Origin of the sequence: Nocardia shimofusensis NBRC 100134, from assembly GCF_001613125.1 — a bacterium.
In the GTDB taxonomy this organism is placed as follows: domain Bacteria; phylum Actinomycetota; class Actinomycetes; order Mycobacteriales; family Mycobacteriaceae; genus Nocardia; species Nocardia shimofusensis.
In genome coordinates, this window is sequence record NZ_BDBT01000009.1 from 112,686 (window position 1) to 168,313 (window position 55,628).

At 69.4% G+C, this 55,628-nt stretch carries 57 protein-coding genes (1 of these 57 only partly in view); 33 read left to right on the forward strand and 24 right to left on the reverse strand.

All coding sequences use genetic code 11. The annotated features are described in order from the left end of the window. From ispD to NS3_RS12435, 5 genes are all read left to right on the forward strand, one after another. Positions 1–347, forward strand: partial view of a 2-C-methyl-D-erythritol 4-phosphate cytidylyltransferase gene (gene ispD / locus NS3_RS12415; protein WP_067858491.1) — the 3' portion only. Its footprint begins 340 nt before the window's first position; 347 of the gene's 687 nt are visible here — the last part of the coding sequence; the start codon falls outside the window, past its left edge; the stop codon is at positions 345–347. Between the two features lie 31 nt (positions 348–378). Then, the gene (gene ispF / locus NS3_RS12420) at positions 379–846 is read left to right on the forward strand and encodes a 2-C-methyl-D-erythritol 2,4-cyclodiphosphate synthase (protein ID WP_067858494.1); all 468 of its coding nucleotides are present in this window, start codon (positions 379–381) and stop codon (positions 844–846) included. Positions 847–947: 101 nt separating this feature from the next. Further along, positions 948–2,348: a cysteine--tRNA ligase gene (cysS, locus tag NS3_RS12425; protein ID WP_067858498.1), complete on the forward strand. Its 1,401-nt coding sequence runs from the start codon at positions 948–950 to the stop codon at positions 2,346–2,348. Next, a complete protein-coding gene (gene rlmB / locus NS3_RS12430; protein ID WP_067858852.1) occupies positions 2,348–3,322 on the forward strand; it encodes a 23S rRNA (guanosine(2251)-2'-O)-methyltransferase RlmB in 975 nt (324 codons plus the stop codon). The genes cysS and rlmB overlap by 1 nt, the downstream gene beginning before the upstream one ends. Positions 3,323–3,458: 136 nt before the next feature. After that, positions 3,459–3,731 (forward strand): DUF4190 domain-containing protein, encoded by a 273-nt coding sequence (locus NS3_RS12435; protein WP_245649584.1) that lies wholly within the window; start codon positions 3,459–3,461, stop codon positions 3,729–3,731. A 66-nt stretch (positions 3,732–3,797) separates the two neighbouring features. On the opposite strand, the gene NS3_RS12440 is transcribed toward NS3_RS12435, so the two are convergent. The 7 genes from NS3_RS12440 to kstR all read right to left on the reverse strand — a co-directional run bounded on the left by NS3_RS12440 (position 3,798) and on the right by kstR (position 12,426). After that, complete coding sequence (locus NS3_RS12440) at positions 3,798–4,601, reverse strand: enoyl-CoA hydratase/isomerase family protein (protein ID WP_067858855.1); 804 nt, start codon at positions 4,599–4,601, stop codon at positions 3,798–3,800. Between the two features lie 50 nt (positions 4,602–4,651). After that, the gene (locus tag NS3_RS12445; RefSeq protein ID WP_067858858.1) at positions 4,652–5,821 is read right to left on the reverse strand and encodes an acyl-CoA dehydrogenase family protein; all 1,170 of its coding nucleotides are present in this window, start codon (positions 5,819–5,821) and stop codon (positions 4,652–4,654) included. A gap of 101 nt (positions 5,822–5,922) precedes the next feature. After that, positions 5,923–6,801, reverse strand: coding sequence for a metal ABC transporter permease (locus NS3_RS12450; RefSeq protein ID WP_157101292.1), 879 nt, complete (start codon positions 6,799–6,801; stop codon positions 5,923–5,925). Continuing rightward, positions 6,801–7,706 (reverse strand): metal ABC transporter ATP-binding protein, encoded by a 906-nt coding sequence (locus NS3_RS12455; RefSeq protein WP_373865302.1) that lies wholly within the window; start codon positions 7,704–7,706, stop codon positions 6,801–6,803. The genes NS3_RS12450 and NS3_RS12455 overlap by 1 nt, the downstream gene beginning before the upstream one ends. A 72-nt stretch (positions 7,707–7,778) precedes the next feature. Beyond that, positions 7,779–8,786: a metal ABC transporter solute-binding protein, Zn/Mn family gene (locus NS3_RS12460; RefSeq protein WP_245649585.1), complete on the reverse strand. Its 1,008-nt coding sequence runs from the start codon at positions 8,784–8,786 to the stop codon at positions 7,779–7,781. A gap of 250 nt (positions 8,787–9,036) precedes the next feature. Further along, a complete protein-coding gene (gene otsB, locus NS3_RS12465; protein WP_067858511.1) occupies positions 9,037–11,607 on the reverse strand; it encodes a trehalose-phosphatase in 2,571 nt (856 codons plus the stop codon). Positions 11,608–11,790: 183 nt separating this feature from the next. Then, a complete protein-coding gene (gene kstR / locus NS3_RS12470) occupies positions 11,791–12,426 on the reverse strand; it encodes a cholesterol catabolism transcriptional regulator KstR (protein WP_040794202.1) in 636 nt (211 codons plus the stop codon). Between the two features lie 125 nt (positions 12,427–12,551). Between kstR and NS3_RS12475 the strand changes: the two genes are divergently transcribed. From NS3_RS12475 to NS3_RS12505, 7 genes are all read left to right on the forward strand, one after another. After that, a complete protein-coding gene (locus NS3_RS12475) occupies positions 12,552–14,726 on the forward strand; it encodes an acyl-CoA dehydrogenase family protein (protein WP_067858513.1) in 2,175 nt (724 codons plus the stop codon). A 27-nt stretch (positions 14,727–14,753) separates the two neighbouring features. Further along, positions 14,754–15,827, forward strand: coding sequence for an acyl-CoA dehydrogenase family protein (locus tag NS3_RS12480; protein ID WP_067858516.1), 1,074 nt, complete (start codon positions 14,754–14,756; stop codon positions 15,825–15,827). Then, entirely contained in the window at positions 15,812–16,981 is a 1,170-nt protein-coding gene (locus NS3_RS12485) for an acyl-CoA dehydrogenase family protein (RefSeq protein ID WP_067858519.1), read from the forward strand. Before NS3_RS12480 ends, NS3_RS12485 begins: the two co-directional genes overlap by 16 nt. Positions 16,982–17,106: 125 nt before the next feature. Continuing rightward, positions 17,107–18,054 (forward strand): bifunctional MaoC family dehydratase N-terminal/OB-fold nucleic acid binding domain-containing protein, encoded by a 948-nt coding sequence (locus tag NS3_RS12490; RefSeq protein ID WP_067858864.1) that lies wholly within the window; start codon positions 17,107–17,109, stop codon positions 18,052–18,054. Beyond that, the gene (locus NS3_RS12495; RefSeq protein ID WP_067858522.1) at positions 18,051–18,497 is read left to right on the forward strand and encodes a MaoC family dehydratase; all 447 of its coding nucleotides are present in this window, start codon (positions 18,051–18,053) and stop codon (positions 18,495–18,497) included. The genes NS3_RS12490 and NS3_RS12495 overlap by 4 nt, the downstream gene beginning before the upstream one ends. Before the next feature lie 13 nt (positions 18,498–18,510). Beyond that, the gene (locus NS3_RS12500; protein ID WP_067858525.1) at positions 18,511–19,692 is read left to right on the forward strand and encodes a lipid-transfer protein; all 1,182 of its coding nucleotides are present in this window, start codon (positions 18,511–18,513) and stop codon (positions 19,690–19,692) included. Positions 19,693–19,918: 226 nt separating this feature from the next. Next, positions 19,919–20,359, forward strand: coding sequence for an NUDIX hydrolase (locus tag NS3_RS12505; RefSeq protein ID WP_067858867.1), 441 nt, complete (start codon positions 19,919–19,921; stop codon positions 20,357–20,359). A gap of 122 nt (positions 20,360–20,481) precedes the next feature. On the opposite strand, the gene NS3_RS12510 is transcribed toward NS3_RS12505, so the two are convergent. Continuing rightward, positions 20,482–21,078: a TetR/AcrR family transcriptional regulator gene (locus NS3_RS12510; protein ID WP_067858870.1), complete on the reverse strand. Its 597-nt coding sequence runs from the start codon at positions 21,076–21,078 to the stop codon at positions 20,482–20,484. An 82-nt stretch (positions 21,079–21,160) separates the two neighbouring features. On the opposite strand from NS3_RS12510, the gene zapE reads away from it, so the two are divergent. The 6 genes from zapE (at position 21,161) to NS3_RS12540 (ending at position 26,699) form a co-directional block, all read left to right on the forward strand. Then, positions 21,161–22,372 (forward strand): cell division protein ZapE, encoded by a 1,212-nt coding sequence (zapE, locus tag NS3_RS12515; RefSeq protein WP_084495444.1) that lies wholly within the window; start codon positions 21,161–21,163, stop codon positions 22,370–22,372. Positions 22,373–22,503: 131 nt separating this feature from the next. Beyond that, positions 22,504–23,475 carry a DUF4129 domain-containing protein gene (locus tag NS3_RS12520; RefSeq protein WP_084495446.1) on the forward strand — a complete coding sequence of 324 codons (972 nt, stop codon included), beginning with the start codon at positions 22,504–22,506 and terminating at the stop codon, positions 23,473–23,475. Next, positions 23,472–23,969, forward strand: coding sequence for a hypothetical protein (locus NS3_RS12525; protein WP_067858528.1), 498 nt, complete (start codon positions 23,472–23,474; stop codon positions 23,967–23,969). The genes NS3_RS12520 and NS3_RS12525 overlap by 4 nt, the downstream gene beginning before the upstream one ends. Positions 23,970–23,981: 12 nt before the next feature. Beyond that, positions 23,982–24,944 (forward strand): AAA family ATPase, encoded by a 963-nt coding sequence (locus NS3_RS12530; protein ID WP_067858531.1) that lies wholly within the window; start codon positions 23,982–23,984, stop codon positions 24,942–24,944. A 25-nt stretch (positions 24,945–24,969) separates the two neighbouring features. Next, positions 24,970–26,244 carry a DUF58 domain-containing protein gene (locus NS3_RS12535; RefSeq protein WP_067858534.1) on the forward strand — a complete coding sequence of 425 codons (1,275 nt, stop codon included), beginning with the start codon at positions 24,970–24,972 and terminating at the stop codon, positions 26,242–26,244. Next, a complete protein-coding gene (locus NS3_RS12540) occupies positions 26,241–26,699 on the forward strand; it encodes a hypothetical protein (protein ID WP_067858537.1) in 459 nt (152 codons plus the stop codon). Before NS3_RS12535 ends, NS3_RS12540 begins: the two co-directional genes overlap by 4 nt. A 50-nt stretch (positions 26,700–26,749) precedes the next feature. On the opposite strand, the gene NS3_RS12545 is transcribed toward NS3_RS12540, so the two are convergent. After that, positions 26,750–27,097 (reverse strand): zinc ribbon domain-containing protein YjdM, encoded by a 348-nt coding sequence (locus NS3_RS12545; RefSeq protein ID WP_067858540.1) that lies wholly within the window; start codon positions 27,095–27,097, stop codon positions 26,750–26,752. 59 nt (positions 27,098–27,156) lie between these two features. Beyond that, complete coding sequence (locus NS3_RS12550; RefSeq protein ID WP_067858544.1) at positions 27,157–27,966, reverse strand: alpha/beta fold hydrolase; 810 nt, start codon at positions 27,964–27,966, stop codon at positions 27,157–27,159. A gap of 276 nt (positions 27,967–28,242) precedes the next feature. Here NS3_RS12550 and NS3_RS12555 point away from each other — a divergent pair, with 276 nt between their 5' ends. Both NS3_RS12555 and NS3_RS12560 read left to right on the forward strand, forming a co-directional pair. Continuing rightward, positions 28,243–28,500 (forward strand): type II toxin-antitoxin system Phd/YefM family antitoxin, encoded by a 258-nt coding sequence (locus NS3_RS12555; protein WP_067858547.1) that lies wholly within the window; start codon positions 28,243–28,245, stop codon positions 28,498–28,500. Continuing rightward, positions 28,493–28,762, forward strand: a complete 270-nt coding sequence (locus tag NS3_RS12560; RefSeq protein ID WP_067858550.1) for a Txe/YoeB family addiction module toxin — start codon at positions 28,493–28,495, stop codon at positions 28,760–28,762. The genes NS3_RS12555 and NS3_RS12560 overlap by 8 nt, the downstream gene beginning before the upstream one ends. A gap of 33 nt (positions 28,763–28,795) precedes the next feature. On the opposite strand, the gene chsH3 is transcribed toward NS3_RS12560, so the two are convergent. Beyond that, complete coding sequence (gene chsH3, locus NS3_RS12565; protein WP_067858553.1) at positions 28,796–29,656, reverse strand: enoyl-CoA hydratase ChsH3; 861 nt, start codon at positions 29,654–29,656, stop codon at positions 28,796–28,798. A 109-nt stretch (positions 29,657–29,765) separates the two neighbouring features. Further along, positions 29,766–31,481, reverse strand: coding sequence for a 3-oxosteroid 1-dehydrogenase (gene kstD, locus NS3_RS12570; RefSeq protein ID WP_067858881.1), 1,716 nt, complete (start codon positions 31,479–31,481; stop codon positions 29,766–29,768). Between the two features lie 108 nt (positions 31,482–31,589). Between kstD and NS3_RS12575 the strand changes: the two genes are divergently transcribed. The 7 genes from NS3_RS12575 (at position 31,590) to NS3_RS12605 (ending at position 38,077) form a co-directional block, all read left to right on the forward strand. Beyond that, on the forward strand, positions 31,590–33,218 hold the full coding sequence (locus NS3_RS12575) for an FAD-binding protein (protein WP_067858556.1): 1,629 nt from the start codon (positions 31,590–31,592) through the stop codon (positions 33,216–33,218). A 1-nt stretch (position 33,219) separates the two neighbouring features. After that, the gene (locus NS3_RS12580) at positions 33,220–34,005 is read left to right on the forward strand and encodes a 2-keto-4-pentenoate hydratase (protein WP_067858559.1); all 786 of its coding nucleotides are present in this window, start codon (positions 33,220–33,222) and stop codon (positions 34,003–34,005) included. Positions 34,006–34,029: 24 nt separating this feature from the next. Then, on the forward strand, positions 34,030–34,941 hold the full coding sequence (locus tag NS3_RS12585; protein WP_067858562.1) for an acetaldehyde dehydrogenase (acetylating): 912 nt from the start codon (positions 34,030–34,032) through the stop codon (positions 34,939–34,941). Positions 34,942–34,957: 16 nt separating this feature from the next. Beyond that, positions 34,958–35,998, forward strand: a complete 1,041-nt coding sequence (gene dmpG, locus NS3_RS12590; protein WP_067858565.1) for a 4-hydroxy-2-oxovalerate aldolase — start codon at positions 34,958–34,960, stop codon at positions 35,996–35,998. Between the two features lie 192 nt (positions 35,999–36,190). Continuing rightward, positions 36,191–37,321 (forward strand): DUF8017 domain-containing protein, encoded by a 1,131-nt coding sequence (locus NS3_RS12595; protein WP_157101294.1) that lies wholly within the window; start codon positions 36,191–36,193, stop codon positions 37,319–37,321. Positions 37,322–37,451: 130 nt separating this feature from the next. Beyond that, a complete protein-coding gene (locus tag NS3_RS12600; protein ID WP_067858571.1) occupies positions 37,452–37,661 on the forward strand; it encodes a type II toxin-antitoxin system VapB family antitoxin in 210 nt (69 codons plus the stop codon). Next, the gene (locus NS3_RS12605; RefSeq protein ID WP_067858574.1) at positions 37,658–38,077 is read left to right on the forward strand and encodes a PIN domain nuclease; all 420 of its coding nucleotides are present in this window, start codon (positions 37,658–37,660) and stop codon (positions 38,075–38,077) included. Before NS3_RS12600 ends, NS3_RS12605 begins: the two co-directional genes overlap by 4 nt. Before the next feature lie 10 nt (positions 38,078–38,087). On the opposite strand, the gene NS3_RS12610 is transcribed toward NS3_RS12605, so the two are convergent. From NS3_RS12610 to hsaA, 6 genes are all read right to left on the reverse strand, one after another. Next, complete coding sequence (locus NS3_RS12610) at positions 38,088–38,486, reverse strand: ArsR/SmtB family transcription factor (protein WP_067858577.1); 399 nt, start codon at positions 38,484–38,486, stop codon at positions 38,088–38,090. Next, the gene (locus NS3_RS12615; protein WP_067858579.1) at positions 38,486–39,142 is read right to left on the reverse strand and encodes an SRPBCC family protein; all 657 of its coding nucleotides are present in this window, start codon (positions 39,140–39,142) and stop codon (positions 38,486–38,488) included. The genes NS3_RS12610 and NS3_RS12615 overlap by 1 nt, the downstream gene beginning before the upstream one ends. 411 nt (positions 39,143–39,553) lie before the next feature. Further along, positions 39,554–40,165: a 3-hydroxy-9,10-secoandrosta-1,3,5(10)-triene-9,17-dione monooxygenase reductase subunit gene (gene hsaB / locus NS3_RS12620; RefSeq protein ID WP_067858582.1), complete on the reverse strand. Its 612-nt coding sequence runs from the start codon at positions 40,163–40,165 to the stop codon at positions 39,554–39,556. Positions 40,166–40,211: 46 nt separating this feature from the next. Beyond that, positions 40,212–41,117: an iron-dependent extradiol dioxygenase HsaC gene (hsaC, locus tag NS3_RS12625; protein ID WP_067858585.1), complete on the reverse strand. Its 906-nt coding sequence runs from the start codon at positions 41,115–41,117 to the stop codon at positions 40,212–40,214. 3 nt (positions 41,118–41,120) lie between these two features. Continuing rightward, entirely contained in the window at positions 41,121–42,014 is an 894-nt protein-coding gene (gene hsaD, locus NS3_RS12630) for a 4,5:9,10-diseco-3-hydroxy-5,9,17-trioxoandrosta-1(10),2-diene-4-oate hydrolase (protein ID WP_067858587.1), read from the reverse strand. After that, on the reverse strand, positions 42,014–43,177 hold the full coding sequence (gene hsaA, locus NS3_RS12635; protein ID WP_067858590.1) for a 3-hydroxy-9,10-secoandrosta-1,3,5(10)-triene-9,17-dione monooxygenase oxygenase subunit: 1,164 nt from the start codon (positions 43,175–43,177) through the stop codon (positions 42,014–42,016). The genes hsaD and hsaA overlap by 1 nt, the downstream gene beginning before the upstream one ends. A gap of 198 nt (positions 43,178–43,375) precedes the next feature. On the opposite strand from hsaA, the gene NS3_RS12640 reads away from it, so the two are divergent. The 3 genes from NS3_RS12640 to NS3_RS29045 all read left to right on the forward strand — a co-directional run bounded on the left by NS3_RS12640 (position 43,376) and on the right by NS3_RS29045 (position 45,186). Next, complete coding sequence (locus NS3_RS12640) at positions 43,376–44,623, forward strand: 3-ketosteroid-9-alpha-monooxygenase, oxygenase component (protein WP_067858593.1); 1,248 nt, start codon at positions 43,376–43,378, stop codon at positions 44,621–44,623. Then, positions 44,623–44,955 (forward strand): hypothetical protein, encoded by a 333-nt coding sequence (locus NS3_RS12645; RefSeq protein ID WP_067858596.1) that lies wholly within the window; start codon positions 44,623–44,625, stop codon positions 44,953–44,955. The genes NS3_RS12640 and NS3_RS12645 overlap by 1 nt, the downstream gene beginning before the upstream one ends. A gap of 72 nt (positions 44,956–45,027) precedes the next feature. Beyond that, positions 45,028–45,186, forward strand: coding sequence for a type II toxin-antitoxin system Phd/YefM family antitoxin (locus tag NS3_RS29045; protein WP_157101295.1), 159 nt, complete (start codon positions 45,028–45,030; stop codon positions 45,184–45,186). Between the two features lie 75 nt (positions 45,187–45,261). On the opposite strand, the gene NS3_RS12650 is transcribed toward NS3_RS29045, so the two are convergent. Then, positions 45,262–45,672 (reverse strand): cupin domain-containing protein, encoded by a 411-nt coding sequence (locus NS3_RS12650; RefSeq protein ID WP_067858599.1) that lies wholly within the window; start codon positions 45,670–45,672, stop codon positions 45,262–45,264. A 162-nt stretch (positions 45,673–45,834) separates the two neighbouring features. Between NS3_RS12650 and NS3_RS12655 the strand changes: the two genes are divergently transcribed. After that, positions 45,835–47,529 (forward strand): RNA/DNA-binding domain-containing protein, encoded by a 1,695-nt coding sequence (locus tag NS3_RS12655; RefSeq protein WP_067858601.1) that lies wholly within the window; start codon positions 45,835–45,837, stop codon positions 47,527–47,529. A 72-nt stretch (positions 47,530–47,601) separates the two neighbouring features. Here NS3_RS12655 and NS3_RS12660 read toward each other — a convergent pair whose 3' ends face one another. The 5 genes from NS3_RS12660 to NS3_RS12680 are packed head-to-tail and all read right to left on the reverse strand — an operon-like array spanning position 47,602 to position 53,300. Next, positions 47,602–48,657, reverse strand: a complete 1,056-nt coding sequence (locus NS3_RS12660; protein ID WP_067858604.1) for an acyl-CoA dehydrogenase family protein — start codon at positions 48,655–48,657, stop codon at positions 47,602–47,604. Further along, positions 48,654–49,664 (reverse strand): acyl-CoA dehydrogenase family protein, encoded by a 1,011-nt coding sequence (locus NS3_RS12665; RefSeq protein WP_067858607.1) that lies wholly within the window; start codon positions 49,662–49,664, stop codon positions 48,654–48,656. Before NS3_RS12665 ends, NS3_RS12660 begins: the two co-directional genes overlap by 4 nt. Further along, positions 49,661–50,803 carry an acyl-CoA dehydrogenase family protein gene (locus NS3_RS12670; RefSeq protein ID WP_067858610.1) on the reverse strand — a complete coding sequence of 381 codons (1,143 nt, stop codon included), beginning with the start codon at positions 50,801–50,803 and terminating at the stop codon, positions 49,661–49,663. The genes NS3_RS12665 and NS3_RS12670 overlap by 4 nt, the downstream gene beginning before the upstream one ends. Continuing rightward, on the reverse strand, positions 50,803–51,729 hold the full coding sequence (locus NS3_RS12675; RefSeq protein ID WP_067858613.1) for an enoyl-CoA hydratase: 927 nt from the start codon (positions 51,727–51,729) through the stop codon (positions 50,803–50,805). The genes NS3_RS12670 and NS3_RS12675 overlap by 1 nt, the downstream gene beginning before the upstream one ends. Beyond that, a complete protein-coding gene (locus NS3_RS12680) occupies positions 51,729–53,300 on the reverse strand; it encodes a FadD3 family acyl-CoA ligase (RefSeq protein ID WP_067858616.1) in 1,572 nt (523 codons plus the stop codon). The genes NS3_RS12675 and NS3_RS12680 overlap by 1 nt, the downstream gene beginning before the upstream one ends. Before the next feature lie 89 nt (positions 53,301–53,389). Between NS3_RS12680 and NS3_RS12685 the strand changes: the two genes are divergently transcribed. Both NS3_RS12685 and NS3_RS12690 read left to right on the forward strand, forming a co-directional pair. Further along, positions 53,390–54,631: an acyl-CoA dehydrogenase family protein gene (locus NS3_RS12685; protein ID WP_174550466.1), complete on the forward strand. Its 1,242-nt coding sequence runs from the start codon at positions 53,390–53,392 to the stop codon at positions 54,629–54,631. Further along, complete coding sequence (locus tag NS3_RS12690; protein WP_067858619.1) at positions 54,628–55,446, forward strand: SDR family oxidoreductase; 819 nt, start codon at positions 54,628–54,630, stop codon at positions 55,444–55,446. Before NS3_RS12685 ends, NS3_RS12690 begins: the two co-directional genes overlap by 4 nt. Positions 55,447–55,628 lie beyond the last annotated feature (182 nt).

Consider the following 55,628-nt stretch of genomic DNA (forward strand, 5'->3'; position numbering starts at 1 on the left):
CACCGCCCGACCTCATCGGGCGAATCGTCGGCGAATTGCGGGCAGGCCACCGCGCCGTGATTCCGGTGCTCCCGGTGGTCGACACCATCAAATCCGTGGATGCCGACGGCGTGGTCACCGGCACTCCCGATCGGGCGTCGCTGCGCGCCGTCCAGACACCTCAGGGCTTCGCCGCCGATCTGCTGCGCACGGCCTACGCGGCCGATGTGCCCGCGACCGACGACGCCGGTCTGGTGGAACGCCTCGGCGTCGCGGTGCGCACCGTGCCCGGGGATGCGCTGGCCTTCAAGATCACCACCCCGCTGGACCTGCGGCTGGCCGAGACGCTGATCTCCCACCGCGTATGACCGGCTCTCCGCGATGTGAGACGGTCTGAGCATGCGAGTGGGAATCGGCAGCGACGTGCACCCGATCGAGCCGGGCAGACCGTGCTGGATGGCCGGGCTGTTGTTCGAGGACGCCGACGGCTGCGCCGGGCACTCCGACGGTGACGTGGCCGCGCACGCCCTGTGCGACGCGCTGCTCTCGGCCGCCGGTCTCGGCGATGTGGGCGCGGTCTTCGGCACCGGCCGTCCGGAATGGGCGGGCGTCTCCGGGGCGACCATGCTCACCGAAGTGCGCAGGCTGCTCGCCGAGGCGGGGTTCGACATCGGCAATGCCGCGGTGCAGGTGATCGGCAACCGGCCCAAGATCGGGCCTCGTCGCGCCGAGGCCCAGCAGGTGCTCGGCGAGTTGCTCGGCGCTCCCGTCTCGGTGTCGGGCACCACGACCGACGGGCTCGGCCTGACCGGCCGCGGCGAGGGTGTCGCGGCCGTCGCCACAGCGCTGATCCGGCCGCGGGCCTGAGGCGCGGACGGCCCCTCCGGTGAGGGGCATATAGCACCGCTGACGCGTCGGGTCGAACCGGGGCACGAACACCCCGCTACCACCGACTAGGATCGACCCCCGTGACACTGCGCCTCTTTGACACCGAAAGCCGAACCATGCGCGAATTCGCGCCGCTGGTTCCCGGCCGCGCTTCGGTGTACTTGTGTGGCGCCACCGTGCAGGGCGAACCCCATATCGGTCATGTGCGTTCCGGCGTCGCCTTCGACGTGCTGCGACGGTGGTTGCAGGCACACGACTACGACGTCTGGTTCATCCGCAACGTCACCGACATCGACGACAAGATCCTCAACAAGGCCGCCGAGGCGGGCCGCCCCTGGTGGGAGTGGACCGCCACCTACGAGCGGGCCTTCGACCGCGCCTACGACCTGCTCGGTGTGCAGCCGCCCTCGGCCGAACCGCGCGCCACCGGCCACATCACCCAGATGGTCGAACTCATGCAGCGCCTGATCGATCGCGGGCACGCCTACGCCTCCGCGGGCAACGTCTACTTCGACGTGCGGAGCTACCCGGAGTACGGCTCGCTGTCCGGGCACAAACTCGACGACGTCCACCAGGGCGAGAGCGCGGGCGAGGGCAAGCGCGACCCGCGCGACTTCACGTTGTGGAAGGCCGCCAAGCCCGGTGAGCCGAACTGGCCATCGCCGTGGGGGCCCGGTCGTCCGGGCTGGCACCTGGAGTGCTCGGCGATGGCCGGGTTCTATCTCGGCCCCGAGTTCGACATCCATTGCGGCGGCTTGGATCTGGTGTTCCCGCACCACGAGAACGAGATCGCCCAGTCCAAGGCCGCCGGTGACGGTTTCGCCCGCTACTGGCTGCACAACGGCTGGGTGACCATGGGCGGGGAGAAGATGTCCAAGTCCCTGGGCAATGTGCTCTCCGTGCCGAACGTGCTGACCACGGTGCGCGCGGTGGAACTGCGCTTCTACCTCGGCAGCGCCCACTACCGCTCCATGCTCGAGTACTCCGACAAGGCGCTCGAGGACGCCGTCGCCGCCTACCGTCGCATCGAGGCGTTCCTGCACCGGGCCACCACCCGGGTCGGGGAGATTCCGGTCGGCAAGTGGACCGACGCCTTCGCCGAGGCGATGGACGACGATCTCGCGGTGCCGCGCGCGCTGGCCGAGGTTTTTCGCGTGGTGCACGAGGGCAACAAGGCGCTGGAGTCCGGCGCTGTCGACACCGCGCGCGAGCTGGCCGGTCAGGTGCGCGGCATGCTGTCCGTGCTCGGCGTGTGCCCGTTCGACGCGCAATGGCAGGGCGCGAAGGACGATTCGGAGGCCGAGCAGGCGCTCGACAGCCTGATTCGCGCCGAACTCGAGCGTCGTCGGCAGGCTCGGGCGGACAAGGATTGGGCCGCCGCCGACGCGGTGCGCGACCGCTTGCAGGCCGCAGGCATCGAAGTGACCGATACCCCGAACGGCCCGGAATGGTCGCTGAGCGCTGGTGGAAAGGCGAACTGATGGCAGGCAATTCGCAGAGACGCGGCGCGGTGCGCAAGGGCGGCACCAAGAAGGGGCAGGTCGTCGGCTCCGGCGGCAAGCGCAGGCGCGGTCTGGAGGGCCGGGGCGCGACCCCGCCCGCCGAGGCGCGCACCAAGCATCCCGCCGCCAAGCGCGCCGCGGCCGCGGCCAAGGCGGCGGCGCGGTCGGGTTCGCGCGGCGGGACGGGCCGTCCGGCGGGTCGTAAGCACGACGATGGTCCCGAATTGGTCCTCGGCCGCAACCCGGTGGTGGAGTGCCTGCGCGCGGGAGTGCCCGCGACGGCGCTGTATGTCGCGGTGGGCGCCGAGAACGACGAGCGGCTCAGCGAGAGCGTGCAAACGGCCGCCGACGCGGGCATCTCGATCCTGGAGGTGCCGCGCACCGACCTGGACCGGCTGAGCTCCAACGGCCTGCACCAGGGCATGGCGCTGCAGGTCCCGCCCTACCGCTACGCCCATCCCGACGATCTGGCCGAGCTGGCGCGCAGCTCCGCCCAGCCCGCCCTGCTGGTCGCGCTGGACAACATCTCCGATCCGCGCAATCTGGGTGCGGTGATCCGCTCGGTGGCCGCGTTCGGCGGGCACGGCGTGGTCATCCCGCAGCGGCGCAGCGCCAGCGTGACCGCGGTGGCCTGGCGTACCAGCGCAGGCGCGGCGGCTCGGCTGCCGGTCGCGCGCGCGACGAATCTGACTCGCACACTGAAGGACTGGGCCGACCAGGGGATGCGGATCATCGGCCTGGACGCCGGTGGCGACACCACGCTCGACGATCTCGACGGCAGCGACCCCACCGTCATCGTGGTCGGCTCGGAGGGCAAGGGCCTCTCCCGCCTGGTCCGCGAGACCTGTGACGAGGTGCTGAGCATCCCGATGGCAGGTCCGGTCGAGTCGCTCAACGCCTCGGTCGCCGCGGGCGTGGTGCTCGCCGAGATCGCCCGCCAGCGCCGAGGCTGACCCGAACAATCTTGCGGCGCAAGGGCTTCCGGGCGGGTGAGGATGCCCGTCCGGTTGCCCGGTCGCAGTGCCCGGCGCCGACGCTCGGAGGGGCAAAAGACGCGCGAATGCGCTCGCGCCCCGTAGAATTCGGGTGGTGATACCCAATCAGCCACCCGGTTCGCCGGTCGAGCATCCGCACGCTACGGCGGTGTTGTTCCTCGGCGCGGCGAGCATTCTCTGCTGCGGCGCGTTCGGTCCGGTGGCGTGGGCGCTGGGGAAGCGTGCGCTCGACCAGATCGAGGAATCCGGCGGCGGGTTCGGCGGCCGCGCGCAGGTCGTGGTCGGTTACACCCTCGGGGTCATCGGCACGATTCTGATGATCTGCATGGCCGCGCTGTTCGGCTTCATGCTGCTCGGCGGAGGCTGAGCGGCGGCCCGCCGACCGGGCGCAGCCGCCCGGTCTTCGTCCGGCGGTGTCGGTTCCGGCGTTCTCTCAGTCCAGGCTCGGACGTTCGGAATTGTCGTCCCAGGTGGGCCACTCGGCGCTGACCTGCCCGCTCCAGTCGGGCTGACGCCGCTCCCGGAAGGCCGCCATCGCCTCGCCGCCGTCGATGCTCTTCGCGACGTGCTCGTTCAGGTCGGTCTCCAACCGGCCGACCATCGCCGGGCTCATGCCCAAGCTCTCCCACAACAGCCGCTTGGACAGCGCCACCGGCAGCGGCGCGGAACCGTTGGCGAGGTCGTGGGCCACCGACAGCGCGGTCGGCAGTACTTCGCCACCGGCCAGGCAGGCATTGGCCAGGCCCATCGCCACGGCTTCCTCGCCGTCGAAGGTGCGACCGGTGAGCATGATGTCGGCGGCATTGGCCATGCCGACCAGGCGCGGCAGCGTCCAGTGCGCGTAGCCGTCGGCGATCACGCCGCGGCGCACCTGGGTGAGGCCGTAGACGGCGTCGCGGGCCAGGTAGCGCAGGTCGCACTGCAGGGCCAGCGCCAGGCCCAGGCCCACCGCGTGCCCGTTGACGGCCGCGATCACCGGCTTGCGGACCCGCCACGGCGCGGGCTCGATGGTCGCGCTGACCTCGCCCACGCGCTGCGACAGGTCCGCGCCCGCGCAGAACGCGGGCGGGGTGCCGGTGATGACCACGGCTCGGATCGCGTCCTCGGCATCGCACCTGGCCAGCGCCGCACCGAGTTCCGCCGCCATGGCGGGAGTGAAGGCGTTCTGCTGGGCGGGACGATTGAGTGTGAGGACGGCGATGCCCGCTGAGACATCGACGAGCAGTTCCGAGCTCATGGGGGGATGGTAGCCGAATTCGTCGCTGAACAAGCCGGCGCCGAATTCGGTCAGCGCAGAATCTTGCGGCCGATAGCGTACTTGTGGACCTCGGTCGGACCGTCGTAGAGGCGGAAGGCGCGCATGTCGCGGAAGATCATCTCCACCACGGTCTCATCGCTGATGCCGATGCCGCCGAGGACCTGCACCGCCCGGTCGGCGACCTTGAACAGCTCCTCGGAGACATAGGACTTGGCCATCGAGCTCTCGTGGCGGGCCTTCTCGCCCTGGTCCATCAGCCAGCAGGCGTGCCAGATGGTCAGGCGGCACTGGTGCAGCGCGATCTCGTTGTCGGCCAGCATGAACGACACGCCTTGGTGCTCGCCGATGGTCTTGCCGAAGGCGGTGCGGGTCTTGGCATGGTCGATGGCGATGCTCTGCACGCGCTCGGCCGCGCCCAGCCAGCGCATGCAGTGCGTCAGGCGCGCCGGGGCCAGCCGCAGCTGGGCGTAGCGCAGCGCCTGGCCCGCTTCGCCGAGCAGCGCCGACTTCGGCAGCGTCAGGTTGTCGAACCGCACGACGCCGTGGCCCTGGACGTAGTTGCGGTCCATGGTGTTCATGGTGCGCTCGATGACGATGCCGGGCTGGTCGCCGTCGGTCAGGAACAGCGTCGGGCCTTCGGGCAGGTGCGGGTTGGCGGCCAGGCGCGCCATGATGATCCAGGTCTTGGCGCCGTTCGCGCCGGTGATGAGCCACTTGTGGCCGTTGATGACGAAGTTCTCGCCGTCGAACACCGCCTCGGTGGACAGCTGGCCGGGGTCCGAGCCCGCGCCGTTGGGTTCGGTCATCGCGAAGACCGAACGCTGGTGGCCGTTGATCACCGGCATCAGGTAGGTGTCGATCTGCTCGGAGTTCGCGATCTTGCCGAGCAGGTACATGTTGCCCTCGTCGGGCGCCGCGCAGTTCATCGCCACCGGACCGAGGGTGGACCAGCCCGCGGCTTCGTAGATGACGGCCTGCTCGACGTGGGTCAGGCCGCGACCGCCGAGGGCCTCCGGCGCCTGCACGGTGAGCAGCTTCTCGGCGCGGGCCAGTTCCACGAGTTCCTGGCGCAGCTCGTCGGTGGGGCCGTGCGCGGTCAGGCGCGGGTCGCGCTCGAACGGGACGATCTTGTCGATGACGAATCGGCGGACGCGGTCGCGTTCGGCGGCGAGTTCGGACGGAATCGAGAAGTCGATCACGGTGGCAACCATTCGTTCGGTGGGCGATTGTGACGAGCATACGAAACCGCCGACCGACTATTGATGGCGAGTGCCATCAATTCACCCCCCCGGGTGTGGTGTCAGGCGGCGACCGGACGGCCGCGCCGCGCCGAGGTTCGCCGGGAGCCGACCACGCGGCAGATCAGGTAGATCACGAACGAGATGGTCGTGACGAAGGTCGACACCGGCACACCGGGCGCGAGCGAGAGCAGGATGCCGCCGACCGCGGCGAGTTCGGCGAAGACGATGGCCAGCACCGTCGCCCGTACCGGATCGGCGGTCAGCTGCGCGGCCGCGGCCGCCGGGGTGATCAGGATGGCCAGCACCAGCAGTGCGCCCACGATCTGCACGCCGAAGGCGGCGGTGACGCCGAGCAATACCGCGAAGACCACCGCCAGCGCCCGCACCGGCACCCCGCGCGCGAGCGCGACCTCCGGATCGGTGCTGGCGAACAGCAGCGGGCGGTAGATCGCCGCCAGCACCGCGAGCACCACGACGGTGCCCGCGATGAGCATCGCCAGGCCGCTGTACCCGACGCTGACGACCTGACCGGTCAGCAGTGAGAACTTCGAGCCGGCGCGTTCGGGACCGAGCCACAGGAACAGCACCGACAGGCCGAGACCGAAGGACAGCACCACCGCGATCACCGAATCGCGTTCGCGCGCCCTGGTACCGAGCAGGCCGAACAGCACCGCCGCCACCACCGAGCCGGCGATCGCGCCGAACCCGACGCCCACCCCGGCCAGCAGCGCCGCGGCCGCACCGGTCAGTGACAACTCGCTGGTGCCGTGCACCGCGAACGACATCTGCCTGCTGATGATCAGCGGTCCGATCGCGCCCGCGAGCAGCCCGAGCAGCGCCGCCGCGAGCAGGGCCTGCTGGACGAAGTCGTAGCCGAGCAGGTCGACGGTGGTGGAGAAATCGAACATCGAGCCGAGGACGTCGGCGAGTTTGTCCATCAGGCGTGGACTCCGCTCTGGGTGGTCTCGGCGTGGCAGTGCTCGGCGCCCGCCGAGCCGAGCGCGTCGAGGGTGTCCCCGGTGCCGACGACCACCAGTCGCCCGCGCACCCGCAGCACGTCGACCTCGGTGCGGTAGAGCTCGGAGAGCACCTCGGAGGTCATCACCTCGTCGGGCGTACCGATCCGGAACTCACCGTTGACCAGGTACAGCACCCGATCCACCAGCGGCAGGATCGGATTGATCTCGTGGGTGACGAACACGACCGCGGTGTCGTGGGTGCGCCTGCGCCGATCGATGAGCTCGGCGACCAGCCGCTGATTGGCCATGTCCAGGCTCAGCAGCGGCTCGTCGCACAACAGCACCTTCGGATCGCCGACCAGCGCCTGGGCCACCCGCAACCGTTGCTGCTCGCCGCCGGACATCAGTTCCAGCGGCGCGTGCGCGTAGTGCTGCGCGCCGACCGCGGCGACCGCCTCGGCCACCTTGCGCTTGCGTTCGCCGCGTCCGCGCAGGCCGAGGCCCCACCGGTGCCCGTCGACCCCGAGCCCGACCAGATCGACTCCGCGTAACTGCACGCCGGCGTCGATGGTCTTCTGCTGTGGGATGTAGCCGATGTCGGCATTGCCCGTCCGGGCGGGAGCGCCGACGATCTCGGCGGTGCCCGCCCTCAACGCCAGCTGTCCCAGCAACACCTTGAGCATGGAGGTCTTGCCACTGCCGTTCGGGCCGAGCACCGCGACGAACTCACCGGGGGCGATGTCGAGATCCAGGCCGTCCCACAGCGTGCGTTCACCGAAGCCGAGTCCGGCGCCGCGCAGGCGGATCGCGGGCACGGCGTCATCGCGCCGGGAGCGGTCGGGCTCGGCGGCGGGTACGGCGGTCGGTTCGGTCGGTTCGGTCAGCGCTGCTCCCGGGGCGGAGTCGGAATGCTGTGGGCAGGATGGGGCGGATCGGGTGAGCCGCGGGCCCGGGAACTACCGCGACAGGGCGGTGGCCAGTGCCTCGGCGTTGCGGGTCTGCCACTGAATGTAATCCAGGCCCTCGGGCAGGGTTTCGGTCACCTCGACAACGGGGATGCCCGCGGCCTCGGCGGCGGCCCGGACGTCCTTGGTGGTCTTGTCCTCGGTCTGCACGTTGTAGACCAGCGCGCGCACCTGAGCGCCCGCGATCAGCTCGCGCACGGCGGCGACGGCGGCCGGGGCGGGGTCGGTGCCCTGTTCGATCGCTTCCTGGAATTCGCTCGGGGTGCGGTCCTGCGCGCCCACGGCCAGCACCAGGTAGGAGGCCAGCGGCTCGGTCTGCAGCACCGGCTGTCCCGGACGCTCGGCGGCGACCCGGGCGGTGATCTCCTCGACCGCGGTCAGACGACCGGCGAAGGCGGCGGCGCGTTCGGCGTAGGCGGCGGCGTTCTCGGGATCGAGTTCACCCAGCGACTCGGCGATCCGCTCGGCGACCTCGCCCGCGACATGGGTGTCGTACCAGACGTGCTCGTTGCTGTGATCGTGTTCGCCGCCGTGGCCGGGGTCGGTGCCGTGGCCGGGTTCGTCGGCGTGATCGGCTTCGTGGCCGTGTTCCTCGCCCGTGGCGGTGTCACCCGGCTCCTCGGCGGCGGCGGCGACGGCGACGGCGACGGCCTCGACGGTGGGCTTGTTCTTCCCGTCGACGGCCTTGGCGATGAACTCGTCGTAGTGCCCGCCGTTGTAGACGATCAGATCGGCGTCGGAGATCTGCGCGGCCTGGACCGCGGTGACCTCGAAGGAGTGCGGGTCGGCGGCAGGATCGGAGATCAGCGCGGTGACCTCGGCGTCGGGCCCGGCGACCGTGGCGGCGATGTCGCCCCACACATTCGTGGAGGTGACCACGCTGATCCGGCCGGAATCGGCCTCGCCGGTGGTGCAGGCGGTCGCGCCCGCGACCGTCAGGGCGGCGATGGCCACGGCGCTGCCCGCCGTGCCCGCGAACCGGGCAATTCTGTTCGTCACGCTGGGTACTCCACTCACGGCAAGCCAAAAACGGAAACGATTACCATAAACGATAGCGTACCGGGCTGGTCGTGTCCTGATCGGTTGCCCAGGTTGTGCTCGAGGACACCGGCGATGGCGGCTACGGCCGCGGGACATCGGGGCTCAGGTCACCCGCGTGGGCTCGCGGCACCCGTTCGACGCGAGCGGCCCCGTGACCACGAGTGGGGTCACGGGGCCGCCGCGATGGGTCGAACCGGCGAGGCGAGGCTCAGACGAGAGCCTGCACCGGCTGGGAGAGCAACTGCGCGCAGCGCAGCAGGCCGAGGTGGCTGTAGGCCTGCGGGTGATTGCCCAGCGAGCGCTCGGCGATCGGGTCGTACTCCTCGCTGAGCAGACCGGTCGGGCCCGCCACGTCGACCAGCTGGGCGAACAGCGCTTCGGCGTCGGAGCGCTTGCCGATCAGCAGGTATGCCTCGACCAGCCAGGCCGCGCACAGGTGGAACCCGCCCTCGCCGCCGGGCAGGCCGTCGTCGTGGTGGTAGCGGTAGACCGTGGAACCGCTGCGCAGCTCGGCCTCGGTCGCCACCACGGTGGCGGCGAAGCGCGGATCGGAGGGATCGATCAGACCGGACAGGCCGATGTGCAGGGTCGCCGCGTCCAGGTCGGTGCCGTCGTAGGCCGCGGTGTAGGACTGCACGTCGTCGTTCCAGCCCTTGGCCCTGACCTCGTCGGCGATCGTCTCGCGCAGCGACTCCCACGCCGGGTCGGCCTCGCGATCGAAGCGCTTGGCCAGCGTGAGCGCGCGGTCGACCGTGAGCCAGCCCATGACCTTGGAGTACACGTGATGGCGCGGGTTGCCGCGGATCTCCCAGATGCCGTGGTCGGGCTCCGTCCAGCGCCGCTGGACGGCCGAGACCATCGCGCACACCAGCTCCCAGTCGGCGTCGGGAAGGACGGCGCTCGGGATGGTGATGCCCTTCTTCTCACGCGCGTGCGCCAGCGCCGAGATCAGATCGACGATGGGGCCGAACACGTCGAGCTGCACCTGCATGTTGGCCGCGTTGCCGACGCGCACCGGGCGCGAACCCGCGTAGCCGGGCAACTGGTCGATCACCGCCTCGGGCGGCAGGGTCTCGCCGTAGATGGTGTAGAGCGGGTGCAGCCGCTCGGGGCCGGGCAGGGTCTCGAGCACCCGGTGCACCCAGCCGAGGAACTGATCGGCCTCTTCCAGTGAACCCAGTGTGACGAGGGCCTGCGCGGTGAGCGCGGCGTCGCGCAGCCAGCAGTAGCGGTAGTCCCAGTTGCGCACGCCGCCGATGTCCTCGGGCAGCGAGGTGGTGGCCGCGGCCAGGATGGACCCCGACGGCGCGTGCACCAGACCGCGCAGGGTCAGTGCCGAGCGCTTCATCAGGTCCGGCTTGAGCGGCGGCAGGTCCAGGGCGTTGGACCAGTCCCGCCAGTAGGATTCGGCGATCCGCCTGCGTTCGGCCTCGCTGGTCCTGGACGGCTCCAGATCGTTGGTGCCGCACCGCAGTTCGAGCATGACCGGGCCCTCGGACGGATCGACCACCGCGGTGGCGACGTCGTGGTTGCCCTCGTTCTCGATCGTCCAGCGCACCCCGCGCGACCGCAGCACCATCGGATCGTTGGTACCGCGCACCCGCAGACCGCCGGTGACGGCCTCGATGCTCACCGGCACCTGCCCGAATTCCGGGCGAGGGGCGAAGGTGACCACGGCCTTGGCGTGACCGGTGATCACGCGGGTCAGGTCGGTGCGGGTGGGGGAGACGTCATGGGGCAGGTAATCGGTGACCTGCAGACTGGCCCAACGGGTTTCGACGGTCATGGTGCCGTCGACATAGCGCTGCGACAGCGGCAGCCCGGGACGCTGCGGCGCGACGCTGAAATGCCCGGCCTGCGGTCCGCCGAGCAGATGGGCGAACACCGCCGCCGAATCGGGCTCGGGATGGCAGAACCAGGTGACGGTGGCGTCCGGGGTCAGCAGCGCGACCGAGCGCGGGCTGGCCAGCATGGTGAGCCGCTCGATGCGCGGGGCGCTGGCCCCCGCCAGCCAGGTGCGTCGCTCCTCGAGCAGGTATGCCAATGCGCGAGAGACGGTTTCGGTGCTGTCGACGCGGTACTTGGCCAGGCTGTCGCCGTCGCCGACCTTGATGCCGAGGTCGGGCCCGGACAGCACCCGGAAGGCCTTCTCGTCGGTGACGTCGTCGCCGAAGAACACCGCGGCGGTCGCGCCGTGCTGATGGCGGATGGTGTCGAGCGCGGTGCCCTTGTCGGTGTGCACGACGGCCAGTTCGATCACCGCTTTTCCTTCGGTGACCTGCACGCCGACCCAGCACGCCGGCCCCTGCCGCGCGGCGTCCAACGCGCGGCGCGCGATCTCGGGCGCGGCGTTGCGCACATGCAGCGCGACGCTGGCCGGCTTGACCTCGATGGTGGTGCCCGGGTTGTCGGCGGAGATGTCGCCGAGCACCTCGTAGACCTCGCGCAGCAACTGCTTGGCGTCGGCGTCGATCGCGTGCACGAAGCCGATGTCGAATTCCGAACCGTGGCTACCGATCAGCTGGACCTCGACGGGAAGACGCGAGAGCGCCGCGAGGTCGCGTAGCGCGCGACCGGAGATGACGGCGGCGGTGGTGCCGGTCAGACCGGCGAGGGCGCGTAGCGCGCTCACCGACTCCCAGTGGGGAGTCGCCTTGGACGGGTCGGAGACGATCGGGGCGAGCGTTCCGTCGTAGTCCGAGGCGACCAGCAGTCTCGGTTCGCGCGCGACCGTCGACAGTGCACGGCGAAGTTCTTGTGGCAGATCCTGTGCGCTCACGCATCCAACCTAATGATCGGAGGGGGATGTTTCACGGGCGGGCAGAACAATACTGTGTTGAATTTGCCGCACCACATCGCGCCGGTCGCTGTGCGCGCGATAGCCAGCCCAGATCAACCGATTCGGCCGGTTAACGCACAAGTAACCGGCGGGTAACCTCGTGGTGGGACGGCTCCGTCCGGGCTACCTCTGATCGCCGAGCAGCAGATCGACGGTCAGTTCCAGCCTATCGCTGACGTCGGTCGCCGAGGCCCGGCGGGTGAGCCATGCCACAAGATTCGACAGCCACACGTCGCTGATGACGCGGGCGATGGCCAGCTGGCGTTCGTCGGGCTCGCCGTCGTTCATGGCGCGGGCGAACACCCGGTCCATCACCTTGCCGACCCGATCGACCTCGGCGGCGGCCGAGGCGTCGGCGAACATGAAGGCCCTGGTCATCGCCTCGGTGAGCAGGGGGTCGCGCTGCATCATCCGGGTGATCTGGGTCAGCAGCAGGTGCATGCGCTCGCGCGGCGACGCCCCGGCCAGCGGCTTGCGCTTGCCCTCGAACTGCTCGAATTCACGTGCCAGCGCCGAGACGAGCAGATGCACCTTGGAGGGGAAGTAGCGGTACAGGGTTCCCACGGCCACGTCGGCGCGCTCGGCGACCGCGCGCATCTGCACCGCGTCGTAGCCGCCCTTGGAGGCCAGGGCCAGGGTCGCGTCCAGGATCCGCTTGCGGCGCTCCCGCTGCGCAGCCGAACTCAGCTCGTCCTCGCTCAACGTGGTGACCGTCGCGGGACGCGAAGCGGCGGGCTGTGGTCGGGAGGGGCTGGCCATGGGGTGAGAGTCCTTTCCGCCAACGGTGGTTGCGCCGGTCCCAGGCCCTCTCTTGACTTGACCCGGCATGGATATTAGAACATGTTCTAGGTGTGGGAGTCACGCCGGGAAGGGCGGTATGGACTGTGACCATCGCCACCACTGACGAGCATAAAGCCGTTCAGGAGTCGATGCGGGGGTGGGCCGGTTCGGTCCGTCCGATTGCAACAATGCGCGCCGAGCCGACCGGGTTCTGGCGCGGGTACTGGCCTGCCCTCGCCGATCTCGGGGTGTTCCGTGTCGCGGTCGCCGAGGAGGCGGGCGGCGCGGGCGCGACGGTCGCCGACCTGGCGGTGCTGCTCGAACAGGCCGCCCACGATCTGGTCGGTGGGCCGGTGCTCACCACCGCGCTGGCCAACCTGGTCACCGCGGGAGCGCTCGCCGAGGACCAGCCCTGCGGGGTCGCCGTCGATCCTGACGACGCCGATCGTGCTGGGGACAACGAACTTTCGCCCGGACCGCAGGACGGCACGGGCACGCTGACCGGCAGCTGGCCGCAGGTGCTCGGCGCCGAGCCCGGTACCGCGGTGTTGCTGCCGGTTCGCTCCTCGGCGGCGCCGGGGGGAGTGCGCTGGTGCCTGCTGCCGCCGGACGCCCCCGGGCTGCGGATCGAACCGCTGACTCCCACCGATCCGAGCGTCCCGCTGGCCCGTGTGCACTGCGCGCAGACCCCGGTCGCCGAGGACCAGGTGTTCACCTCGTCGCGCTCGGTCGAGGATCTGCTGGTGGTGCTGGTCGTGGCCGAACTGGCCGGGCTGGCGGGCTGGTGCCTGGACACCGCCGTCGAGTACGCCAAGGTGCGTGAGCAGTTCGGTCGCCAGATCGGTTCCTTCCAGGCCGTCAAACACATCTGCGCCTGGATGCTGTGCCGCACCGAGCTCATCCGCGCGGTGGCGCTGGACGCCGCGGCCGCCGTGGACGAGGGCGGCGAGGAACTGCCGATCGCCGCGTCGATCGCGGCGGCCATCGCGCTGGACGCGGCCGTGGAGACCGCCAAGGACTGCATCCAGGTGCTCGGCGGCATCGGCTTCACCTGGGAACACGACGCGCACTTCTACCTGCGCCGGGCCACCGCGCTGCGCCAGCTGCTCGGCGGCGGGCCGCGCTGGCGGGCCAGGGTCACCGAGCTCACGCGGGCCGGGCACCGCCGCACCACCGGCGCCGACCGGGTGCTGGCCGCCGACGGCGTCGAGGTCGACGGCGCCGCCGCCACCGGCCTGGCCGAGGAGGTCGCCGCGATCGCCGCGCTGCCCGCCGACCGGCAGCGCGACGCCATGGTCGACGCCGGTTTCGTCATGCCGCACTGGCCGCGCCCCTACGGCCGCGCGGCCGACCCGATGACCGGCCTGATGATCTCCGAGGAACTGCGCCGCGCGGGCCTGAGTTCCCCCGATCTCGCGATCGGCGGCTGGGCCGTGCCGACCCTGCTCCAGCACGGCACCCAGGAGCAGATCGACCGGTTCGCCTGGCCGACGCTGCGCGGCGAGGTCGTCTGGTGTCAGCTGTTCAGCGAACCCGAGGCGGGCTCGGATCTGGCCGCGCTGCGCACCACCGCCACCAAGGTCGAGGGCGGCTGGCGCCTGCGCGGTCAGAAGGTGTGGACCTCGCTGGGCGATCGCGCCAACTGGGGCATCTGCCTGGCCCGCACCGATCCCGAGGCGCCCAAGCATCGCGGCATCAGCTACTTCCTGGTGGACATGCGCAGCGAAGGGCTGCAGGTGCGCCCGCTGGTGCAGATCACCGGTGAGGCGCGGTTCAGCGAAGTCTTCCTCGACGATGTCTTCGTGCCCGACGACTGTGTGGTCGGCGCGCTGAACAACGGCTGGAAGATCGCCCGCTCGACACTGTCCGCCGAACGGATCGCCATGGGCGGCAACGGTATCGGCCGAGCGCTCGAGGAGCTGATCGCCAAGCTACCCGACACCGGTCCCGGCTCGGAGCTGATCGCCGACCGGCTCGGCGGTTTCGTCGCCGAGGCCATCGGCGGCCTGCTGCTCGAGCAGCGCGCTGCGCTCACCGTGCTCGCCGGCGGTGACGCGGGCGCGCAGAGCAGCGTGCGCAAGCTGGTCGGGGTGCGCCATCGGCAGGCGGTGGCGGAGTTCGCGGTGGAGAGCTCGGGTCCACTGGGCGCGCAGGAGACCGCCGAGGTCACCGAGTTCCTGCTCACCCGCTGCCTGTCCATCGCCGGCGGCACCGAGCAGATCCTGCTCACCGTCGCCGCCGAGCGGATTCTCGGGCTGCCCCGCGACGCGGTCGGCTAGCCGCACAAGCCAACTGGGAGAACAACCGTGGATTTCACCAGGGACGAGGGTCAGGACGCCGTGGCCGAGGTCGTCGTCGGCCTGCTCGAACGGGAGCAGGCACGCGACTTCGGGCTGTGGCGCAGCCTCGTCGAGACCGGTCTGCTCGGCCTCGCGCTGCCGGAACGTTTCGGCGGCGACGACATGGGCCTGCCGGAGATCTCGGTGCTGCTCACCGAGCTCGCCACCGATGCCGTCGCCGTGCCCGCGCTGCCCACGCTGGGTTTCGGCCTGCTGCCGTTGCTGCCGTTGCTGCCGGATGCGGTCGCCGAGGTCGTCTATCCGGCGATCGCCCAGGGCGCGATCGTCACCGCCGCGCTCAGCGAACCGGGCGATCCGTTCACCACCTCGCCGAAGACCACCGCGGTCGCCGACGGGGACACCGTCCGGGTGAGCGGGCACAAGATCGCGGTGCCCTACGCCGACGAGGCCCGCTGGCTGCTGATCCCCACCGACGCGGGCATCGCGCTGATCGACGGCGACGCACCGGGTCTGAGCCGCATCGCCTCCCCGGCCTCCGGCGGCCTGCCGGAGGCCACCGTGCGGCTGGACAACGTGGAGATCCCGGCCGAGCGTCTGCTGCCGGGCGATCTCGCCGACCTGCACCGTTACGCGGTCGCGGCGATCGGCTCGGCGGCCGACGGACTGCTCGAGGGCGCGTTGAAGCTCACCGCGGAGCATCTGCGCACCCGCCGCCAGTTCAACCGGCCGCTGGCCGAGTTCCAGGCGGTCGCCCAGCAGGTCGCCGACCTCTACGTGGTCTCGCGCACCCTGCACGCCGTCGCCGCCTCCGCGACCTGGGCGCTGGCGCAGGTCGAGACCGGGGCAGACGATCAGGACCATCGCGCGCGTGTCGACGACGACCTCGACGTGCTGGCCTATACCGTGACCGCCGAGCTGCCCGCCGCCATGCAGAAGTGTCATCACCTGCACGGCGGGCTCGGCGTCGACATCACCCATCCGATGCACCGCTACTACTCACAGGCCAAGGATCTCGTCCGCTGGCTCGGCGGTGAGTCGCTGCGCCTGGACCGTCTAGGAGCAAGATGTTCATCGATCTGACCGCCGAGCAGCGTGCGCTGCGCGACGAATTGCGTTCCTACTTCGCCGATCTGGTCACCCCCGAAGAAGAAGCCGAGATGGCGATCAACCGCCACGGCGACGCCTACCGCGCGGTGGTGCGCCGGATGGGCAGCGACGGCTGGCTCGGCGTGGGCTGGCCCAAGGAGTTCGGCGGGCAGGGCTTCGGCCCGGTCGAACAGCAGATCTTCTACAACGAGGCGGTGCGCGCCGATGTGCCGCTGCCGCTGGTGACGCTGCTGACCGTCGGCCCCACCCTGCAGACCTACGGCACCGAGGAACAGAAGCAGAAGTTCCTGCCCGGCATCCTCACCGGCGACATCCACTTCGCCATCGGCTACTCCGAGCCGGAGGCGGGCACCGATCTGGCCGCGCTGCGCACCAGCGCGGTCCGCGACGGCAACGGCGACTGGATCGTCAACGGCCAGAAGATCTTCACCACCGGCGCGCACGAAGCCGATTACGTCTGGCTGGCCGCCCGCACCGGCACGGTGGACTCGCGCCACCGCGGGATCACCATCCTGATCGTGGACACCTCCGACCCCGGCTACTCCTGGACGCCGATCATCACCTGCGACGGCGCCCACCACACCAACGCCACCTATTTCGACAATGTGCGCGTGCCCGCGAACATGCTCGTCGGCGAGGAGAACCGGGGCTGGCGGCTGATCACCACCCAGCTCAATCACGAGCGGGTCGGGCTCGGTCCGTCCGGCAAGATCGAGCAGCTCTACGACCGGATGCGCGATTGGGCGAGAAGTCAGGGTGCGCTCGCCGAACCGGACGTGCGCCGTGCGTTGGCCAGGGTGCACTCGATGGTGCGGCGCAACGAACTGCTGAACTGGCAGGTCGCGGGCACCGCCGAACGCGCCGACGCCGATCAGGCGCAGGTCATCGCCGACGCCTCGGCGACCAAGGTGTTCTCCACCGAATCGCTGCAGGAGGCGGGCAGGCTGGCCGAGGAGGTGGTGGGCCGCTTCGGTGACCCGGCCGATCCCGCGACCGCCGAGCTGCTGGGCTGGCTGGACCGGCGCACCAAACAGAACCTGGTGGTCACCTTCGGCGGCGGCGTCAACGAGGTCATGCGCGAACTCGTCGCCACCGCCGGGCTGAACCTGCCGCGCGTGCCGCGCTGAGCGTCCGGGATACCCACCCCGGCAGCTCGCCCCAGCCGCTCCGCGCGGCAGCACAACGCGGCAGCACAACGCAGCAGCACAACCGCAGCAGCACAACGCAGCATCGACAAGAAGGAGCCGTGCGCGTGCCGGAAACCGCAACGCCGGAAGACATCGCGGCCGCCGCCGAGAAGATCATCGCGGCGGGGGAGTCCGCGCCGCGCCTGGCGCGCGACCCGGTCAACCAGCCCATGATCAACAACTGGGTGGAGGCGATCGGCGACACCAACCCGATCTACGTCGACGACGAGGCCGCCCGCGCCGCCGGTCACCCCGGCATCGTCGCGCCACCCGCGATGGCCCAGGTGTGGACCATGCTCGGGCTGGGCGGCGTTCGACCGCCCGACGACCCGATGACCGCCACCAACGAGCTGCTCGACGCCGCGGGCTACACCTCGGTGGTGGGCACCAACTGCGAGCAGGTCTACCACCGCTACCTGGTGCCCGGCGAGCAGGTCACCGTCACCAGCACGCTCGACTCCTGCATCGGCCCCAAGCGCACCGGCCTGGGCGAGGGCTGGTTCGTCACCTACCGCACCTGCTGGTACGTCGGCGACGAGCTGGTCACCGAAATGCTGTTCCGCATACTGAAGTTCGCGCCCGAGACCGCGGCTGCGCAGAAGACGCAGGACAAGCCCGCGGGGGATCGCGTCAAGCCGCTGGTCTCGCATGACACCGAGTTCTTCTGGGAAGGAACGAAACTCGGCGAACTGCGCGTCCAGAAGCTGCCCGACGGCTCGCTGCGGCACCCGCCTGTCCCGGCGATCTGGAAGGACAAGTCCGAGCAGACCGACTACGTCGTCGCCACCGGCCGCGGCACTGTCTTCAGTTACGTGGTGCACCACGCGCCGAAGGTGCCCGGACGGCAGCTGCCGTTCGTCGTCGCCCTGGTCGAACTCGACGAAGGCGTGCGGATGCTCGGTGAACTGCGCGGCGTCGATCCCGCGGACGTGCGGGTCGGGCTGCCGGTCGAGGCCGGTTTCGAACAGCTCGACGACGACGCCACGCTGCCCTACTGGAAGGTGAGCTCATGACCCCGTCCACTCCGGTGTCGCCGTTCCCCACCGGCGTCGCGGTGGGCACGGCCCTGCCCGAGCTGGTGATCCACGCCGATCCCACCTTCGTGATCAGCACCGCGCTGGCCACCCGCGATTTCCAGGACGTGCATCACGACCGCGACAAGGCGGTCGCGCGCGGATCGAAGGACATCTTCGTCAACATCCTCACCGACACCGGCCTGGTGCAGCGCTTCGTCACCGACTGGGCGGGGCCGCGCGCCATCGTGAAATCCATCGCGCTGCGGCTGGGCGTCCCGCTCTACGCGGGCGACACCCTGACCCTCACCGGCACCGTCACCGAGATCTCCGGCGGCGACCTGACCATCGCCGTCGTGGGCCGCGACAGCCTCGGCGACCACATCACGGCGACCGCGGTCATCGCCGTCAACAACGGATTCGCCGGAGGCAGTGATGACTGAGCCGGAGGCAGTGATGACAGAACAGCAACCGCTGAGCCGCCGCGCCGCCATCGTCGGCATCGGCGCGACCGACTTCTCCAAGGAATCCGGCCGCAGTGAACTGCGCCTGGCCGCCGAGGCGGTCACCGCCGCGCTGGCCGACGCGGGCCTGACCCCCGCCGATGTGGACGGCCTGACCACGTTCACCATGGACAACAACACCCAGGCCGCCGTCGCCCGCGCCACCGGCATCCCGCAGCTGAGGTTCTTCAGCCACATCGGTTACGGCGGCGGTGCGGCCTGCGCGACCGTTCAGCAGGCCGCGATGGCCGTGGCCACCGGGGTGGCCGATGTGGTCGTCGCCTACCGCGCCTTCAACGAACGCTCGGTGTCGCGCTTCGGCCAGTTCTCCACCGCCCTGGCGAGTGCCCCCACCTCCTCGGGCATCGACGCGGGGTGGTCCTACCCGCACGGCCTGGGCACTCCCGCCGCGCAGGTGGCCATGGTCGCCCGCCGCTACATGCACGTCTACGGCGCCACCAGCGAAGACTTCGGCCGCGTCGCCGTCGCCGACCGCAAGCACGCCGCGGTCAATCCCGACGCCTTCTTCTACGGCAAGCCGATCACCCTCGACGATCATCAGAACTCCCGGTGGATCGCCGAGCCGCTGCACCTGCTCGACTGCTGCCAGGAGTCCGACGGCGGTGTGGCGATCGTGGTCACCAGCGTCGAACGCGCCCGCGACCTGCCCCACCGGCCCGCCGTCATCGCGGGCGCGGCGCAGGGCAGCGGCGCCGACCAATACGTCATGACCAGCTACTACCGCGACGCCCTCACCGGCCTGCCGGAAATGGGCCTGGTCGGCGAACAACTCTGGTCGCAGAGCGGACTCGGCCCGCAGGACATGCAGGCCGCCATCCTCTACGACCACTTCACCCCCTTCGTCCTCATGCAGCTCGAGGAACTCGGCTTCTGCGCCCGCGGCGAGGCCAAGGACTTCATCGCCGACGGCGCCATCGAGCTCGGCGGCCGCCTGCCGCTCAACACCCACGGCGGCCAGCTCGGCGAGGCCTACATCCACGGCATGAACGGCATCACCGAGGCGGTCCGCCAGATTCGCGGCACGTCGGTCAACCAGGTCGACTCGCTGGAGAACATCCTGGTCACCGCCGGCACCGGCGTCCCCACCTCGGGCCTGGTCCTCAGCGCGAACTGAGTCGGAACCGACCGCCGCCTGTCACGGCGGCGGTCGGCTCCTGTGTCCCGCTCCGAACTCGGCACCTTGCCGGTGTGCATCGCGGCGACGGGTGCGGCATCGCGCGTTGTGGCCGAATTCGAGGGCAGCACAGTTGCGCTGCGGTGACCAGCTGTTCGGCGTCAGGGCGGTGCCGGACGTCGCGTACCGTGGCGGCGGCAGTCCGCCCGACCGAGGAGTTCCCGCCATGAGCGTCCGGCATTTCGTCGACGTGCACGTCTTGTTGCTGCGCGATCGGTCGGTGCTGCTGAGCAGGCGGCGCAGCGGCGACGAGTTCGACGGCCTCTGGCATCTGCCCGCCGGGAAGCTGGAGGCGGGCGAGTCGGCGAAAGCCGGTGCGGTGCGGGAGGCTTTCGAGGAGGTCGGCGTGCGCATCGACCCGGCCGATTTGCGGCTGGTGCACACCGCGCACGTCGTCGACGTGGACAGGCCCGATCGGGTCGGGCTGTTCTTCGAGGCGCGGCGCTGGGCGGGTGAGCCGGAGAATCGGGAGCCCGAGAAGTGCTACGAGCTGCGCTGGTTCCCGCTCGACGCCCTGCCGGAGGACACCATCGCCTACCCGGCCGCGGGCCTCCGTGGCGTGCTCACCGGTGAGATCTATTCCGAACTCGGCTGGCCCGCCGACTGATCCGAGGTTGCTGAGCGGTGCTGCTGGTCGGGCACGTTACCTCCGAGCCTGCTGCTCGGACACCGGCCGATTCGCTGTCGCTTGCCGATTCGAAGGCGCCGCTTGCCGATTCGAGGCTGCGGTTACCGAGCTCGGAGACCGTGCAGGTAGCTGCCGACCAGGCCGGCGAGCTGTTCGACGCTGTCGGCCGTGCCGGGCGCCAGCGCGCGACGAGGGCCGGCGAACCGGTCGAACACCGCGCCCTCGAGCACGGCGACGAAGTCCTCGGCCGCCCGCTGATCCTCGATGTCCCACGCAGAGAACAGCTCTTGTGCCCGTTCCGCCGAGAACAGGCTGCCCGCCAGCCGGTCTCGTATCTCCTGGTCGGCGTGCCCGTCGACGATCAGCGCGTGCCGGGTGAGGAGGTCCGCGCGCCGGTCCAGCAGCAGCCGGTCCAGCCATGCGGCGATGCCGTGCGCCACCTCGGCGGTGGACGGCTCGGTGTCCGCGTGGTCGAGACCGAAGCCCGCGGCCTCGAAGTCCGTGCGCGAGCGTTCCGTTATCCGGTCGGCGACCGCCGTGAGCAGGGCGGCCCTGGTGCGGAAGTAGTAGGACACCGAGCCTGGCGGCAGGTCGAGGGCGTTGTCGAGCGCGCGGTGCGTGAGCGCGCGAAGCCCGTGCTCGGCGATCACCGAGACGGCCGCGTCCGCGATCCGGGTACGTCGGTCGGCTGTGGACATCATCACCTGCTCTGGTCTCGGGTCGAACCCATCCCCTACAACTGTAGAGGTGACTCTACGTATGTAGAGGAAGGAGATCCCGATGCGCATTCGAGCGGGCAGGCAATCTCGGCCCGAGGAGATCGGGCCGGTGGGCACGCCTCCGGGGGAAAGCGGCCGTCCGCGGGTGCGGCCGTCCGAGTCGACGGACGAGGCGGAGGCAGACAAGGGCGCGCCGGACAGCGGGCGCGGCCCGAACGGGCTCGAACTCGACGCGGCCCAGCGCGCGGCGGCCGATCACCTGGCCGCCCTGCTCGACAGGCGCGGGCGCCCACGGCGCGGCAGCGGCGGGGTCTACCTGCACGGCCCGCCCGGCCGGGGGAAGACGATGCTGATGGACCGGTTCTCCGCCACCGCGTCCACGAAGCGCAAGCGCCGGTGGCACTTCCACGAGTTCTTCGCGCACCTGCACGCCGCCGCCACGACGACGAGCGCCGTCGGCGACGCGGTCACCCGGCTGATCGGCGACGCCGAGCTCGTCTGCTTCGACGAATTCCACGTCCACGACATCGGCGACGCGATGCTCATCGCCCGACTGCTCGACGCGTTGTTCGACCGTCGCGTTCCGCTCGTGGTCACCTCGAACTACCCGCCCGCGGATCTGCTCCCCAACCCTCTGTTCCACGACCGCTTCCTGCCCGCCATCGCCCGCATCACCGAGCGCATGACCGTCGTCGCGCTCGACGGTCCGCGGGACTATCGCCGCCTCCGAGCCGGGGATACCCGCCACCGGGCGACGGAGCCGGTCGTGCCGGGCGGTCTCCGGAACAGCTGGGCCGACCGGGCGCAGATCCAGGGCGCGCCGACCGAGGGCGCGGACCTGTGCACCGGCTTCGCGGCGGGCGATTACCTGGCCGGCGCAGCGCCGTCCTTCGCGGGCGTCACGGTTGTGCGTGTCGGTGTCCGAGAGTTCACGGTGCGCAGCATCGACAACCGGACGCTGGCAGCGGACTTCGCCGAGCTGTGCGGCGCGGGTCTCTCCGCCGCCGACTACGTGGCCCTCGCCGCGCGGTTCGAGCGTTGGATCGTCGTCGGCGTCCCCCGGCTGTGTTCGGTGCCGCCGGATCAGGTGATGCGCTGGGTGAATCTGGTCGACGTCCTCTACGACGCCGACCGCATGCTGACCGTCCACGCCGCGGTGCCGCTCGCCGAACTGGCGACCGGTGTCGCGCCGGTGGCGGGAGTGGCCGATCTGGGCCGCACCGTGAGCCGGCTCTATGAGATCTCACATGACGGCGACGCCCGAGCTGGGTGATCGCCGGAATGCCGCCGATCTGGGCCGAAACCGCAGCTACCGGCCGGTACGAAGTCTGCGATTCGGCTCCGGCCGCACCGTCCGGCATGTCAGGATGTGGCTGTTTCGGGTGGTGACGGATGTGGTGACAAATGATCGTGGTGCGGGCGCATGCGCCGATATACCGCGTGATCGGGGCGGTCGCGTTGATCGCGGTCGCCACCGTCGCCCTGCGCGGGCACATTCCCGGCGCACCGGTCACCGAGGCGACCGCCGATTCCGGCCCCTCGGCGCTGACCGTCGCGGTGATGCCGGTGTTGCTGACCGTCTCCATCGTGGTGCTGCTGGCAGGCGTGCTCGCCAGTCGGCACCGGTTGCCGTTGAGCATGCCCGAACCCGAGCACGAGACCGAACCGCTGAACTTCCGGTGGGGTCGTAACGGGTTGATCGTGCTGGCCGCGCTCGCGGGGCTCGGCCTGATCCTGATGGCCGTCTCGGCTCTGCTGCTCGTTCGGATCGGCGGCGGCGCCCCGACCGCCCCGTCCGGTAGGGATCTGCCCTCGGGCGATCAGCCCACCGGCACGCCCACCCTCGGGCCGGGCACGACCACCCAGCTCACCGGCGCGGAATTGCGGCTGGCGATCGTGGCGGCGGTGGTGCTGGTCGCGGTGGCCTGCCTCGGCCTGGTGGTCGTCGGCATCACCGCCCGCCGCCCGCCCGCGCCGAGCGCGCCGGCCGAAGCGCCGATCGGCCCGACCGAACAGGAATCGCTGGCCAGGGCCGCCGAAATGGGTCTGGCGGCGATGAGCGCGCCCGGCCAGGAACCGCGCACCGCCATCATCGCCTGCTACGTCGCGATGGAACATGGCCTGGCCTCGGACCGCACGGCCGCACCGAAGGCCTCCGACACCCCGATGGAGGTGCTGGCCCGCGCCTTCGCCAGCGGCAAACTGCACGACACCTCCGCCAAGGAGTTGGTCGCCATGTTCGAGGAGGCCAGGTTCAGCCCGCACGCCATGCTCGAATGGCAGCGGATGCGCGCCGAGCAATTGCTGCGCATCGTGCTCGCGGACCTGCAGGGCGCGACCCTGACGAGCGCGGGGGTGCGGGGTGAGAGCGGATGAACCGCAAAGCCGTGGTGGTGATCGCGATCGTCGTGGCGCTGCTGGCGGAAGCTGTCGCCTTCGCCAGGTGGCGCGAGGCGATGTTGCCGCTGGCCGCGCTGCCGGTCGCCGTCGCACTGGTCGCGCTGCTGTGGTCGCTGCGCGAGCGCCGAGCGCCCCCGTCGGACAACAGATCCGAGGAGATCGACAACGGTCCCGTCGAGATGCTGCGCCGCTGGCAGGCCAGGGCCGAGATGCTCGCCGCCCGCGCCGACGGCACCCGCGCCGACTGGGACCGCCACCTGCGTCCCCTGCTGGCCAAGGAATTCGAGCTGTCGGCGGGCACCAGGGTCGCCAAGAACCGCCGGGCGATGGAGGCCGCCGGGCTGCACCTGTTCGGGCCGGACCTGTGGCGCTGGGTCGATCCGGCCGATTCCGAAGTTCGTGATCAGAGCACACCCGCACCGGGCAGGGCGGCCCTGGACGAGATCCTCGGCCGTCTGCAGAGAATGTGAGACGAATTGAGCATGACCATGCCACTGGAGGCGACCGTCCAGCGCGCCGAGGCGGTGCTGCGGGAACTGTCCCGCGTCGTCGTCGGCAAGCAGGAGGAGTTGCGGCTGATCATGATCGCCGTGCTCTCCGGCGGCCACGTCCTCATCGAGGATCTGCCGGGACTCGGCAAGACGCTGATCGCCCGCTCCTTCGCCGCGGCGCTGGGCCTGGAGTTCACCCGCGTGCAGTTCACCCCGGACCTGCTGCCCGCCGACCTGCTCGGCTCCACCATCTACGACATGAACTCCGGCCGGTTCAACTTCCGCCGCGGCCCGGTGTTCACCAATGTGCTGCTGGCCGACGAGGTCAACCGCACCCCGCCCAAGACCCAGGCCGCGCTGCTGGAGGCGATGGCCGAGGGCCAGGTCAGCATGGACGGTGAAACATTCCCGCTGCCACAGCCTTTCATCGTGCTGGCGACCGACAACCCCATCGAGTACGAGGGCACCTACCCGCTGCCGGAAGCCCAGCTGGACCGCTTCGCCGTGCAGTTGCGGCTGGGCTATCTGTCCGAGCACGACGAGGCGCAGATGATCCGGCGCAGGCTCGAACGCGGCTCGGTGCAGCCGGAGGTCAACCGGGTCGTCGACGCGCACACGCTGTTGGAGATGCGCCAAGCCGTCGAGTACGTGACGGTGCATCCGGATGTGGTCGGCTATGTGGTGGCGCTGGCGAGCGCGACCCGAGGGCATCCACAGGTGGAGGTCGGCGCGAGCCCCCGCGCGGAACTGGATCTGGTGCAGATGGCGCGGGCCCGCGCACTGCTGCTCGGCCGCGACTACGTGATCCCCGAAGACGTGAAGGTACTGGCGATCCCGGCGATGGCCCACCGCATCACGCTGCGTCCGGAGATGTGGGTGCGGCGGGTGCGCGGGGAGGATGTGATCGGCGAACTGCTGCGCAGGCTGCCGGTGCCGCGCGCCACCGCGACATGAGGCGCCGGGACCTGAGGCGGGCGAGATGAGACATCGTGACGCCGCGGGCACCGTCGAGGCCGAACTGCGTTGGCGGCCCGCCGCATTGGCCTACATGCTCGCCGGGTGCGCGGCGGTCGCCCTGCTGACGGCGGTGGTGCTCGCGCGCTGGCAGCCGGTGGTGTTCGCGGCGCCGCTGCTGGGGGTGCTGGCCTCGGCGCCCTGGCAGCGGGCGCGCACGATGATCGGGCTCGACGGCGGCGGCGTCCAGCGTTGTTTCGAGGCCGAGCGGATGGAGTTCTCGGTCGCGGCGTATGTGGAGTCCGGGCACGCGCTGCTGCGGCTCGCCCCCGAGCCGATGACGGGCCTGGACACCGCTGTCGAGCAGACCGACGATTCCGGGGCCGGGCCGGCCGGACTGCGCCTGAGTCTGTCGGCCGCGCGGTGGGGGCGGTATCCGTTGTCGGTGCGCGTCACCGCGCTGAGCCCCTCGGGTTTGGCGACCGCGAGCGAGATCCTGCCCGCCGGACAGCTCTACGTGTATCCGGTGACCGACCCGCAGCGCATGCGCATGCCCAGAACCGAACTGCCCGAACGTCTCGGCACCCATCTCACCCGCAGGCACGGGCCGGGCGTCGAGTACGCCGACATCCGCGTGTACAGCCCGGGCGACCAGTTGCGCACGGTGAACTGGCCGGTCAGTGCCCGGCGCGGGCGGCTGTTCATCACCGAGCGCCTGACCAATCGGTCCGCCGATGTCGTCGTCCTGATCGACACCTCGCTGCAGGCTCCCGGCCCGGCCACCGACGCGCTGGAACTGTCGGTGCGCGGCGCGGCCCAGGTCGTCCAGTCCACCCTCTCGGCGGGCGACCGCACCGCCGTGGTGTGCCTCGGCGACCAGCCACGCTGGCTGCGCCCCGACATCGGCCGCCGCCAGTTCTACCGCATCGTCGACACCGTGCTCGCCGTCGGCGACGAACACATCCCCACCACCGGCACCCTCGCCCCGCACGCCGCCGTCCCGCTCGGCGCGATCATCGTCGCCTTCTCCACTCTGCTCGACACCCAGTTCGCCCTCGCGTTGATCGACCTGCGCAAGCGCGGGCACGTCGTGGTCGTGGTGGATGTGTTGCGCGGCACCCCCTTCCGCGAAGAACTCGACCCCACCTTGGCCCGCATGTGGCATCTGGAGCGCGCCACCATGTACCGCGACATGGCCGCCGTCGGCGTCGACATCGTCGGCTGGCCCCAGGACGTGCGCCTCGACCAGGCCATGCGCCTGTTGCCCGCCCACCGCCGAAGCACCCGGATACGCCGATGACCCGTTTTCTCGCCGTCCTGGCAGGCGCCCTGCTCACCGCGGGTGTGGCCTTGCTCTCCGCCCCCGCCGCCTTGCCCACGCTGATCGTGGTGGTGCTCGGCTGGTGGTTCCGCGCCGCCGCGGTCGCCGCCGTCCTGCTCGCGCTCGCGGTGTTGACGTTCGCCGACGTCGGCGCGGTCGAGTCGGCCGCCCTGGGCCTGGTCGCCACCGCCTACCTGCTCAACGCCGCCACCGTCTCCGCCCCCACCGGCGTCGTCCCCACCACCCTTCCGTCGGTCCTGGGCGCCATCGGCTTCACCGCCTGCGCCGTCGCCGCGGCCCTGCTGCCGGTGAACCTCGCGTGGGCACCCGCACTAGCCCCGATCGCCGTCATCGTCCTGTACTACTCGGTGGTCCAATCCCTGGCCCAGCGGCGACGCCCGGCGCAACAGCAGGTGGACGCCGCTGTCGGGTGACACCCCTCCGATCGGGTGGAGCACAGCACGGTGACCCGCTCGCGGGGAGGTCAGATCTTCTTGACCACGCTGGACTTCAGCTGCATCGGGCCGATGCCGTCGACCTTGCAATCGATGTCGTGATCGCCGATCCCGGCGACCAGCCGGATGTTGCGGACCTTGGTGCCCGCCTTGATCCCGGTCGCGCTGCCTTTCACCTTCAGCGTCTTGACCACCGTCACGGTGTCGCCGTCCGACAGCACATTGCCGACGGCATCCCGGATCACCCCGTCCTCGGCGGCGTCGTCGCCGGCGGCCGCGCTCCATTCGTGCGCGCATTCGGGGCAGACGAGCAGCGCGCCCATCTCATAGGTGTACTCGCAGGAGCAGGCAGGGCAGGGTGGAAGTTCCGCGGTCATCGCCGGATGTCCTCTTTCGGTGGTTGTCGTGGCAGGCGGGGCTCAGCGGGCGGCGGGGCTCAGTGGCCCGAGAGGAAGTCGATGATCACGCGGTTGACCTCCTCGGGCCGTTCCAGATAGCCGTAGTGGCCGCAGCGCTCGATCTCGACGTAACGGGAGCCGGGGACGGCCGCGGCCACCTCCCGGCCGAGGAACGGCGGGGCCATCCGATCGTCGGCGAATCCGACGACCAGGCTCGGGGCGGTGATGCGCGCGTACGCGGCGAGGCGGTCCTGCGACCGGTCCATCCCCAACTGGGCGCGCACGCCCGCGGACGGTGTCGCGGAGGCGCCGAACTCGAAGATGTCGAGCCATTCCTGCGCCTTGGCGGGGTCCTGCACGGTGTGCGGGGAGAGGTTGAGCATCACCTTGATCGCCGCCGCGTATTCCGGCGGCAATTGGACGCGCTTGTCGTGCAATGCCCGCTCGCCCACGTTCAGTGTGCGCGCGAGCGGATGCGGACGGCCGACGGTGGCGAGCATGACCGCCTTGCGCACGAGTTCGGGGCGGGCCAGCGCGAGTTCTTGCACCACCCGCGCGCCCATCGAGGTGCCCACCACGTGCGCGGGGCCGCCGCCGAGGTGTTCGATCAGCGCGGCCGTGTCGGCGACCAGGTCCTCCACGCGCATGCCGCCTGCGCACTCGGCCGAGGGCGCGATACCGCGGTTGTCCATGGTCGCGACCCGGAATCCGGCGTCGACCAGCGCGGGCACCTGGTAGGTGCGCCATACTCGTCCGGGACTGCCTGCTCCCATGACCAGCACGACCAGCGGCCCCGTGCCGCTCACGTCGTAGCTGAGGGCGATCCCGTTGAGGGTGGCTATGGGCATGGTCCTTCTTTCGCGCGGGGGAGGCCGGTGGGCGTTCCCACTATCGGTGTGCCCGTCGATCTGATTGCATGATTTCTAAACTAGACACAATCATTCTAAAGGAGGCGCCCGTGACCGGGCGCTTCGCGTCGGCCCTCGCTCGGACGTCGACCGACCACGCCGGAATGACCGCGACGGAATGGTCGCGCGGGTGCGCGAGGTCGTCGAGTGACCGCGCCGGACGCGGCGGCTCGATGCCGTACAATATCCTGTACGACTTGATTGGAGGGTCTTCCTGTGGCCACGCTACCTATATCGACCGTGCGTCAGAATCTCTTCGCCCTGGTGAAACAGGTCAACGACGACCACGACACGGTCACCGTAGTGACAAAGACCGGCGAGAACGCGGTATTGGTTTCCGAATCGGATTGGAATTCGATGCAGGAGACCATGTATGTCCTTGCTACTCACGGTGGGGTCCGACTGCTCGAATCCGCGCGGGAAGCTCAGCGAGGAGAGTTCGAGACGCACGAATTGATGGACCCGGATGAGTGAGCGCAAGGTGGTGTTCACCAGATACGGCTGGGAGACTTACTCTTCCTGGCTGACTCGCGATCGCACGGTCTTGAAGGCCGCGAACAAACAGATCGCGGCCGCGCTCATCGACCCATTCAGGGGCGTGGGCAAGCCCGAGCCGCTCAAACATCACTTGTCCGGTCAATGGTCGCGCAGGATCACCCGCGAACATCGACTGGTGTATCAGGTGACCGAGACCGAAATCGTGATCGTCGCGGTGGGCGGGCACTACGACGAATAGCCGAAGTGCCCGCCCGCCACGCGGACCTGTGGTCTAGCGGAACGTCAGACGGACATCGTTCAAGACCGGTGCGTCGTCGCGCTCGACGGCGGTGGCGGCGATAATCAATTCGCCTTCGCCGCGCCAGATTCGGGCGCGGATTGTCTCGCCCGGGTAGAGCACGCCTGCGAAGCGGGCGCGGTAGCCGGTGACGCGGGTGGCGTCGGAGTCCAGGACGTTGTCGGTGGCCGCCTTGCAGACCAGGCCGTAGGTGCACAGGCCGTGCAGGATCGGGTTGGGGAACCCGGCGGCCCGGGCGAAGGCGGGGTCGGAGTGCAGGGGGTTGCGGTCGCCGAGCATGCGGTAGAGCAGGGCCTGCTGGGGGAGGGTCGGGATGAGCAGTTCGAGGTCCGGGTCCCGTTCGGGCAGTTCGGCTTTGGTGCTCGGGCCGCGTTCGCCGCCGAAACCGCCCTCGCCCTTGGCGAAGATGGAGGAACGGGTGGTCCACAGCGGTTCGCCGTCGGAGCCGGTGATGGTGTGCTCCTGCACGATCACCGCCGCCGAGCCCTTGTCCCACAGTTCGCTGACCCGGCCGGTGCTGGTCGCCTTGCCCGAGGCCGGGATCGGCCGGTGCACGTGAACCTCCTGGTGCGCGTGCACGACCTTGGCCAGGTCGATGTCGATGCCGGGGAAGCTCACTTTCGGCGGTTCGGTCTCGTGCAGTGTCTGGGCGACGGTGGCGAAGCTGGGCAGCACCTGGGGTTCGCGGTCGTCGAGGTAGCGCAACTCGGCCTGGTCGGTCCAGCGCGCGCCCGCGCCGAGACCCAGGTGGTAGAGCTGCACGTCGGAAGGGGTCCAGGCGAACTCCCGCGTGGGCAGCTCGGCCCCGAGCGCGACGGACGGATCGATGGGCATCGGATGTTCTCCTCGTGAAGCGGTGGATGGATGGGCCGTGCCTGCCGGTCATCCTGCGTCGCGAGCCCCGGTGCGGGGAACACCGGAGCCCACCGAGCGGACGCTTTGTTCAGGCCTGGGCCGAAGCGGTGGCCGCTTGCGCCTTCTTGCGTTCGACGATGTCGAGCACCGACAGGTAGCCGAAGGCGATGGCGGGGCCGATGGTCGCGCCGGGGCCCGCGTAGGTGTGACCCATGACCGGGGTCGAGCAGTTGCCGGAGGCGTACAGGCCGGGGATGGTGGTGCCGTCCTCGCGCAGCACGCGGCCGGAGGAGTCGGCGACCAGACCGCCCTTGGTGCCGAGGTCGCCCGGCACGATCTTGGCGGCGTAGAACGGCCCCTGCGAGATCTCGGCCAGGCACGGGTTGGGCTTGACCGTGGGATCGCCGTAGTAGCGGTCGTAATGGCTGTCGCCGCGACCGAAGTCGGCGTCCTTGCCGGTCTCGGCGAAGGTGTTGAAGCGCTGCACGGTCGCGGCCAGGTTCTGCGCGGGCACACCCATGACGCCTGCGAGCTCTTCGAGGGTCGCGGCCTTGACGATGTTGTCGTTCTCCATCCAGCGGGACGGGAATTTCAGGCCCGGCTGCAACCCGGCGAAGATGTAGCGGTCACGGTAGCGCTGGTCGAACACCAGCCACGCCGGGAGGTTCTCACCCGGCCCCTCGCCCTGACCGTACTCGCCGCCGTACATGGTGTGCCCGGCCTCCACGTACGGGGCGGACTCGTTGCCGAACCGCTTGCCCTCGGAGTTGACCATGATGCAGCCCGGCAGATTCCGCTCGGCCAGCGCGAACCACGGCTTGCCGTTCTTGAACACCGTCGGCCCCCACCACGCGTCCTCCATGAAGCCCACGTCGGCGCCCACGTCCATGCCCGCCAGGATGCCGTCGCCGGTGTTGGCGGCCGCGCCCGTCGTCCATTCGGTGGTGATCGGCGCGCGCTGGTACTTCTCGCGCATCTCGGCGTTGTGCTCGAATCCGCCGCTGCCCAGCACCACGCCGTAGCGCGCGGTGAACACCGTCGGCTTGCCGTCGTACACCGCCTCCACGCCGGTCACCACTCCGTCGGTGACGACGAGCTTGGTCATCGGCGTCTCGAGTAGCACCGGCACGTCGGCGTCGAGCAGGCCCTTGCGCATGGCGGCGATGATCGCCCGGCCCATGCCGACGATCTCCTTGCCGGTGAACTTTGCCAGGTAGGTGCGCGCGCCGACGCGCAGCGCCCGCATCATGCCCTTCGGATGGCGGCGGATCAGGTTCAGCCGCACGTAGTCGGCCTGCATGACCACGACATTCAGCGGCGCCTTGGCATACGGCGGCTCCAGCTTGTCCTTCTCCGCGCCGAGGACTTTCAGGTCGAACGGCTTGGGCTCGCAGGACCGGCCCTGGCCGAGACCGCCGGGCGCCTCCGGGTAGTAGTCGGAGTAGCCGGGCACCCACTTCATCTTCAGCGGGGTGTGGTCGAGCACGAAGTCGAAGGCCTCCGCGCCGCGGTCGATGTAGGTGTCGATCCGGTCCTTGGGCACCACGTCGCCGATGATGCTGTGCAGGTAGGTGCGCGCCTGCTCGCGGTCGTCGGGGCGGCCCGACGCGAGCAGCGCCTTGTTGCCGGGGATCCACACGCCGCCGCCGGAGCGGGCGGTCGAGCCACCGTAGTGCGCTGCCTTCTCGAGGACGACGACCCGCAGTCCGTGATGGGCGGCGGTGAGGGCGGCGGTCATGCCTGCGGCGCCGCTGCCGACGACCACCACGTCGTAGCTGTGTGGGTCAAGAACCGGATCAGTCATGTAGAACACGTTATAGAATGGACGCGCCGTTGGTCTATGTTGACAGGCAGAAGAGTTTTCTTACGTCCCATCAGCCGGGACAACTTGTTTCAGTTCGGAGTGGAGTGCATGGGCCTGGACGCTGGACTCGCCGCTGATATCACCGCGGATGTCATCGTGATCGGATTCGGCGCGGCGGGCGCCTGCGCGGCGCTGGAAGCGGCGGCCACCGGCGCCGACGTCCTGGTGCTGGAACGGTTCGCGGGCGGCGGCACCTCGGCGCTGTCGGGCGGGATCATCTACGCCGGTGGCGGCACCTCGGTGCAGCGCGCGGCCGGGGTGCAGGACTCGCCCGAGCAGATGCTGGCCTACCTGCGCCGCGAGGTCGGCGACGCGGTGTCGCCGGAGACGCTGCGGCGCTTCGTGGACGAGAGCCCCGCGATGATCGACTGGCTGTCCGGTCACGGCGTCCCGTTCGACGCCTCCCTGTGCCCGTACAAGACTTCGTATCCGAACGACAAGTACTACCTCTACTACAGCGGTAGCGAGGTCTCCGGCTACGGCCGCGAGGTGGCGGTGCCCGCACAGCGCGGCCATCGCGTCAAGGGGCGTGGCACCTCCGGCAAGAAGATGACCGCGCCGCTCATCGCCTCCGCGCTGCGCAACGGCGTGCGCGTCGAATACCTCACCACCGCCACCCGGCTGCTCACCGACGCCGAGGGCGCGGTGATCGGCGTCGAGTGCCGGACCCTGCGCGACGCTCCGGCCCGGGTGCGGTCGCGCTACCACCGGCTGGCCGCGATCGCCGCCAAACCGGGCATCTACTACCCGCCGTTGCGCAAAGCCCTGATGCGTCAGCTCGACGCGCTCGATCGTCGCTACGGCACCACCTTCCGGGTGCGGGCCGGACGCGGCGTCGTCGTGAGCGCGGGCGGTTTCATCTCCAACCGGGAAATGGTGCACCAGCACGGCCCGCAGTACCGGCACGGCCTGGAACTGGGCAGCATGGGCGACGACGGCAGCGGCATCCTGATGTCGCAGCAGGTCGGCGCGGCCACCGACCGGATGGGCAATATCTCGGCCTGGCGGTTCATCCTGCCGCCGAGCAGCTTTACCGGCGCACTGCTGGTCGACGCCCGCGGCCGCCGGGTGATCGACGAGACCCGCTACGGCGCGGCCGTCGGCAACCGGCTGGTCAACCAGCACGACGGCCAGGGCTGGATGCTCGCCGACGACGAACGCATGCGCACCGCGATCCGGCGCATCCGCACCGAAGCCGCCTGGTTCCAGCGCGCCCAGTTCGAAGTCATGCGCCGCAACGCCAGACGCGGCGACACCCTCGAGGCCGCGGCGCGCGCGGCGGGCATCGATCCGGCCGGCCTGCGCGCCACCGTCGAAGAGCACAACGCGGCGATCGCCTCCGGCGCGCCCGACCCGGTCGGCAAGCCGGCCGAATTCACCGAATCGGTCCGCGGCGGGCCCTATTGGCTGTTGGATGTAGGTATCAAGCCGAGCCTCACCAACCCCTGTCCGATGCTCACCCTCGGCGGAGTGGTCGTGGACGAGACCACCGGAGCGGTGACATCGACTGCCGGCCTGCCCATCCCCGGTCTGTTCGCGGCCGGCCGCACCGCCGTCGGCATCTGCTCGGAGTCCTACGTCAGCGGACTGTCGCTCGCCGACGCCGTGTTCTCCGGCCGCCGCGCCGGACGTCACGCGGCGCGCGTACCGGAACAGGCAACAGCGGAAGGAACCTAGCGTGCTCTCCGACGCCGTACGCATCGAACTCGCCGCCGAACTGGCGAAAGCCGAGGCGGATCGCATCGCCGTCGCCCCGCTGGTCGCCCGCCATCCGGACATCGACGTGGTCGACGCCTACGAGATCCAGCTGATCAACATCCGCCGCAGGCTGGACGCGGGCGCGCGCGTCGTCGGACACAAAGTAGGTCTGTCCTCCGCGGCGATGCAGCATATGATGGGCGTCGACGAACCCGACTACGGTCACCTGCTGGCCGAGATGGAGGTCTTCGAAGACGTCCCGGTGCCCGCGGGCAACTACCTGTACCCGCGGGTGGAAGTCGAGGTCGGGTTCGTGCTCGGCGCCGACCTGCCCGGCGAGGACTGCACCGAGGCCGACGTGCTGGCCGCCACCGACGCCTACGCCCCCGCGATCGAGCTGATCGACTCCAGGATCACCGACTGGAAGATCGGCCTCTGCGACACCATCTCCGACAACGCCTCTTCGGCCGGTTTCGTCCTCGGCCCGCAGCGTGTGGCACCCGCCGACATCGACGTCAAGGCCATCGACGCCGTGCTCGCCCGCAACGGCGAGGTCGTCGCAGAGGGCCGTAGTGACGCGGTGCTCGGTGACCCGGTGATCGCGGTGGCCTGGCTGGCCCGCAAGGTCGCCTCGTTCGGGGTGCGCTTGAAGAAGGGCGACATCGTGCTGCCCGGTTCCTGCACCCGCGCCATCGACGCCCGCCCCGGCGACGCCTTCCGCGCCGACTTCGCCGGATTGGGTTCCGTCCGCCTGAACTTCAGCTAGCACTGCCCACACGAGGAGGACGCTGTGACCGAAGACGGCACCGTCACCGCCGCGATCGTCGGGTCCGGCAACATCAGTACCGACCTGCTCTACAAACTGAGGCGCTCGCGGGTCATCGAACCGCGCTGGATGATCGGCATCGATCCCGACAGCGAAGGTCTGCGGCGCGCGAGCGGGCTCGGCCTGGAGACCTCGCACGAGGGCGTGGACTGGCTGCTGCGGCAGTCCGAACTGCCCGACGTGATCTTCGAGGCCACGTCCGCCTATGTTCATCGCGCCGCCGCTCCCCGCTACGCCGAGGCGGGCATCCGCGCCGTCGATCTGACCCCGGCCGCGGTCGGCCCGGCGGTCGTGCCGCCGGTGAACCTCGACGCCAATATCGACGCCCCGAACGTCAACATGATCACCTGCGGCGGTCAGGCCACCATCCCGATCGTGGCCGCCGTCTCGCGTGTGGTCCCGGTGCCCTACGCCGAGATCGTGGCCTCGGTGGCCTCGGTCTCGGCCGGGCCGGGCACTCGCGCCAATATCGACGAGTTCACCAAGACCACCAGCCGCGGCGTGGAGACCATCGGCGGCGCCCAGCGCGGCAAGGCCATCATCATCCTGAATCCGGCCGAGCCGCCGATGATCATGCGCGACACCATCTTCTGCGCCATCCCCGAAGACGCCGACACCGATGCCATCGCCGACTCCGTTCACCGGATGGTCGCCGACATCCAGCAGTACGTGCCCGGCTACCGGCTGCTCAACGAACCGCAGTTCGACGAGCCCTCGGTGATCTCCGGTGGACACGCGAAGGTGTCGGTGTTCGTCGAGGTCGAGGGCGCGGGCGACTTCCTGCCGCCGTACGCGGGCAACCTCGACATCATGACCGCGGCGGCCACGAAGGTCGGCGAGGTCATCGCCCAGCAGATCACCGCGGCCCGGGTCTGAGGAGGAGACGATCGCCATGGCTTATTCGGCAGAACTCGACATCCGCGTCACCGACACCTCGCTGCGTGACGGCTCGCACCACAAGCGCCACCAGTTCACCGCCACCGAGGTGCGCGACATCGTCGCCGCGCTGGACGGCGCGGGCGTGCCGGTCATCGAGGTCACCCACGGTGACGGACTCGGCGGCTCCTCGTTCAACTACGGGTTCTCCAAGACCCCGGAACAGGAACTGGTCGCCATCGCCGCGCAGACCGCGAAGCGGGCGAAGATCGCGGTGCTCATGCTGCCCGGCGTCGGCGTCAAGGAAGACATCACGATCGCCCGGGACAACGGCGCCGCCATCTGCCGCGTCGCCACGCACTGCACCGAGGCCGACGTGTCCGTGCAGCACTTCGGCCTGGCCCGTGAGCTGGGCCTGGAGACCGTGGGCTTCCTGATGATGTCGCACACCCAGCCCCCGGAGGTGCTGGCGAAGCAGGCCCGCGTCATGGCCGACGCCGGGTGCCAGTGCGTCTACATCGTCGACTCGGCGGGCGCGCTGGTGCTCGAACAGGTCTCCGACCGGGTGGCCGCCCTGGTCGCCGAACTGGGCGACGACGCCCAGGTCGGCTTCCACGGACACGAGAACCTCGACCTCGCCGTCGCCGACTCCATCTACGCCATTCGCGCGGGCGCCACCCAGATCGACGGCAGCGCAAGGCGATTCGGCGCGGGCGCGGGCAACACCCCCGTCGAGGCGCTGGTCGGCGTGTGCGACAAGCTCGGCATCCGCACCGGCATCGACTTCTTCGCCATCGCCGACGCCGCCGAGGACGTGGTACGCCCTGCTATGCCGCAGGAATGCCTGCTCGATCGTCAGTCGCTGATGATGGGCTACGCCGGGGTCTACTCCAGCTTCCTCAAGCACGCCGAGCGCCAAGCGGAGCGCTACGGGGTATCGGCGGCGCAGATGTTGGTGCGGGCCGGGCAGCGCAAGCTGGTCGGCGGGCAGGAGGACCAGCTCATCGACATCGCGCTGGAACTGCGGCGGGAGCAGCAGTCGGCGGAGGTGTCCTAGCGGGTTCGGTTTCCGTTCGCGATCCGGGGCGCCTTCGGAGGGCTGGAAACGTCCGCTGCCGGAACCGGACTGCGTAACCGGTCGGGGATCGGCGATACTCGGTATCGAAAGCGGGGGGTTCGATACCGGCGGTCTGCGCCGTCGTTCGGTCGTCCGTGCGGCTCGAACGATGACACAGGGGGAGTGGGGATCATGACGCGGGACCGCGAGGATGGGAACCAGCCGTACGAATCCGGCGGCGGGGCCTACGAATTCCCGCCGCTGGAGAAGCAGGGCAAGTCGGCGCAGTATCGCGCTGCGAGCGAGTTCGGTCCGCCTTTCCGGCCGCGGACCGAAAACAGGTTCGCGCCGGTGCCGCAGCCGACGAACCAGTCCGGCTCCGTCCCGCCACCCGGATACGGGCACGGTCCTGTGCCGCCGTCCGGATACCCTGTGCCGCCGCAGGGTTTTCGGTCCATCTCCGCGCCGCCGGGATATCCGTCGACCCCGACGGGGCCCACCCGCTTCCGCAGCGCGCCGCCGAACCGCCCCCACCGGTGGCCGCCCGCGTTCGGTGAACCTGGCCGCGGTCCAGGCGTCAAGGGCGGCAGCGCCGCCCCGTTCGCGGTGGTAGGCCTGCTGGCCGCCTTCGTCTTCGCCGTGCTGGTCGCCTGGGGCGACCACTCCTCGGATTCCGGCGCCTCCGCGACCAGCCGCGCCATGCCGACGCCCTCGGCGGCGCCGGCCACCACCGGGCGCAACACGACCACCGCACCGGCGACCACCACCCAGTCGTCGGCCGTGATCGCCGCGGTGCTCCCCGGCTACCAGGGCGTCGCGGTGGACTCGCGCGGTATCGCCTACGACGTCCCCGTGGGATGGACGGTCGACTCGCCGAGTGTCATCCGAGGCTTCGAGGGCGAGACGGGCCGCATCTCCGGCACCGGCACAGCGGTCGACGGCGAGGACTACTGCGGCGAGAACACCCGGACCCTCGCGTTCGTCAGCCGCGCACAGGAAACCGATCACGCCGCCACCGCCACCGAATTCGGCGCATCGACGGCCGAGATCGCCTACGACAGTTCCGGTTGGACTCGCCGCGTCACCGGCCCCGAACCGCTGACCACCCGCAGCGGCATCACTGGGTGGATGGTCGAGACCTCCGGCAACCAGACCCCCGATCCGGCCGAGTGCGCGACCGAGTATTCGGTCTACACCTTCGTGTTCCCGGGCACCGAGACCCCCGGGTTGATTCTCACCCTCGCCGCCGACCGCGGCGTCCCCGGCGAGGTCAGCCCCGAGCAGGCCCGCGAAATCTTCGGCACCGTCCGGCTCCTGAGCTGAGCCGCGAACTCGATGCGCGCAGTGCGAATCATCCGCGGTTGTCGAGAGGCTGATCTCGCTCGCGAGTAACCAACCAGTGAAATATCCTATATATTGGCTATGTATAGATTCGATATCTAAGGGGTGTGGGATGTCCAAACTGTTGATCGACGTGGATGATGAAGCGCTCGCTCAGGCGCAGCGGCTGCTGGGAACTTCCACGAAGAAGGACACAGTGAACGCCGCGCTGAACGAGGTCGCGAAGCGGCTCGAGCGGGTCGCCGCCCTCGGCGCGCTGAGTGAGATGGCTGAGCAGGGCGACTTCGACATCTTGCTCGACAAGGACAACTACCGCCGGTGATTTCGTATCTGATCGATACCTCGGCGGCTGTCCGGGTACTCGTCGATCCCGCGATCAGAAAGGCGTGGCACGAGACGATCACCGCCGGAGTGGTGGCCGTCTGCGACCCGGTCGAGCTGGAACTGTTGTATTCCGCGCGGTCTCTGGCCGATCGGATACGCAAGAAGGACTTGTTCGGCGAGCTCTTCGGGTGGGTCGTTACGCCGGACAGCGTGTGGAACAGGGCGCATCAAGTGCAGCAACTGCTTACCGAACGCGGGCAGCATCGCAGCGCAGGGATGTCGGAACTGCTGATAGCTGCGACCGCGGAGGCGCATGACCTCACCGTTCTGCACTACGACCGCGACTTCGAGACCGTCCGTGAAGCGACCGGCCAGCCGACCCAGTGGATTGCGCCTCCGGGCACCATCGCCTGACCTCAGCGACTCAGGCTCCGCGCGCGTCCCGGCGGGACTCGTCCGTGGTTCCCGGCCGGGTGCGCCGGGCGTGCTTGCCTCGGGCGACCTCGGTGGCCAGCGCGTCCAACGGCTGGCCGAATCCGTGCAGCGGATCGAGCAGACCGGTGAGCCATGCCCGAGCGGTCTCGATGCCGCTCGGGTCGAGGGTGTAGAGGCGGCGGGTGCCTTCGGCGCGCGCCGTGACCAGCCCGGCGTCGCGCAGCACCTTCAGATGCTGGGAGACGCCGGGCTGAGAGATCGAGGCCTGTTGCTGGACGGCCGCCACCAACTCGCCCGCGGGGCGTTCGCCGACCGCGAGCAGGGTGAGGATGTGACGGCGCAGGGGGTCGCCGAGCGCCTCGAAGATCTTCGCCGGGGGAACCGCCATCAGGACTCGGCGCCCGCCTCGGGCTCGGTCGTGTAGAACACGATGGTCTGCTCGGCGGCGGTGTGCGCGGCGGTGGGATCGTCGCCGTCGGCGATCGCCGCGTCGGCCCAGCCTTCGGCGGCGGTGCGGATGAAGGTCAGCCCCTCGGGGGTGGTGTGCAGGCTCATGGCCACCTCGGGGTCGACGGCCTCGCCGGTCTCGAGATGGATGCCCAGCCCCAGCAGCGCCAGATCCCAGCCGACGCCGACAGCGCCCGGCCCGAACTGCTCCCACATCTGCGGGTCCACCGGCGCCTCGTGCACCAGCTCGAGCTGCGTGCCGCTGCCGTCCTGGCTCAGCGTTACCGTCAGCCAGGACATATGGCCGCCGAACTCCCAGGTCACCGCGAATCGCTGCGGTTCCTGGCACTCTTCGACCACGCCACCCGCATTGCCCTCGAGCTGATACCGCCCGCCGACTTCCAGCTCCCCGCTCACCGGCAGGAACCATCGCGGCAGTCGCTCCGCGCTGGTCAGCGCCTCCCAGAGATCCTTCTGCCCGGTCGGATACGTCCGCCGGGCCACCGCGATCCGGGTGGAGTTCCCCTCCCTCGAGCCCGCGCGGATCTCCCTGGTCACCAGTCCGGCCGCGGCGGCCGGGTCCGTCAGTAGTGGCACGTCAACCTCCTTTGATAAGTTTCAACTTATAAAGTACACCTTACTCTGTCGGTTTGGTTGCCCGCCGGGCATTATCGAGGTGGACATCTACGGAGCCAGGGGCCGCACAGGGGGAGGTCGTGATCGATCCGGATGAAGCTGCGCACACCGGGGCAGCTGAGATATTCGGTACCAAGACGAGGGGTGTCACAGTCCGTGCTGCGCTCGAGGACGCGGTCAAACGTCGTAGGCGGCAGTCATTTCTGGACTGGCTCGCTGAGGGCGGACTCCCGGACCTGACCGGGGACGATCAGCCGAAAGGTCGAAGCGCCTCATGACGGAGTGGCGTCGAATCGCCGGATACAGCCGTATCGCAGCGCAATGCCCCGGATCGACGCGGCGACTCCGGGGCATGCTGAACGAGCGTAGGGCCTACAACCAGGTATCCAGCGTGGTGGTGGTGAGGAAGTGCTCGAGATCCGCGCGCCAAGGGGCGGGTGTGGTCTTCTCCGGCTCGATGGCGGTGTACTGGCCGCGGTAGAACAGCAGCGGTCGGCCGGACTCGGTCGATTCCGACAGCGAGAGCACGCGGCCGATGACGATGTAGTGATCGCCGCCGTCGACCACGCTGTCCACCCGGCATTCGATGGTGGCCAGCGCGTCGTCGAGGGCGGGCAGGCCGAGTTCGGTGGTGTGCCAGGGCACGCCGGCGAACTTGTCTTCTTCCCTGGAGCCGAAGCGCGCGCAGACCGGCTGTTGCGCCTCGGCCAGGATGTTGACGCAGAAGCTCCCGGACTTCTCGATCGCCGCCCAGGAGCGCGAGCCCTTGGTGGGGCAGAACAGCACCAGGGGCGGGTCCAGGGACAGGGCGGCGAACGACTGGCAGGCGAAGCCGACCGGCGGCGCGCTGTTCCCATCAGCGCCGCCGCCGTCGCCGAAGGTGGTGATGACGGTGATGCCGGTGCAGAACTGCCCGAGCACGGTGCGGAACTGCTTGGGATCGATCACCGGATGCCCGTCGGTGGTCACTGTCGTCGTCTCCATCGTGATTCGCCGTCCTGTCCTGAGGTCCCATCGCCGCGGGGCGGTATTACTCCGGGCGCATGCCCACGGAGAAGTCGTGACCCCACAGGCTGACCGCCGTGGATTCCCGCGCGATCCAGTCGTCGTCTTCGACTTCGAGCCCCTCGCAACCGAATTCGACGTCGAAACCGCCCGGCGTCTTCATGTAGAACGAGAGCATCTTGTCGTTGACGTGCCTGCCGAGGGTCGCCGACATCTTGACCTTCTTGCGCAGCGCGCGGTCCAGCGCCAAGCCCACATCGTCGGCGTTCTCCACCTCGATCATGAGGTGGACGATGCCGCTGGGGGTGGGCATCGGCAGGAACGCCAGCGAGTGATGGCGCGGGTTGCAGCCGAAGAAGCGCAGCCAGGCGGGGTCGCCGTCGGCGGGGCGGCCCATCATCTGCGGGGGCAGCCGCATGGAGTCGCGCAGCCGGAAGCCGAGCACATCGCGGTAGAACTCGAGGGCGGCCTGATCGTCGGAGGTGCTGAGCACGACGTGGCCCAAGCCTTGTTCCTCGGTGACGAAGCGATGACCGTAGGGGCTGACCACGCGGCGATGTTCCAGCGCCACACCGTGGAACGCCTCGAGGGTGTTGCCGGACGGGTCCTCGAAGCGGATCAGCTCGTAGACGCGCCGATCGGCCTTCTCCGCGTCGGTGCCTTCCTTGTAGGCCACGCCCGCGCGGTCGAGCCGGTCGCGAATGTCCTGCAGTTCGGCGGCGTTCGCGGTCTCCCAGCCGGAGACCAGCAGCCGGTCGGACTCGCCGGGCACGATCACCAGGCGGGCGGGGAACTCGTCCATACGCAGGTAGAGGGATTCGGGGTCGCTGCCCTTGCCCTCCACCATGCCGAGCACCTTCAGACCGTAGTCACGCCAGGCCGCCATGTCGGTGGCCTGGATGCGCAGGTAGCCGAGCGAACGGATACCCATGACTCATCCCTCCTTGCCCACGCCGGACAGGAAATCCGTGGTGAGCCGGTTGAATTCGTGGAACTTCTCCAACTGCGCCCAGTGCCCGCAGCCGCCGAACACGTGCAGCTGCACGCGCGGGATCATCTTGGTGGCCACGATGGCGCCGTCGAGCGGGTTGACCCGATCCTCGCGGCCCCAGACCAACAGCACCGGCTGACGCAGCTTGTAGGCGTCGCGCCACAGCATGCCGAGCTCGAAGTCCGGACCGGCGAAGGACTTGCCCATCGCCCGGGTCGCGGCCAGCGACTCGGGGGTGTTGGCCGAGGCGAAGCGTTCATCGATCAGCTCGTCGGTGATCAGCTTCTGGTCGAAGACCATGATGCGCAGGAACGCCTCGAGGTTCTCGCGCGTCGGCTGGAAGTTGAAGCGCGAGAGCAGCTTCACGCCCTCGGTCGGGTCCGGCGCGTAGGCGTTCATGCTCAGGCCGCCGGGGCCCATCAACACCAGCTTGCCCGCGCGATCCGGGTAGTCCAGCGCGAAGCGGGTCGCCGCGCCGCCGCCGAGCGAATTGCCCAGCAGGTGCACCCGGTCGGTGACGCCGAGAGTGTCGAGCAGGTCTTTCAGCGCCGACGCCGAGTGCGCGAAGTACTGCGGATGGTCGACGGGCTTGTCCGACTGCCCGAATCCGGGCTGATCCACCGCGAGCACGTGGAAATTCTGCGCCAGCACCGGGATGTTGCGGGCGAAGTTCGACCAGGACGAGGCGCCGGGGCCGCCGCCGTGCAGCAGCACGATGGTGGGGCCGTTGCCGACGCCCGCCTCGTGGTAGTGCAGTTTCAGATCCGGGCGGACCTGGGCGAATCGGGAGGTCGATTCGTAGGTGATCGGATCCGTCGCCGTGTCGGTCGAGGTCATCAGACCATCCCGTCGGTGATCGGCAGACCGAACTCGTGCGTGCCGTACATGACGTAGGCGCGCTCGGGATCGTTGGCGGCGTGCACCCGCCCGGCGTGCGCGTCGCGCCAGAAGCGCTGCAGCGGAGTGCCGTTGGTCAGCGCGGTGGCGCCCGATGCCTCGAACAGCTTGTCGATGGAGGCGATGGCGCGCCCGGTGGCGCGAACCTGGTCGCGCCGCGCCCGCACGCGCAGATCCAGCGGGATGTCCTCGCCCGCCACGAGCAGCGCGTATTCGTCGGCGACATTGCCCGACAGCTGGCGCCAGGCGGCGTCGATATCGCTGGAGGCTTCGGCGACGCGCACCTTGGTGAACGGGTCGTCCTTGGCCTTCTCGCCCGCGTACGCGGCGCGCACCCGCTTGCCCTGGTGTTCGACGTGCGCGGCGTAGGCGCCGTAGGCCATGCCGACGATCGGGGCGGAGATGGTGGTGGGGTGGATGGTTCCCCACGGCATCTTGTAGACCGGGTCGGTGTTGCGCTCGAGGCCGGGCGAGGCCAGCTCGTTCATGGTGCGGAAGCTCAGGAAGCGGTGCCTGGGCACGAAGACCTCGTCGACGACCACGGTGTTGGAGCCGGTGCCGCGCAGGCCGACCACGTTCCAGACGTCGTCGATGCGGTAGTCCGAGCGCGGGATCAGGAAGCTGCCGAAGTCGACCGGCTTGCCGTCCTTGATCACCGGGCCACCGACGACCACCCAGGTCGCGTGATCCGAACCCGAGGACCAGGCCCACGCGCCCTTGACGATGTAGCCGCCGTCGACCGCGGTGCCGATGCCCATCGGGGCGTAGGAGGAGGAGATGCGGACATCGGTGTCCTCGCCCCACACGTCTTCCTGGGCCTGCTGGTCGAACAGCGCCAGATGCCAGTTGTGCACGCCGATGATGCCGGCCACCCAGCCGGTCGAACCGCAGGCCGACGCGAGGGTGCGGACGGTGTCGTAGAAGACGACCGGGTCGGCGGCGTAGCCGCCCCACTGCTTGGGCTGCAGCAGTCGGAAGAAGCCGGTCTCCTGGAGAGACTTGATGCTTTCCTCGGGAATGCGCCGCAGATCTTCTGCCTCCTGCGCGCGCTCGCGCAGCGTCGGCAACAGCGCTTCGACCCGTTCGGTCACTTCTTGCGTCATCTCGGACCTGCTCCTGCCTGGTCGGATTGGTAACCGGTACTCATTTGCTTCTGAGACTAGAACACGTTCTTATTTATGTCGAGAAGTGGGACTCTTTGCAGGTCTACCAATGACCTTTGGTACCAAACCACGCCGATCACTGGCGTGGAACGGGACATTTTTGTAACGTGTTCTAGTACCGAAGGAGGAGGAATCGCGATGGGAGTTACCCCGAGCAACGGGCCAGGTGGCGCCGGTGCGCGCGGTGGAGCCAAAGTCAGGGAGCTCGATGTGGGCACTACGCCCACCCGGTACGCGCGTGGCTGGCACTGCCTCGGTTTGGCCAAGGACTTCCGTGACGGCAAGCCGCACTCGGTGAAGGCCTTCGGCACCAAGCTCGTGGTCTGGGCCGACAGTGCGGGTGAGCTGCGCGTGCTCGACGCCTACTGCAGGCATATGGGCGGCGACCTGAGCATGGGCGAGGTCAAGGGCGACGAGATCGCCTGCCCGTTCCACGACTGGCGCTGGTCGGGTGAGAACGGCAAGTGCACCTCGATTCCGTACGCGCGTCGTGTGCCGCCGCTGGCCCGCACCCGCAAGTGGACCACCCTCGAGCGCAACGGTCAGTTGTACGTCTGGCACGACCACGAAGGCAACCAGCCGCCGGAAGACGTGACCATTCCGTTCATCGAGGGCCCGTACGCGAGCACCGACGGCACGCCCACCGACGGCCTGGACGGCAACTGGACCGAGTGGACCTGGAACAGGATCGAGATCGACGGCGCCAACTGCCGCGAGATCATCGACAACGTCGTCGACATGGCCCACTTCTTCTACATCCACTACGCCTACCCGACGTACTTCAAGAACGTCTTCGAGGGGCATGTGGCCACCCAGTTCCTGGAGACCAAGGGTCGCCCGGACGTGGGTATGGCGGCCAAGTACGGCGGTGAGACGCTGCTCAAATCCGAAGCGTCCTATTTCGGGCCGTCCTACATGATCAATCCGCTGGTCAATATCTACGGCGGTTACGAGATCAAAGTCGTGCTGATCAACTGCCATTACCCGGTCACGCAGGATTCGTTCGTCCTGCAATACGGCTTGACGGTGGAGAAGCCGAAGGGTCTCGACGACGAGACCGCGACCAGGCTCGCCCAGACGATGACCGAGTTCTTCGGCACCGGCTTCCTGCAGGACGTCGAGATCTGGAAGCACAAGTCCAAGGTCGAGAACCCGCTGCTGTGCGAGGAAGACGGCCCGGTCTATCAGCTGCGCCGCTGGTACGACCAGTTCTATGTGGACGCCGCCGACGTGACCGAGAAGATGACCCAGCGCTTCGAGTTCGAGGTGGACACCACCAAGGCGAACGAGGCATGGGAGGCCGAGGTGGCCGAGAATCTGCGTCGCAAGCGCGAGGCCGAAGCGGCCGCCGAGGCGGAGAAGTCCGAAGCCGAGGCCGGAGTCTGATGACCGCGAGCTGGGCCAAGGCGCCGGACTTCGCCGATCAGCCCGCGCGGCGGGCGGCGGTGCAGGCCCAGACCGCGCTGGACAAAAAGCACTATCTCGATGACGGGATGACACCCCTGCAGTGCCAGGGGTGTCGTTCCCGCGTCCTGGTGCGCAAATACAGCACGCACCAGACTTCGGTCCAGTGGACCGAGCCACCGGAAACCCACTGCCCGGTCTTCGCCCGGCTGGCCGAGCAGGGGGCCGGTCCCGGCAGGCCCGAAGGCTGCGCGCAGCTGGAGAAGACCATCAAATGGGCGGTGGACGAGGGCGTGCTCGAGGTCCCGGAGTAGCCCTTCGGGCAGGGGCCTCTCCGAGTCGACACTCTTCTGTCCGCGATCACGCACACTCTGTGTATGCGACGGATGAGCACTGCCGAGGTACGCGCCGACCCGGCGGCTGTGGAGGAAACGGCGTACCTGCTCGGCACGCCGGCCAACGCCCGTCGTCTGGAGCGTTCACTCGCTGAGCATCGAGGCGGGGAGGCAGTCGCGCGCGAACTGATTTCCGTGGAAGACGAGTGAAGGTCGCCTTCACATCGGCCTGGTAGGTGTCGCCTATCGCTTCCGCCACGGAGAGTGAACGCCGAAGGGGGGCGCTCAGTCGAGTCGGAAGTCGGCGAAGTCGAAACCCGGGGCGACCACACAGCTCACCAAGACGTGCCGGTCGCCCAGGGGGCGAGCGGACTGGCTGACGCCGCCCGGCACGATCGCCTGCGGCTGTTGGCCGGCCGCGAGATCGGGGCCGAGAACGATCTGGCGGGCACCGATGTCGAGCACGAGCGGACCGCCGTCGTGCCAGAACCACAGTTCGTCCGAGCGCACCGTGTGCGGTGCGGAGTGTTCGCCGGGCATCAGCAGGAACAGAATCGCGGTGGCGGACGCCCGCGGGCCGGGGTATCCGGCAGGCGTGAACGCCACCGAGCTTCGCCATGTCTCGCGGTACCACCCGCCCTCGGGGTGCGGGCTCAGATCGAGGGCGGCTGCCATGGCCGGGCGATCGTCGGTCATCCCTGAACTCTATGCCGATCGACGTCTGGCAGTCTGTGTGCAGGCCCGCCGGGGATTGCAGTATGGACTGACCTTGCTGCAATGGCTTCGTGTTCTCCATAATTTTGGCGTCAGTTGTTCAGCAACGTCAGACTGTCCCAAAATTTTGGATAAACTTTGGGTATGGAGAGCGGGGAAGCTTCGGCTCTGATCGCGGGTGGCGAGAGTCTGTCGGTCGAGTTCAAGCGCGGTGCGGCGAACAAGTTCAACGACTCGGATCTGGTCGAGACGGTAGTCTGCCTCGCCAACGGCGCTGGTGGAGTTCTCCTCATCGGAGTCGAGGACAACGGGCAGGTTACCGGTGCGGAGCCACGGCACGGTCATCGAACGGATCCGCGAAGGATCGACGCTTTGATCGCGAATCGGACCATACCGCTGCTGCAGACCCGGACCACTCTGGTGCAGGTGGACGACAAAGAGATCATCGCGATCGAAGTTCCTGAGGCGACCCGAGTCGTCGGGACAACTGGCGGCCTCTACGTCCGGCGAACCCTGAAGATCGACGGTACTCCGCAGTGCGTTCCCTTTCCCGCTCACGACATGCTGGCTCACGAGATCGATCGGGGCGCACTGGATTTCGCATCATTGCCTGCTCGCGGTGCGACCTTGGCGGACCTCGACCCGATGGAGTTCGAGCGCTTTCGGCGAATGGCACAGACAGCCGATGCGGACTCCGTTATCGCGGACCTCTCGGATGTCGAGATCTGCCGAGCTCTCGGCCTTCTGCGGTCGACCGACGGCAATTATGATCAGCCAACTCTGGGGGCGATCCTCCTGTTCGGGCACGAGCAGTCGATCGTCGCGCATATCCCCAATCATGAGGCCGCGTTCCAGCTCTTCAGCGGACTGGCAGTGCAGGTCAACCATTTCATGCGTGGACCGTTGCTCGCGGTGGCCGAGCAACTGCTCGAGCGGGTGTCCGCTTGGAATCGTGAAGAGGAGCTGCAGTTCGGGCTGCTGAGGGTGTCGATTCCCAGGGTGCCCATGATCGCGGCGCGTGAGGCGATTGCGAATGCCTTGGTGCACCGCGACTACACGGCGCTCGGGCCGGTACGTGTTGTCATCAACGACGACAGTTTCGAGGTGACGAGCCCCGGCGGATTCCCTCCGGGAGTGCGATTGGACAATCTGTTGTCTGTCTCGCATCCTCGGAGTCCACTGCTCGCAGATGCTTTTCGCCGCGCCGGTATCGTCGAGCGAAGTGGACGTGGCATCAGTCAGATGTACGCCGCTTTATTGCGAATCGGGCGAGATGCGCCGGACTACGGACTTTCGGATGATCGCTCCGTCCGTGCAGTCATTCCACTCGGTCACGCGGATATCCAGTTGGCGCGGTTGGTGCTGCAGCGAGAAGAGTCCACCGGCCGACCGATGCGATTGTTCGACCTGCAAGTTCTGCACGAGCTGCGGCGGCAGACGAAGATGACTTCCGCGGAGATCGCCGGACAATTGCACCGCACCGACGGGGAGACCCGCGCAGGTCTCGGGCGTATGGCAGAGGAAGGCCTTATCGAGCTGCGAGGCACTGGCCGCGGCCGCACCTACCATCTGTCGGCTGCGGTATACCGCGCGCTGGATCGGCCTTCTGCCTATGTCCGGATTCGTGGAACGGACCCGATTCAACAAGAGCAGATGGTGCTGCAATTCATCGAATCGGAAGGGGCGATCACCCGAGCGCAAGCGGCTGAACTCTGCATGTTGACATCGGAGCAGGCCAAGTTGCTGCTGCGCCGAATGGTCGAGAGGGGGAATCTCGTCATGCAGGGCGCGCGACGGACGGCACGGTATGTCAGGCCGGGATCGGAGTCCGGAGGCTGAGAACGCGCCGAGATACGCGCAACCCCGGCGATCACGAGACACCGCAGATTGCCGGGGTTGCGTTTACACGAGTCAAGCGGCTGCGGGCCGCCGTGCCGCGCCGAAGAGCTGGGCGTCGCCGTGGGCACGCTTGAAGAACAGGTGCGCGTCGTGTTCCCAGGTGATGGCGATGCCGCCGTGCAACTGCACCGTCTCGGCGACTACATCGGTGAAGGCCTGCGAGCAGTGCGTGCGCGCGACCCAGACGTCCTCGGCGGCCGAGGCGGCGCCGGTCGCCAGCGATTCGGTGGCCAGTCGCGACACCGATTCCGCCGATTCCACCAGGACGTACATGTCGGCCATGCGGTGCTTGAGGGCCTGGAAACTGCCGATCACCCGGCCGAATTGCACGCGGGACTTGGTGTATTCCACCGTCGTCTCCAGACAGCGCCTGGCCGCGCCGACCTGTTCGGCGGCAAGAGCGACCCACGCGATCTCGCGCAGCTTGCGAGTGAGTTCGGCGGAATCGCCGGAGCCGAGACGGCGGGCGGGGACCGATGCGAAGCTCACCTCGGAGAGCTTGCGTGTCGGATCGAGAGCGGGCACCGTCCGCCGGGTGACGCCCTCGGCGTCGGCGTCGACCTCGAACCAGCCGGTCGCGGTGACCACGATCAGCGTGCCCGCGCCGGTCGCGTCGAGCACGTAGTGGGCGGTGCCGTCGAGGGTGTCGCCCTCGGCGCGCACCCCCGGCTCGTCCCAGCCGCGCGGCCCGGCCCAGCACACCGCGAGGGTGCGCGAACCTTCGGCGACCTCGGGCAGCAGCCGTTCGCAGGCCTCGGTATCGCCGGACAGCAACAGCGCCTGCACGCCCAGCACCGCCGAGCCCAGCATCGGAACCCCGGCCAGCGTGCGGCCGAGTTCGCCCACCACGAGCAGGGATTCGACCAGGCTCGCGCCGACGCCGCCGTACTCCTCGGGGATCGCGAGCGCGGCCACACCGATCTGCTCGCACAGCAGCCGCCACAGGGCGGGGTCGTAGCCGAGGTCGGTGTCCATGGCCGCGCGCACCGACTCCGGCTTGGCGTGCTTGGTCAGCAGCGCGCGCACCGAATCGGCGAATTCCTTGCGTTCGGTCTCGTCGAGGCTCATGCGATGCCCCGTTCCCGGCGCAGCTCGGCGGCGATGCGGGCGCGATGCGCGGCGGCGGTGCCCCAGGCCGAGCGCAGCGCGGTGACCCTGGTCAGCCACAGCGACAGGTCGTATTCGGCGGTGTAGCCGATCGCGCCGTGCACCTGCAGCGCCGCGCGGGCGGCGGAGTAGGCGGCCTCGTCGCAGGCCACAGCCGCGGCGGAGACGTCGCGGGCGCGGGTCGGGTCGTCGAAGGTCAGCGCGGCCCGGTGCAGCAGCGGTTCGGCCAGGTCGAGGGCGATGAGGACGTCGGCCAGCTTCTGCTTGACCGCCTGGAACTCACCGATCGGCTTGCCGAACTGCTTGCGCTGCTTGGCGTATTCGGTGGCGGCGTGCAGCAGGGCCCGGCCCGCGCCCCATTGCGCCGCCGCCGAGGCCAGGACACCGGCGTCGAAGGCGCGGGCCGCGGCCGTACGCACCTGCTCGCCTTCGGCCACGATCTCGCCCGCCTCGACGGCGAACAACCGGCGGGCCGGGTCGATCGAGCGGATCGGGGCGCCCGGTGTACCCACCGAGAGGGTGTCGCCGGAGACGAGCAGGACCAGGTCGGCCTCGTCGGCGTCGACCGCGACGGCCCGGCCGCCCGGCTCGGCGAAGGCGATGGTGCCCAGTGTCGATCCGGCGGCGATGCCGGGCAGCCAGCGCTGCGCCGGTCCGGGATCGGAAAGCGCTTGCAGGAGCGCGGGAATGGCGGCGGCGCTCTCGGTGAGCGGGCCGGGCGCGGCGGCGCGGCCGAGTTCGACGAAGGCGACCACCAGGTCGATCGGCTCCGCGGCCGCGCCGTCGTGATCCTCGCCGATGGCCAGGCCGAGCACGCCCTGTTCGGCGAGCTGGCCGATCAAGGCGCGGCCGGGTGCGCGGTCACCGGACGACCACGCGCGCACCGCCGCGGGCGCGCGCCCGCTGTCGAGCAGTTTGCGCACGCTGCCTGCGAAGTCGAGCTGTTCGGGGCTGAGCGCGAACCTCATCGGCTGCTCCCTCTCGGTAGACCGAGCAGCCGCTCGGCGATGATATTGCGCTGGATCTCGTTGGTACCCGCGTAGATCGGGCCCGACAGCGAGAAGAGGTAACCGTCGGTCCAGGCGCTGGATTCCTCGGCCCGCGCGCCGAGCACGTCCAGTGCGGTCTCGTGCATGGCGATGTCGAGCTCGGACCAGAACACCTTGGTGATGGAGGATTCCGCGCCCAGCTTGCCGCCCTCGTTCAGGCGGGTGACGGTGCCCCAGGTGTGCAGGCGGTAGGCCTCGCTGCGGATCCAGGCGTCGACCACGGCATCGCGGGCAGCGGTGTCGGATTCGTCGGCGCGCTCGGCCCACAGGTCGATCAGCCTGCTCGCGGTCGCGGTGAACCGGCCGGGGCTGCGCAGCGAGAGGCCGCGCTCGTTGCTGGAGGTGCTCATCGCCACCCGCCAGCCCTCGCCGGGCGCGCCGATGACGTCGTGATCGGGGACGAACACCTCGTCGAGGAAGATCTCGGCGAAACCGGGCTCACCGTCGAGCTGGGGGATCGGCCGCACCGACACGCCCTCGGCGGTGAGCGGGAACATCACGTAGGTCAGGCCCTTGTGGCGTTCGGCTTCCGGGTCGCTGCGGAACAAGCCGAAAGCCCAGTCCGCGAACGTCGCTCGCGAACTCCAGGTCTTCTGCCCGCTGAGCAGCCAGCCGCCCTCGGTGCGCCGCGCGGTCGAGCGGATACCTGCCAGGTCGCTGCCCGCCTCCGGCTCCGACCAGGCCTGCGCCCAGATGTCGTCGCCACGGGCCATGCGCGGCATGATCCGGTCGAGTTGTTCTGGGGTGCCGTGCTCGAACAGCGTCGGCGCGAGCAGGAAGATGCCGTTCTGGCTCACCCGGGCGGGGGCCTGCGCGGCGTAGTACTCCTGCTCGAAGAGCACCCATTCCAGCAGGGACGCGTCGCGGCCGCCGTATTCGCGCGGCCAGGCCACCACCGAGAAACGCGCCTCGGCGAGCGTGTGCTCCCACCGGCGGTGCGCCTCGAAGCCCTCGGCGGTGTCCATCGAGGGCAGCGGCTGCGCGGGCTTGTGCGCGGCGAGGAATTCGCGGACCTCGCGCTGGAAGTCCTGTGCCGCCTGATCCAGTTCCAGGTCCACTACGCTTTCCCGTTCTGCTCTGCCGACGAGGCGCCCGCCTCGCTGGAAGCCGCGCCCGCGGAACTCGCCGAATCGCGCATGCTCCTGGCGTTCATGCCACCCAGCGAATCCGCGCCGACCTCGGCATTGTGCGCGTGCGCGAAGTGATGCAGGCCGAACACCGAGTCCATGCCCGCGCGCATGCCCATCAGATCCTCGGCCTGGTTGACCGCCTTCTTGGTCAGCGCCAGCCCGAAACGCGGCATGGCGGCGATCTTCTCGGCCAGCGCGAACGTCTCGGCCTCCAGCTCGGCGCGCGGCACCACCCGGTTCACCATGCCCCACTCCTTGGCCGTCGCGGCGTCGAAGCGGTCACCGGTGTAGAGGAATTCCTTGGCCTGACGCGGGCCGAGCATCCACGGGTGGGCGAAGTACTCCACGCCAGGAATGCCCATGCGCACCACCGGATCGGAGAAGAAGGCGTCCTCGGAGGCCACGATCAGGTCGCACACCCAGGCCAGCATGAGCCCGCCCGCGATGCACGCGCCCTGCACCATGGCGATGGTCGGCTTGGGAATCTCCCGCCACCGCCGGCACATGCCCAGGTAGACCTCGGACTCGCGAGCGAAACGCTGATCGCCGCCGACCTTGTCGACGTGGTCCCACCACAGCACGGCCTTGTTGTCGTAGCGCACGTGATGGTCGCGTCCGGGGGTGCCGATGTCGTGGCCCGCGCTGAAATGCTTGCCGTTGCCCGCCAGCACGATCACCCCGACCTCGTCGTCCTCGACCGCGCGCACGAAGGCCGCGTCCAGGGCGTAGGTCATCACCGAGTTCTGCGCGTTGCGGTAGTCGGGTCGGTTCATCGTGATGACGGCGACGCGGCCGCGCCGCTCGTAGGTGACTACCTCACCTTCGTCGGGCACCCCGGCGGGTTGGTCTGACATTACGAATTCTCCTCACGTTTTTCGCCGTCACGGAGCTGCCGCTTGAGCACTTTCCCGGCCGCGCTGTAGGGCAACTGGTCGCGGAACTCGATCGCGCGCGGCACCTTGAAATTGGCCAGCACGGTTTTGGCGTGTGCGATGACCTGGTCCTCGGAGAGCGTGGCGCCGGGCTTGGGCACCACGAACGCCTTGCCGACCTCGCCCATCCGCTCGTCCGGAATCCCGACGACCGCGGATTCGGCCACGCCGTCCAGACGCGCCAGGGCCTGTTCGACCTCGGCGGGATAGACGTTGAAGCCGCCGCTGATGTACATGTCCTTGAGCCGGTCGGTGATCTTCAGATATCCGCGCTCGTCGACGGTGCCGATGTCGCCGGTGTGCAGCCAGCCCTCGGCGTCGATGGCCTCGGCGGTGGCCTCGGGATCGTCGAGATAGCCGAGCATGATGTTCGGGCCCCGCAGCAACACCTCGCCGGAGCCGGCGAGTTTCAGTTCGAACCCGGGAATGGGCCTGCCGCAGGTGTTGGCCACGGTAGCCGCGTCGTCGCCGGTGTCGCACATGGTGCCGAATCCGGCGGACTCCGACAGGCCGTAGGCGGTGAGCACCACGTCGAAGGCCAGTTCCTCGCGCATCCGCTCGATCAGCACCACCGGCACGGTGGCCGCGCCGGTCACCGCGACCCGCAGCGAACTCAGGTCGTAGGAGGCGCGATCAGGGAAATCGAGGATGGTCTGGTAGATCGTCGGCGGGCCGGGCAGCACGGTGATCCGCTCGGAACCGATGAGCCGCATGGTCTGCGGCACGTCGAAGGTGACCTGCGGGACGATCGTCGCCCCGGTGACCACACAGGCCAGAATGCCCGCCTTGTATCCGAAGTTGTGGAAGAACGGGTTGACCACCAGGTACCGGTCGTCGGTGCGCAGCGTCGCGCACTCGGCCCAGGCGCGCACCACCGACAGTGCCTGGCGATGGGCCACCAGCGTGCCCTTGCTCCGGCCGGTGGTGCCGGAGGTGAACAGGATGTCGGACAGGTCGTCGGGGGAGACCTCGCGTGCCCGCTGCTCGGCCGCCTCGACAGGCACCGATTCGGCGGCTGCTTGCAGATCCGGCCAGTTCAGCGTGTGCGCGTCGGTCTCGACCGAGGTGCCCGGCTCGACCGGGATCACCACGACCGTCTCGATCGCGAGTTCCGGCGCGGCCGCGCGCAGTTCGGCCAGGCGGTCGCGGCCCAGGAAGGTGCCCGAGACGAACAGCGCCGCCGGATGCACGCGGGCCAGCACGTCGGCGGCCTCGTCGGCGACATAACGGGTGTTCAGCGGCACCAGCGCCGCGCCCGCGTACTGCGCGGCCAGCGCCGCGACCACCCAGTGATGGGTATTGGGAGCCCACATCGCCACCCGGTCGCCGCGGCGCACTCCGCGGGCGATCAGCGCGCGCGCTGTGCGCTGGACCTCGGCCAGCAGGCCGGACCAGTCGAGGCGGACCTCGCCGTCGGCGAGCGCGGGCGCGTCGCCGTACGACCGCGCGGCCTCGTGCAGGGCCAGCGGTGTCGTCTGTGCAGGAACGGTCACGGATTTCCTCACCGTCGGTGCGCGTGCCGGTCGGAGCCGACTCGAGCAGCGCTCTACAAAGCAAGTGCTTGGTAGGTTATCCTACCGACGTGGTTGCGATCCAGACCTCAGAATCCAGTACCGCTGCGCAGGACGCGCGGTTTTGCGCGGAAGTGCGCGCATGGCTGGCGGACAATCTCGACGGAGAATTCCGTGACCTGCGCGGACTCGGCGGCCCAGGCCGCGAACACGAGGCCTTCGACGAACGGCTCGCGTGGGACCGGCACCTGGCCGCGGCGGGGTGGACCTGCCTGGGCTGGCCGGAGGAATACGGCGGGCGCGCCGCCAGCGTGCGCCAGCAGGTGATCTTCCACGAGGAGTACGCCAAGGCGAACGCGCCCGCGCGGGTCTCGCACGTGGGCGAGGAACTGCTCGGCCCCACCCTGCTCGCCTTCGGCACCGAAGAGCAGAAGCGCCGATTCCTGCCCGGCATCCGCAATGTCACCGAACTGTGGTGCCAGGGCTACTCCGAGCCCGGCGCGGGTTCGGACCTGGCCGCCATCACCACCGCCGCCCATCTCGACGGCGACCAGTGGTCGATCAACGGCCAGAAGATCTGGACCTCGCTTGCCCATGTCGCCGACTGGTGTTTCGTGGTCGCCCGCACCGAGAAGGGCTCCGCCAGGCACAAGGGCCTGTCGTACCTGCTGGTGCCGATGAACCAGCCCGGCATCGAGGTCCGCCCGATCATCCAGCTCACCGGCACGTCGGAATTCAACGAGGTGTTCTTCGACGACGCGCGTACCGATGCCGATCTCGTCGTCGGCGAACCGGGCGACGGCTGGCGGGTGGCGATGGGCACCCTCGCCGTCGAACGCGGCATCTCGACCCTGGGCCAGCAGATCCGGTTCGCCCGGGAACTGGCCGATGTCGAGGACTTGGCCAAGCGCACCGGCGCGGTCGAGGACCCGCTGCTGGCCGATCGCATCGACCGGGCCTGGGTGGGCCTGCGGGTGCTGCGCGCGCATGCCCTGCGCACGATGGCCGGGCACGGCATCGACGAATCCGGGCAGGCCTCGGTGGCGAAGTTGTTGTGGGCCAACTGGCATCGCGGGCTCGGCGAGCTGGCGATGGCGGTGCGCGGCGCGGAAGGTTTGGTCGCGGGTGCGGCCGGCTCGACGTCGGCTGCCGCGGGCTCCGGCGCCGCCGCGGCGAGTGCCGACGATCTCGACGAATGGCAGCGGCTGTATCTGTTCACCCGCGCCGACACGATCTACGGAGGTTCGAACGAAGTGCAGCGCAACATCATCTCCGAGCGGGTGCTCGGTCTGCCGAGGGAGGCCCGTCCGTGAGTGAGAGCACGCAGAATTCGGGCGGCCCGTTGTCGGTGGCGCCGCAGCCGGTGGCCGGTCACGGCCTGCTGACCGGACGGGTCGCGGTCATCACCGCGGCCGCGGGCACCGGTATCGGCTCGGCCACCGCACGGCGACTGCTGTCCGAGGGCGCCGACGTGGTGATCTCCGACTGGCACGAGCGCCGCCTCGGCGAGACCGAGATCGAGCTGAAAGGCGAGTTCCCCGAACGCCGGATCGCCGCGATCGTCTGCGATGTGCAGAGCACCGCGCAGGTGAACGACCTCGTCAGCGGCGCGTCAGCGGCGCTCGGTCGCATCGACATCATGGTCAACAACGCCGGTCTCGGCGGCGAGACGCCGGTGGCCGACATGACCGACGAACAGTGGGATCGCGTCCTCGACATCACCCTCAACGGCACCTTCCGCTGCACCAGGGCCGTGCTGAACTACTTCCGCTCGGCCGGCCACGGCGGCGTGATCGTCAACAACGCCAGCGTGCTGGGCTGGCGTGCGCAGTACGGGCAGGCGCACTACGCGGCGGCCAAGGCGGGTGTCATGGCGCTGACCCGGTGCAGCGCGATCGAGGCCGCCGAATTCGGCGTGCGGATCAACGCGGTCGCGCCGAGCATCGCCCGGCATGCCTTCCTGGACAAGGTCTCCTCCACCGAACTGCTCGACCGGCTCTCCGAGGGTGAGGCGTTCGGCCGCGCCGCCGAGCCGTGGGAAGTGGCCGCGACCATCGCGATGTTGGCCAGCGACTACACCACCTACCTCACCGGTGAGGTCGTCTCGATCAGCAGTCAGCGGGCCTGAACGCCGAGTCGAGGTCGCCAAGCACCCTTCCGTCTGGGTGCCTGAGCATTGAAAGACGGGAAAGCGCTGGGCCGGGGCGAGCCGTGACGCGCAGAGCGCTGCTCGGCCCCCGCCGACGCGCCCCTGTCCCCAGCCGATAACGCATGCGCGCCTCGATTGGCTTCTGCGAGTTGCTACACGCA

Coding starts and splice junctions, on each gene's coding strand:
- ispF (WP_067858494.1), top strand. CDS start 379: ATGCGAGTGGGAATCGGCAGCGACGTGCACCCGATCGAGCCGGGCAGA.
- rlmB (WP_067858852.1), top strand. CDS start 2,348: ATGGCAGGCAATTCGCAGAGACGCGGCGCGGTGCGCAAGGGCGGCACC.
- NS3_RS12440 (WP_067858855.1), bottom strand. CDS start 4,601: ATGAGCTCGGAACTGCTCGTCGATGTCTCAGCGGGCATCGCCGTCCTC.
- NS3_RS12450 (WP_157101292.1), bottom strand. CDS start 6,801: ATGGACAAACTCGCCGACGTCCTCGGCTCGATGTTCGATTTCTCCACC.
- kstR (WP_040794202.1), bottom strand. CDS start 12,426: ATGGCCAGCCCCTCCCGACCACAGCCCGCCGCTTCGCGTCCCGCGACG.
- NS3_RS12485 (WP_067858519.1), top strand. CDS start 15,812: ATGTTCATCGATCTGACCGCCGAGCAGCGTGCGCTGCGCGACGAATTG.
- NS3_RS12495 (WP_067858522.1), top strand. CDS start 18,051: ATGACCCCGTCCACTCCGGTGTCGCCGTTCCCCACCGGCGTCGCGGTG.
- NS3_RS12500 (WP_067858525.1), top strand. CDS start 18,511: ATGACAGAACAGCAACCGCTGAGCCGCCGCGCCGCCATCGTCGGCATC.
- NS3_RS12505 (WP_067858867.1), top strand. CDS start 19,919: ATGAGCGTCCGGCATTTCGTCGACGTGCACGTCTTGTTGCTGCGCGAT.
- NS3_RS12510 (WP_067858870.1), bottom strand. CDS start 21,078: ATGTCCACAGCCGACCGACGTACCCGGATCGCGGACGCGGCCGTCTCG.
- zapE (WP_084495444.1), top strand. CDS start 21,161: ATGCGCATTCGAGCGGGCAGGCAATCTCGGCCCGAGGAGATCGGGCCG.
- NS3_RS12520 (WP_084495446.1), top strand. CDS start 22,504: ATGATCGTGGTGCGGGCGCATGCGCCGATATACCGCGTGATCGGGGCG.
- NS3_RS12525 (WP_067858528.1), top strand. CDS start 23,472: ATGAACCGCAAAGCCGTGGTGGTGATCGCGATCGTCGTGGCGCTGCTG.
- NS3_RS12530 (WP_067858531.1), top strand. CDS start 23,982: ATGACCATGCCACTGGAGGCGACCGTCCAGCGCGCCGAGGCGGTGCTG.
- NS3_RS12535 (WP_067858534.1), top strand. CDS start 24,970: ATGAGACATCGTGACGCCGCGGGCACCGTCGAGGCCGAACTGCGTTGG.
- NS3_RS12540 (WP_067858537.1), top strand. CDS start 26,241: ATGACCCGTTTTCTCGCCGTCCTGGCAGGCGCCCTGCTCACCGCGGGT.
- NS3_RS12545 (WP_067858540.1), bottom strand. CDS start 27,097: ATGACCGCGGAACTTCCACCCTGCCCTGCCTGCTCCTGCGAGTACACC.
- NS3_RS12550 (WP_067858544.1), bottom strand. CDS start 27,966: ATGCCCATAGCCACCCTCAACGGGATCGCCCTCAGCTACGACGTGAGC.
- NS3_RS12560 (WP_067858550.1), top strand. CDS start 28,493: ATGAGTGAGCGCAAGGTGGTGTTCACCAGATACGGCTGGGAGACTTAC.
- chsH3 (WP_067858553.1), bottom strand. CDS start 29,656: ATGCCCATCGATCCGTCCGTCGCGCTCGGGGCCGAGCTGCCCACGCGG.
- kstD (WP_067858881.1), bottom strand. CDS start 31,481: ATGACTGATCCGGTTCTTGACCCACACAGCTACGACGTGGTGGTCGTC.
- NS3_RS12575 (WP_067858556.1), top strand. CDS start 31,590: ATGGGCCTGGACGCTGGACTCGCCGCTGATATCACCGCGGATGTCATC.
- dmpG (WP_067858565.1), top strand. CDS start 34,958: ATGGCTTATTCGGCAGAACTCGACATCCGCGTCACCGACACCTCGCTG.
- NS3_RS12595 (WP_157101294.1), top strand. CDS start 36,191: ATGACGCGGGACCGCGAGGATGGGAACCAGCCGTACGAATCCGGCGGC.
- NS3_RS12600 (WP_067858571.1), top strand. CDS start 37,452: ATGTCCAAACTGTTGATCGACGTGGATGATGAAGCGCTCGCTCAGGCG.
- NS3_RS12610 (WP_067858577.1), bottom strand. CDS start 38,486: ATGGCGGTTCCCCCGGCGAAGATCTTCGAGGCGCTCGGCGACCCCCTG.
- hsaB (WP_067858582.1), bottom strand. CDS start 40,165: ATGGAGACGACGACAGTGACCACCGACGGGCATCCGGTGATCGATCCC.
- hsaC (WP_067858585.1), bottom strand. CDS start 41,117: ATGGGTATCCGTTCGCTCGGCTACCTGCGCATCCAGGCCACCGACATG.
- hsaD (WP_067858587.1), bottom strand. CDS start 42,014: ATGACCTCGACCGACACGGCGACGGATCCGATCACCTACGAATCGACC.
- hsaA (WP_067858590.1), bottom strand. CDS start 43,177: ATGACGCAAGAAGTGACCGAACGGGTCGAAGCGCTGTTGCCGACGCTG.
- NS3_RS12640 (WP_067858593.1), top strand. CDS start 43,376: ATGGGAGTTACCCCGAGCAACGGGCCAGGTGGCGCCGGTGCGCGCGGT.
- NS3_RS12645 (WP_067858596.1), top strand. CDS start 44,623: ATGACCGCGAGCTGGGCCAAGGCGCCGGACTTCGCCGATCAGCCCGCG.
- NS3_RS29045 (WP_157101295.1), top strand. CDS start 45,028: ATGAGCACTGCCGAGGTACGCGCCGACCCGGCGGCTGTGGAGGAAACG.
- NS3_RS12650 (WP_067858599.1), bottom strand. CDS start 45,672: ATGACCGACGATCGCCCGGCCATGGCAGCCGCCCTCGATCTGAGCCCG.
- NS3_RS12655 (WP_067858601.1), top strand. CDS start 45,835: ATGGAGAGCGGGGAAGCTTCGGCTCTGATCGCGGGTGGCGAGAGTCTG.
- NS3_RS12660 (WP_067858604.1), bottom strand. CDS start 48,657: ATGAGCCTCGACGAGACCGAACGCAAGGAATTCGCCGATTCGGTGCGC.
- NS3_RS12665 (WP_067858607.1), bottom strand. CDS start 49,664: ATGAGGTTCGCGCTCAGCCCCGAACAGCTCGACTTCGCAGGCAGCGTG.
- NS3_RS12675 (WP_067858613.1), bottom strand. CDS start 51,729: ATGTCAGACCAACCCGCCGGGGTGCCCGACGAAGGTGAGGTAGTCACC.